The following is a 57,472-nucleotide window of genomic DNA, read 5'->3' on the forward strand; positions in this document are numbered from 1 at the left end:
GCGAGCAGGAAAGACCGTCGATCTTGTCCTCGGCGGTGATAGCGACCGGCTCGCCCTCGTCCAGCGACAGGAAGCGCCGCACACGCGCCACCCATTCCGCGACTTCCTCGCCCGAAAAGGCGTTGTCGAGGCTCATCATGCGGACTTCGTGCGTGACCTTGGACAGCGGCGAGGCGGCAATCTCGTGGCCCACGACCTTGGAGGGCGAGTCCTCGCGCACCAGATGCGGGAATTGCGCCTCCAGCTCCGCATTGCGCCGCACTAGCGCATCGAACTCCTGATCGGTGATCTCCGGCGCGTCCTCGGCGTGATAGAGCTTGTTATGCTTCGCAATCGCCCGCGCGAGACGCATCAATTCGTTGGCGGCTTCGGCTTCGGTCATGTCCACAGGCTTGCTCGCCGGCATTTGGTCGATTCCCTTCCCCTTCGCTATGCATGAGCCGAGCGGACGGGAAAAGTGCCGCGCACGGGTCGCGGTTCAACTCTTGGGGGAAACCATGACCGATCGCATCCTGAAAGCTGCAATAACCGCGAGCGTCGCCCTGATGGCGCTGCTGTATGTCGCGCACAACATCGCGAATCTGCAGCAGGCCTACGACTTTTTCGTCTACACCACGAGCCATGCCGACCAAGAGGCCTATCCGGTAACCCTGCTCCCGGTCCCGCCCGCATTTCTTATCGTCATAGCCATGGTGCTGGTGTTCTCGCTGGAATTGCTGGCCGGGCTTGGCGGACTGTATGGTGCGTGGAAGCTGTTCTCGCTTCGCCGCGCAAGTCCCGATGCATTCGAAGCCGGAAAGCGCTGGGCGAAAATCGCCATGGCTGCTGCGGTGGTCAATTGGTGGGGACTGTTCCAGGGGGTCGCGGTCGCCGGTTACCAAATGTGGCAGATGCCACTCGGCCAAGGTCCTTTCGACGGGTCATGGGTGTACGGCGGAATGGCGATGATGACGCTGATCTATCTCAGCATCGTCGAGCGTGGGGTCGACTAGACCCCCTCCAGCAGCCTGTCCGCCTGTGCCCGAGCCTCGGGCGTGACTTCCGCACCCGAGAGCATTCGCGCGATCTCTTCCTGGCGCCCTGCCTCGTCGAGCAGCGCCACGCTGGTGCGGGTCACCGTGCCGTCGCTGCTCTTGGCGATCATGTAATGCGTTCGCCCGCGTGCGGCGACTTGCGGGCTGTGCGTGACGGCGAGCAATTGCCCGTCCGCCGCCAGCCGCGCGAGGCGTTCGCCGATAGCGCTCGCCACCGCGCCGCCCACGCCGCGGTCGATCTCGTCGAAGATCACGGTTGCCGCCCCGCCCTGTTCGGCCAGAGCGACCTTCAATCCGAGGATGAAGCGCGACAATTCGCCGCCGCTGGCGATCTTGTTGAGCGGAGCGAAGTCCGCGCCCGGATTGGTCGCGATGAGAAATTCGACGCTGTCCATGCCCTGCGGCCCCCAGCGTTCTTCGGGCAGATCCGCCACCGCTGTGTGGAAGCGCGCAGCGTCAAGCTTGAGCGGCGCCAGTTCGCGCGCCACCGCTTCGTCGAGCCGCATGGCGGACGCGACGCGCGTGGCGTGAAGCGCCTCGGCCTCGGCGCGATAGCGATTGCCCGCCTCCTCGGCCGCCGCTTCCAGCGCGTCGAGTTCCGCCTCGCCGCCCTCGATCGAATCGAGCTGGCTGCGCATGGCGCGCATGACTTCGGGCAGTTCGTCGACCTCACAGCGGTGCTTGCGAGCCAGCGCGCGCAATTCGAACAGGCGGGTCTCGGCGGCTTCCAGCGCGGCGGGATCGTGCTCCAGCGCACCGGCGGCGGCTTCCAGCTTTTCCTCCGCCTCGCCCGCCTCGATCACGGCGCGGTCGAGCGCGGCCAGCGCTTCGGCCAGCAACGGATGTTCGGGCGCGATCCGATCGAGCTTACGCGCCGCAACACGCAGGGATGCGAGCGGCGAGTCCGAACCTTCCCAAAGATGCCGCAATTCCTCGAGATCGCCCGACAGGCGCTCCCCCTTCTGCATGTCGGCGCGCGTTTCGGCGAGGCGCGCTTCTTCGCCCGCCTGCGGTTCGAGCGCGGTCAGTTCGGCGAGATGCGCCAGCAGCAGGTCCTGATCGAGCTTGGCCTGCTCCAGCGCGTCGCGCGCTTCGGCCAGCCGGTCCTCGGTGGCGCGCCACTTCGTCCACGCCTGCTCCACCTTGGCGGTGCCCGCCCCGGCAAAACGGTCGAGCAATGCGCGGTGGCCACGCGGGTTCACAAGACCGCGATCGTCATGCTGGCCGTGGAGTTCGACCAGCGCACCGGCAATCTCTCGCAGCAGCGCCACGCCGACGGGCTGGTCGTTGATGAAGGCCTTGCTGCCCCCGTCCGCCTTCAGCTGGCGCCGGATGATAAGCGGCTCGCCATCCTCGATTTCGATATCGGCATCGTCGAGCGCGGTGGCGATCGCATCCGGCAGTGTGGCGAACTCGAAGCTGGCGGAGACGCTGGCCTTCGGCTCGCCCGCACGGACGAGGCCGCTGTCGGCGCGATTGCCCAGCACGAGGCCGAGCGAATCGAGCAGGATCGACTTGCCCGCCCCCGTCTCGCCCGTCAGCACGCCCAGCCCGCGCCCGAAGTCGAGATCGAGCGCTTCGATCAGCACGATGTTGCGGATGGCGAGGCGGGTCAGCATTTCAGCGCTGTCTAGCCGAGCCGCGCGCGCCCGTCATCCTTTCGCGTGCAGTTTCAAACAGGCGGGCGCGAGGCACCCTCCGCGGGTTCGGCGGGCCAATCCTGCTCTTCCTCCCCGCGCGTCTTCCACAGGGAGTAGAGGACGCCCGCGGCGATCAGGCCGAAGGTCACGCCGAGGCTGATCCACGCCGGCATCTTGCCCCCGCCAAGCAGGAAGTCGGTTACGAAGATCTTGCTTCCGATGAACACCAGCACGGCGGCCAGCGCATACTTCAGGTAATGGAAGCGGTGCACCATCGCCGCGAGCGCGAAATAGAGCGCGCGCAGGCCAAGGATGGCAAAGATGTTCGAGGTGTAGACGATGAAGGTGTCCGTGGTGATCGCAAAGATCGCCGGTACGCTGTCGAGCGCGAAAACGAGGTCGGCAAGGTTGATCACCACCAGCGCGAGGAAGAGCGGGGTCGCCGCGGTCACCAGCTTTCCGGTCTTGCTGTCCGGGACCTTCACGAAGAAATGTTGCGCGTGCAGTTCCTTGGTCACGCGCATATGGGTGCTGATCCAGCGGATCACCGGGTTCTTGCCTACGTCCATCGGCTCGTCGCCGGCGAAGAACATCTTGATCCCGGTGACGATCAGGAAGGCGGCGAAGATGTAGAGGACCCAATAGGCCTCCGCCAGCAGCGCCGCCCCGCCTGCGATCATCAGGCCGCGCAGGACGATCACCGCCATGATGCCCCACAGCAGCGCGCGATACTGGTATTTGGGCGGGATGGCGAAATAGGTGAAGATCAGGCTGATCACGAAGACGTTGTCGATCGACAGCGCCTTTTCGATGAAGAAGCCGGTGTAATATTCTATCCCCGCGGTTGCGCCGCGTTCGAGCCAGACCCAGGCGCCGAAAAGCAGCGCTACGCCGATGTAGAAGGCGGAAAGCTTCAGGCTCTCGCCGATCCCAAGCTCCTTGTCTTCCTTGTGCAGGACGCCGAGGTCGAAAGCGGTGAGGACGATGACGATGGCGAGAAAGGCGCCCCAGAACCACACAGGGGTGCCGAGCCAGTCGGTGAAGAGCAAATCCATCAGTCGAGGCTTTCAGCGGCCGTTTCGCGCGGAAGCGAGCGGTTGAGGAGGAGATATCCGGCGACGGCCGCGACCGTCGATCCGGCGAGGACGCCGATCTTTACCGCGTCGATTTGGGCAGGGTCGGCGAAGGCGAGATTGCCGATGAAGAGGCTCATGGTGAAACCGATGGCCGCGAGCAGGCTCATAGCGTGAAGTTGCGCCCAGCTGACTCTGGGTGGCAGCGACGCGAGACCCAGTTTCACGGCGGCAAAGGCGAAGCCGAAGATGCCGATCTGCTTGCCGACAAGCAGGCCAAGCGCGATACCGAGCGGGAGCGGACCGATCAGATCGGCGGGTGACAGGCCGAACAGGGTAACGCCCGCATTGGCGAAGCCGAAGATCGGGATGACGAGGAAGGCGACCCAGGGATGGAGCGCGTGCTCCATCGTCTCCAGCGGGCCATGGTCGCTCTTGGCGTCGAGCGGCACGGTCATGGCGGCAGCCACACCGGCCAGCGTCGCGTGAACCCCCGATTTGAGCACGAAGGCCCACATCAGGATCGCCAGCAGGACATAGGGAATGGTCGATTGTACGCGCGCCCTGCCCACGGCCAGCATGACCACGAAAACGATGCCCGCCGCACCCAGCATGCCGGTGTCGAGCTCGCCCGAATAGAACAGGGCGATGATGGCGATGGCGCCGATGTCGTCTATCACGGCGATGGCGAGCAAAAGCGCCTTCAAGGCCACCGGCACGCGCGGACCGAGCAGCGAGAGAATTCCGAGAGCAAAGGCGATGTCGGTCGCAGCAGGGATCGCCCAGCCGTTGATCGTGTCGGGTGATCCGGCGTTGAGCGAAAGGAAAATCAGCGCCGGGATAGCCATGCCGCCCACGGCCGCGATCAGCGGGAGGGAGGCCTTGTCCCAGCTCGACAGCTGGCCTTCCAGCACCTCGCGCTTCACCTCCAGCCCGACGAGGAAGAAAAACACCGCCATCAAGCCGTCGTTGATCCACAGCAGCAGTGGCTTGTCGATCACGAAGCTGCCGATGCCGACCACCACGCCGGTATCGAGCAGGTCCTGGTACCCCGCCAGCAGCGGCGAATTGGCGACGGCAAGCGCCAGCAGCGCGGCGAAAATGAGGACGATACCGCCGGCGGATTCCTTCTGCAGGAAGTCCTTCAGCAGCGGTGTAATGGCCTGGACCACGGTTCTCTCCGGTGTCTGTCTGGAAAAGGCGGGCAGCCGCCGCCGGCGCGATGGAGAAACGCCAGCGACGGCCCCCTATGGCCTGCCGTCAGGCAGGGTTCGGGCGGGCGAAGAGGCGGTTCAACGCACGCTTCGCGCGCAGCTTCATCGTCTCCAGGCGGGAGATTTCAGCCGGGTCGGGCCTGCGTTTGCGCAATTCCAGACGCAGCCGCTCGTCGATCCGCTGGTGGATCTGGGTCAGGGTAAATGTGCGGGCCTTCATATTCGGTCTCCGAGATCGAGATGAATTCGATCGGACAGCCGATGGGCCGGAGGCAGGGAGGGAGGGAAGTAGGGGCCCGCCAGCACGCATCGGTTGTCCGATGCGGTCCGACATCACGTGGGCTGGAAAAGCGCACGCCAGAGGGGCCCGGTCCGCATGGAATAAATGCGCCGGAAGCGATCCGGTTTCAAGTCCGGAGTATAAAATTTTTCGGAAAAAAGCGCCCGGCGGCGATCAGCTCGCCGAAACACCCTCGGCATGGTCTTCGATCAGCTCGTAGGCCTTCTCGTACCATTCGTTGCCGGGATAGTTGGCGCCAAGGACAGCGGCATATTTCACCGCTTCGGGCTTGATGCCCAGCGCCAGGCTGCTTTCCACGAGGCGGTAGAGCGCTTCGGGAGCGTGGCTGGTGGTCTGGTAGGTATCGACCACGTTCTGGAAACGGATCTGCGCGGCGATCCACTTGCCGGACCTCTGGTAATAACGACCGATCTCCATTTCCTTGCCGGCCAAGTGGTCCTGCACAAGGTCGATCTTCAACCGCGCATCGGCTGCGTACTGCGTCTGCGGGAAACGGCGATTCACTTCGCGCAGCGCGGTCAGCGCCTGCTCAGTCACCTTCTGGTCGCGCTGAACGTCGCTGATCTGCTCGTAATAGCTGAGCGCAATCAGGTAATAGGCGTAGGGCGCGTCTTTATTACCGGGATGGATCGACAGGAAACGCTGCGCCGAAGCCGTGGTCTTATTGTAATCGCCCGCGACATAATAGCTGAAAGCGCTCATGAGCTGCGCGCGGCGGGCCCAGGGCGAATAGGGATGCTGGCGCTCGACCTCGTCGAACAGCGCGGCGGCCAGTTTCGGCTTCCCGCTGTCCAGTTCTTCCTTGGCCTGCGCGTAAAGCGTTTCGACATCGCGCGCGACATAGGCGGTATCCGCCGGCCGGTTGCTGCCCCCACCACAAGCGGCGGTGAGGGCGGTGGCTACGGCGAGAGCGCCGACGGCAAGGATACGGCTGGTGCGCGATTTGGTCGTCATAGGGCCGAGCCTATAGCCAGCACCCCGCTGAACGCCAAGTGAAGTTCGCGCAGATTTCCCCGCGCGATGTTACCCCTCGCCGATACCCTCGGGCGCATCCCACAACAGATGCCGCGTTTCCAGCATCACGAGGTTGTTGCTGCGAACGATCTCGCCGCGTGTCTTGTAGCCGAGAAGCTGCTCCGCATCGGTATCGGGATTATGCGTCATCACGCGGATTTCCTCCGAGGTAAAATCGGAAAGGCCGCGCGCGCGCTCGATACCCTTGCTGTCGTAGATGTGCAGCACGTCCCCGCGCGTGAAGTCGCCGTCCATCGAGACGATATCCGCCCGCCGGATGGGCCGGTCGCTGTTTGCCAGCGCGTCGGCCACGGCTTCGGTCACAACAAGACTGCCTGCCATCTGCAGCCGGTTGGCGATCCAGCTGTCCCACCCCGAGAGCGGATTGGGATGCGGAAGGATCTTGGTGGCGCGGCGGCTGCCGTCGAGAACGGTGGTGAGCGGCCGGTCGACCTCCCCTTGCGCGATCCAGGTCGTGACGCCGGCTTCCTGCGCCATATTGGCGGCCTGGAGCTTGGTTTCCATTCCCCCGGTACCCAGCGTGCTCTTGCCCTTGGTCGCGTCCATGTAAGGACCGACATCGGTGACCTCGGGAATGAAGACAGCGTCGGGATCGTCGGGATTGCGGTCGTAGAGACCGTCCACCCCGGTGAGGATGATGAAATCGGTCGCTCCGACCATTTGCGAGACTTTGGCAGCCAGGCGGTCGTTGTCGCCGACGCGGATTTCCTCGGTGGTGATCGTGTCGTTCTCGTTCACGATCGGCATGACGCCTGCCTCCAGCAGCCTTGCAACCGTGTTGCGGGTGTTGAGAAAGCGGCGGTGGTCCTCGAAATCGCCGAGCGTCAGCAGGACCTGCGCGATCTCGAAACCGAATTCGTGGCCAACCTGCTTATAGGCGTTGAGGAGCAACGGCATACCGCAGGCGGCGGCCGCCTGTTTGTCCGAAATGCCCGCGCTTTCGGGCGTCTCACCGATAATGCGAAGGCCGAGCGCAACCGAGCCGGAAGAGCAGAGGATGACGTTGTGCCCTTCTGCGCGAAGGGTGGCCACATCCTCCAGCAGACGCTGCAGGAAACCATAGCGGGGGGTCAGCAGTTCCTGATTTGCGAGGAGCGCCGAGCCAATCTTGACAACAATATTACGTTTCTGGGTCATATATTAAAAATGTATCTACCTTGAAATTTCTAGGATTCAATATAGATAGGGATGGTGCAGTGCACAACCGCCTTTTCTGAAATATCGAATGCGCAAGAAATAGTAAGTAAACAACTCCGAATATCTTAAGACTTGTTCAAACTCTATTTCGATTTTGCCTAAGTCGAAGAATTACACAGAGCGCGACCAGCGCGGAAACGGAATTCTAAAATTATCAATTCTATTCTTATTGTCGGATGCGGAAAAATGGGTTCCGCTTTACTTTCCCAGTGGGTCTCCGGCCCCGAGGCAATCACCGTGGTCGACCCCATGGCCAGTGACCTGCCTGAAAAAGTCACACTGGTCCGCGATGGTTCCGAAATTGCAGGCCAGCGCTTCGATTGCATCGTCGCGGCCGTGAAGCCGCAGATGTTCGACGACGTGATGCCCGGATATGCCGACAGCCTTGCCGAGGGCGGATATGTCATCTCGATTGCCGCCGGATACTCCGCCGCGCGCCTGTCGAAACTGATGGGCGATAAGCCTGTCGTTCGCGTGATGCCGAACCTCCCCGCCGCAGTCGGCCGCGGAGTAAGCGGCGTTGTTGCCGGTCCACATGCCAGTGACGCCCACATGGCACACGCGGTCGAATTCATGGAGCGCGCAGGCACGGTCGTCACCGTTGATAGCGAGGAGAAGCTGGACCGCGTGACCGCAGTTGCAGGCTCCGGTCCAGGCTATGTTTTCGAAATCGCCCGTGCCTATGCCGAAGCGGCGATGGCGCAAGGATTTAGCGAGCAAGAGGCGCGCGAAATGGTGCTCGGCACCATCGGCGGTGCCATCGCCATGGCCAGCGAGCCGGGTGCCCCCAGCCTCGAGGAACTTCGCAATTCCGTAACCAGCAAGGGCGGCACCACCGCCGCCGGCCTCAACGCGCTGAACGGCGACAATGGCCTTACCGATCGCATGCGTGCTACACTGCAGGCCTGCTACGACCGGGCGGTAGAGCTGCGCTGAAACAACAGCGCCTCCCACCCGTATTCACATTCAGAGAGACATTATGACCGACCAGACTTTAGACCCGCAGATCCACATCACCACCCTCGGCCAGAACGCCCGCAAGGCCGCGCAAGGCCTGCTTTCCGCCAGCACCGATGCCAAGAACACGGCCTTGCGCGAAGCTGCCAAGGCGCTGCGTGATGCGACGCCCGAACTGCTCGAAGCGAATGCGGAAGACGTGAAAAGCGTTGAAGGCAAAAAGCCCGACAGCTTCATCGACCGCCTGCGTCTTAACGAAGACCGCATCGAAGGCATGGCGGGCGCGCTGGAAGAAATCGCCGAACTGCCCGATCCCGTGGGCCGCAGCCTCGCGAGCTTCGACCGCCCCAACGGCCTCAAGATCGAGCGCGTCGCCGTGCCCATTGGCGTAATCGGCATGATCTACGAAAGCCGCCCCAATGTCGGCGCCGACGCCAGCGCGCTGTGCCTCAAGAGCGGTAACGCCGTTATCCTTCGCGGCGGCAGCGAAAGCCGCCATTCGACCCGCGTGATCGTGGAGTGCATGCGCAAGGGTCTCACTGCAGCCGGTCTGCCCGAAGACGCCGTCCAGACCGTCGGCACGACCGACCGCGCTGCCGTTGCCGCGCTGCTCAAGGCTGACGAATATGTCGACCTCGTCATCCCGCGCGGTGGCCGCGGCCTCGTCGAGCTAGTCCGCGACCAGGCGAGCGTCCCCACTCTTCTCCACCTCGACGGCAACTGCCACAGCTACGTCCACGAGGCGGCCGATCTCGACAAGGCGGCCGAAGTCATCCGCAACGCCAAGCTGCGCCGCACCGGCGTCTGCGGCGCGACCGAAAGCATCGTGGTCGACCGCGCAGTGGCGAAGGACTTCGTCCCCCGCCTCACCGCCATCATGGGCGGCGATTGCGAATTGCGCGGCGACGAGGAAGCCGTCGCCATCGACAGCAGCATCACGCCTGCCACCGAGGCCGACTGGAACACCGAGTATCTCGACCCCATCGCATCGGTGAAGGTCGTCGATGGCCTCGACCAGGCGATCGAGTGGGTGAGCGAGCACTCCTCGCACCATACCGACGCGATCATGACCGAAGACGACGACGCCGCCCGTCGCTTCATGACCTCGATCGATAGCGCCATCGTCATGCGCAACGCCAGCACGCAGTTCGCGGATGGCGGCGAGTTCGGCATGGGCGCGGAAATCGGCATCGCCACCGGTAAGATGCACGCCCGCGGCCCCGTCGGCCTCGAACAGCTGTGCAGCTTCAAATACCTCGTCCACGGCAATGGACAGACTAGGCCGTAAAATAAGCGCCAGAACCGGGCCGGCGGAGGCCCGGCAAGGGCGACCGCCCGCCCGCAGCGGGTGCGGCTTGCCGCACGTCTAGCGAGGACGCGCCCGCGGATGCGGGTGCGGAAACAAAGAGCGCGTCTCCTATTCCGCTTTCCTACCGCAACAGGGTCGGGGCATTGTCCCGGCCCTTTTTGCATGGGGAGAGCCCGCATGACCCGCCGTACCGACAACCGCGAAACCCGCCTGCCCGTCCCTGCAGGCGAGCTACCCGCCTTCACCCCCGTCCCGCGCCAGTGCAACCGCCACGACGGCTGGACCGAGGACCGCCAGCTCCGCTTCATCGAGGCGCTCGCCGATACCGGCAGCGTCGAGGCCGCCTGCCGCGCGGTCAACATGAGCACCGTGGGCGCCTACTACCTGCGCCGCCAGAAAGGCGCGGAAAGCTTCCGCAAGGCATGGGCCGCCGCGCTCGACCTCGGCGTGCAGCGGATCGAAGACGTGGCGATGGACCGCGCGCTGAACGGCGTGGATGTGCCCGTCTATTCCTACGGCCAGCTCGTCGGCACGCGCACCGCCTATAACGACCGCCTGCTCATGTTCATGCTGAGAAATCGCGCGCCCGAACGGTTTGCCGATGGCCGCGCCAAAGGCCTGAACGCCATCGGCAAGATGGATCTGGAGCGCGAGAAGAAGAAGTGGCGCAAGGAGTGGGAGGCCGAACGCGCCGCCAGCGCGGGCAAGGACGAGCAACAGGTCCTCGCCAGCCTCAACGCCAAGCTTGGCCAGATGCACGAACGCTGGTGGACCCAGCTCAGCCCCCGCACCCGCGCCGCCTTCGAGGAATACAAACGCTTGGAACGCGAGGACGAGGAAGCCGGCTATCGCTGCTGGGACGACCCGGAGCACGAGGCCTATGTCGACCCCGACGCCGACTATGCGGACGAAGCCGAGGACGAGCCGATCCCCCTACCCCCGCCCGGCTGGGGCGAGCGCGAGGTGGAGGAGACCGAGGAAGAGAACCCGCGCTGGCGGTCGATCAAGGATGAGGGGTGGGGATAATCAGTCCATAGAAATTAGACCTGCTTTTATAGCTGGTTCAATAATTTTGCTCGGGCCACGAGCCTGCTCCCCTAGAAACTCAACTCGATACTTGGCCCGGCTGACAGCCACATAAAGTCTGTTATGCGATACGTAGGTCAGGAAGTTCTTACTACTCAGGTCGTTAGCGTGATCAACGGGCGGGACTCGTCCGTCGTCAACTCCGACTAAGATTACGGCAGCGAATTCTAAACCACCTACATAATCAGCATGGCCGATTACCAAGCGACCCGTAGCCCTAGCTGTCTCTATCAGCTTTTGGTCACCACGCCTTTCAAGGAGGACATATGGCTTATTCGAATCGGCTGCTTTGTCACTAAGCTCTTTGACGAGATTTCCGTCTAGTGAGACAATAAGAATATCACTTCTAGGGCATCCTAGTTCTTTGTGCAAAATTTCGGCACGCTCGAAGGCGGCATCAATTAGTGCCCCCTCATTTGGCACCTCAATATATGCGGGATCGCGGGCAAGCCTTTCTTCCTCCTCAGTGAAGCCTGATGCAGCATTCACTAGTGGATTGTCGAAATTGGTGAAAAGCGTTGCACCAGAGCTGACGATAGAAAAGGCAAGGTTCACAATTTCTGGTGAAGATCGGAATACAGTTTCAATCCGGGCACTGTAGGTTCCAGCCGATGAATCTGCAGGTGAAATCGAATAGTCAATTTCCTTAGTATTCCAACCGCGATCGCCAACTGCCTGCGATCGGTCGACCGAATAAGCGATGGGATAAGGACCTTCTTCGCGAGTAAAATAGTGAAACATATGTAGTTCATTGATATTGAACAAATGAGTCTCATCGATCAACACGGCATCATACCCATCTCGCAAACGACGTCGCCGCCAAATAGGTGTATCGAGTTGCCCAATAGCTGATAACACAACATCGTCTGTGTCAAATTGACCAGCATCTCTAAGGAATTCTTGATACTTGCGAAAAACGGTGAAAACGAAACCTTTGTCGGCGTCATTTTTCTGATCAAGACCATACGACAGAGAGGGAAGCTTCTTGTAAGTATCCAAATTCTCGCCCGCTCGCCCCTTTATGAGAACGGATATTTCATGCTGCAGCATTTCAACCGTTTTCCATGCATCGCGGTCCTTAAGGCCTTTTGCAAAGTCTTGGCTTAAAAACCGAGAATGACTATCAAAGGAATCTCGCATGACAGCGTCAAACGCTTCACTGATATAAAGCAGTTGTGTCTCTTTGGACTCCATTGCATCCCGGTCAATAAGTTCACTTTCCGATATGCTAGTTCGCAAAACGGTATTGCATAGCTCACTTAGCGTACAAATTTTCAAACTTTGTTGGTCTACTGCACGATCCCGTGAGCTAAAACCGTCCTTGTCGACTACAGAAGCGACTTCTTCGATCGCCAAGCGAGTAGCATCTGAATGTGTTACAAAAACCGCATGGAATTCGCGCTTTGCGGCATCAGCAGCTCTGAGGGCATGAATAACTTTTAGAATGAGACTGAGCGTTTTCCCCGTACCTGCGGCACCTTCAATACGTGCGGGTTGATCGAACGGTGTAGAAACAAATTCCGATTGTTTGGCCGTTAGAAGAGGTATCCAATCTTCATACCGTCGGTGCAGGCTTCCCTGAAATTGGCCACGATCTTCTAGGTTAAGAATAGCCATCCCTGAGGACGACTTAGGCCTACCAGTTTGCAGAGAGACAATTTCAAGAAACTCTCTTTTTGCAAACGAAATATTCTCAAAGGCCTTTCTAAAATTAGTCAGTTCAGCCTCTTCGCGATTTGCATCTCCACTCTCGTGGCCAGCCTTGTAAGCTAGTAACCAATTACCACCTTGCTCCCGCTTTAGGAGGCGATCTGACCAAGGTTCGCGCTCAATCACGATCCGATAAGGTTGCGGCTTGTACCGATATGGGAACAGGATCGCCTTACTAGACCCTGGAATCATGCGTTCTGAATAGGTCAAACTAAGACCACTCCAAAGCTTTTTAGCGAAACGCAAAAGCTTTTGAAAACTAAATAGGCTATCATTATCTGCTTGAGCCAGTATTTGAGACTGTTCTAAATCAATTACGAGAAATTTTTCGGATAGATTGCCTGCTACCGAGTCAATGAATACGCCGCCATCTTTCTCAAATATGAGATACTCAGACCCAATTTTTACGTTGCCGACCTCTCCACGGAGGAATGCCAGCAACGCCTTTCCCTCATCGAACTCGACTGATTGTGCGAATCTATCCTGAATGAAATTCTCAACTGCGTTGAGGCCTATGACAACGTACTTAACCATTTAAGCCTCCAGCAAATGTTGCTCGGGTAGTCTTGTAATGTTTTCAGGAAGATCAGGAAGCCCAATCCTACCATAAAGCAGAGAAAATGTTTGAAGTAGATGTTCGATATGCGGAGAAGCGATTTTTCTTACCGGCATAGCGAAGTCGTTCGACTGGAAAGCGATATGATGGGCGGCCTCTAAGTCGCCCTTAGCGTCATCTAAAGACAAGCCTCGGGCGATACGGCAGGCCAAACCGAATGGCATACTGCTTGGCTCTCGAAGTAAGATGACATATCCCGGGCCACCTTCTTGTTCGCTGAAATTTGGAATGAAATAATAACCGCTGAGACTGTTTTTCACCAATTCTGCAGTGATTGATTTGGTGAATTTCGGATTTTCGCGGAAGAGCCTTTTCTTATCGCGTCTTGATCCAAAGTCGCCATCCAACAGGGTGGAAAGTTCTCCAATTTTTTCCAAATTTTGAATTTGTTTCTTTTTGACTTTATCATCTCGAGCCAAATTGCGTATTAGCTCCGGAAGCCCAATCGCTTGGACCATCTCTTCACTGACATGCAAGGTTTTCAAAGCTGAAGCCAGCTTGCCGTCTGTGTCTTTTCGTAGCCTATCTCGAATTATGTCAAATCCGTCGATGCAAACCCAATCGTCGAAAGATACGACAGGCAAATAGTTGATCACCCTGACCTTTTTCTGCTCAATATCGCATCTTGCAGTGATAACTACCCCGAACACTTCACAATTAGTGTAGGTGCTCGATCGCAGACAATTGAAGATCAATCCTTGATCTAACTTTCCTAACGTTGGCTTGGTTAGCAAAACGTCCCCCGCAGGTAGCGAACTACTCCTCCCCCATCCGTAGCGCCGCGATGAACGCCTCTTGGGGAATACTCACGTTGCCATACTCGCGCATCCTTGCCTTGCCCTTCTTCTGTTTTTCCAACAGCTTTTTCTTGCGCGTGATGTCGCCGCCGTAGCATTTGGCGGTGACGTCCTTGCGCAGGGCGGCGATGGTTTCGCGGGCGATGATCTTGCCGCCGATCGCGGCCTGGATCGGGATCTTGAACAGGTGGCGCGGGATGAGGTCTTTCAGGCGCTCGCACATGCCGCGGCCGCGCTCTTCCGCCACGCTGCGGTGGACGATCAGCGACAGCGCGTCGACCGGCTCGTTGTTGACCATAATGTTCATCTTCACGAGGTCGCCTTCGCGCAGGCCGATCTGTTCGTAATCGAAACTGGCATAGCCGCGGCTGATGCTCTTGAGGCGGTCGTAGAAGTCGAACACCACCTCGTTCAGCGGCAGCTCGTAGCTCACCTGCGCGCGGCCGCCGACATAGGTCAGGTCGGTCTGGATGCCGCGGCGGTCCTGGCACAGCTTGAGGATGGAGCCGAGGTATTCGTCGGGCGTGTAGATCACCGCCTTGATCCACGGTTCCTCGATCATGTCGATGCGGTTCACGTCCGGCCAGTCGGCGGGATTGTGGATGTCGATGACCTTGGCGTCTTCCGTCTTCGTGTGGGCGAGGTGGACGCGGTAGACCACGGATGGGGCCGTGGTGATGAGGTCGAGGTCGTATTCGCGGGAGAGGCGTTCCTGGATGATCTCCAGGTGCAGCAGGCCGAGGAAGCCGGCGCGGAAGCCGAAGCCCAGCGCGGCGGAGCTTTCCATCTCGTAGCTGAAGCTGGCATCGTTGAGGCGCAGTTTGCCGATGGATTCGCGCAGTTTCTCGAAATCGGCGGCGTCAACCGGGAAGAGGCCGCAGAAGACCACGGGCTGGACTTCCTTGTAGCCCGCCAGCGCCTTGTCCGCGCCGTTCTTGACCGTGGTGATGGTGTCGCCGACGCGGGCCTGCTCGACTTCCTTGATCTGCGCGGTGATGAAGCCGATCTCGCCGGGGCCGAGCTCGGGCAGGTCGGCGCGCTTGGGGGTGAAGCAGCCGACGCGGTCGATCAGGTGCTGGGTGCCGCCCTGCATGAACTTGACGTTGAGGCCCTTCTTGATGACCCCGTCCATCACGCGCACGAGGATGACGACGCCGAGGTAGGGGTCGTACCAAGAGTCGACGAGCATGGCCTTGAGCGGCGCCTCGCGATCGCCCGTGGGGGCGGGAATGCGGGCGACGAGGGCTTCCAAGGTGTCCTCGATGCCGATGCCGGATTTGGCGCTGGTGAGGACGGCGTCCGATGCGTCGAGGCCGATGATGTCCTCGATCTCCGCCTTCACCTTGTCGGGCTCGGCGGCGGGGAGGTCGATCTTGTTGATGACGGGGACGATCTCGTGGTCGTGCTCGATCGACTGGTAGACATTGGCGAGGGTCTGGGCTTCCACCCCCTGCGCCGCGTCCACCACCAGCAGCGCGCCTTCGCAGGCGGCGAGGCTGCGCGAGACTTCATAGGCAAAGTCGACATGGCCGGGCGTGTCCATGAGGTTGAGCTCATAGGTCTCGCCATCCTTGGCGGTGTAGTTGAGGCGCACGGTCTGCGCCTTGATCGTGATCCCGCGCTCCTTCTCGATGTCCATGTTATCAAGGACTTGCTCGGACATCTCTCGGTCGGTCAGCCCGCCGCAGAACTGGATCAACCGGTCGGCCAGCGTGGACTTGCCGTGGTCGATATGCGCGATAATCGAAAAATTGCGGATCTTGGAAAGGTCGGTCATCGCCCGCGCAATTAGCGGCGAACGACGACCGTGTCAGCAGCTATGCGTGTAGGAAAGCTCTTTTTGCCTCAGCGTAGCGCGGCTGCACCGAAGAAGACGCCGAAGGCGTGGCACCAGATGACGACCGACTGGGCTTTTGCGAGGTCGTGATCGGCGGGGAGGCGGTAGATCTGCTCGCCGCTCGAAGACCGGAGACGGCCGACGTCGATATGCTCGGCTGCACGGACCGCACGACCACCTGTCGGTGATTTGGATTCGCTGACCCAGACGCGAAGATCGGGGCCGCCACGCACCTTGAAGTCATCATGCAATTTGATGCCGAAGCCGCCGCCTTTCAGCTGCACGACACTCGCTTTACCCTGGGCGGGATGGGCGCGGTCGCCGACGAAAGCGCCCTTCGAATGAAGCTGGGCGGCGGCAGCGGGCTGCGCGATAACGACACCGGCGGTGAGAACGGTGGTGGTGGTAGCGATCGCCAGAGCGAGCGGGGCAAGGGCCTTGATGGAGAACATGATCGAAATTCCTGGATGTTGACGTGAGTAACATCCGGCTTTTCGCGTACCGTGCGGCAGCCGTTACGCTTCGCAAGCCAAACGCGTCGCGGAAAATTCGATAAGTGAAATCGACCTTGGAGAGATCAGCTTTCCTGCGGTCCGCCGCCCTGTTTCGGAGCGTTCGCGGAGAGCTTGAACTGCGCGAAGCTGCCCGGGGCGGCCTGTGGAGCCTGGCTGTATTTGCCCGGTGGAAGCGCCGTGAGCGGAGCGCCTGCGGCGGCAAGCGCATAGGGGTTAACACGGTGACGGGTGCACAGCCCTCCTGCCCCGTCGTCAACCAGTTCCTGCTCGAACTCCACGCCCTGCGTGTCATCCATCGAACGGCGCACGGTGCAGACGGCGAGCTGGCCCTGCCCGAAGTCGAGCACGAATTGCGTGCCGACGGGCACGTCTTCCAGCCCCTGGATCATGGCGCCGGAGCGCGACATGTTGCGCAGGGTGACGTCGTAATAGTGGTCTTCGTGGATGAGGCCGATCTTTCGGAAGACGGTGCGGCGGCTGGCGCGCTGGCTGCCCGCGTCGGTCGGCTCGAGCATCCAATCGCCTTGCGCGATTTCCTCCAGCACCGCCTTCTGGCTTACCGCTTCGGAGAAAACGAAGCCCTGCACGTGGCTGACGCCGATCTTTCTGAGCTCGCCCATGAGGTCCATGGCGTGGACGCCGGTGGCGACTGTTTCCATACCCATCGCACCTGCCAGCGCGACGACAGCGCGGACGAGTTCCATGTCGCCCAAGTCGTTGCCCATGACGGGCTCGAAGAAGTTGGCGCCGATCTTGAGCGCGTTGAAGGGCGCGCGCCGCAGGTAGCTGAGCGAGGAAAGGCCGGTGCCGAACTGGTCGAGTGTCAAGCGCACGCCCAGCTTGAACAGCGCACCGAGCGCGGCATCCACCTTGCTCGCATCGCCGAGCAGCACCGATTCCGCCAATTCGAGATCGAGGCGCGCCGGATCGAGACCGGTCTCATCGAGGATCTTGGCGACCATGTCGACGAAACCGTTGGCTTCGAACTGGACCGGCGAGATATTGATCGAAAGGCGCAAGCTTTCGGGCCATTCGTGCGCTTCTTCGCACGCCTTGCGCAATGCCCATTCCCCGATCGGGATGATCAGGCGGCTGCCCTCGGCGACGGGGATGAAGGTTTCCTGGCTGACCCGGCCGCGGTCCTCGTCCTCCCAGCAGTACTGCGCTTCGAGAGCGACCACCTTGTTGCTGCCGAGTTCGACGCAGGGCTGGTATTCGAGAGTGAAATTGCCCGCCTCGATGGCTTCGGCAAGATCGTCTTCCATGCGCTTGCGCAGGTTCGCCTCGTGCTCGAGATCGGCAGCGTAGAAACGGAACTGGCCGCGCCCGCCGTTCTTGGAGGCGTAGAGCGCAAGGTCCGCCGCGCGGGTGAGTTCGTCGCGCTCGACGCCGTCGTAAGGCGCGATAGCGATACCGACGGAACAACCGATGGTGCAGCGGCCTTCCTCGACCGAATAGGGCTGCGAAAGGATCTGGATGATCTTCTTGGCGATTTCGCCCAGCTCGCCGCGATCGTCCATGTCGGGAATCAGGATCTGGAACTCGTCGCCGCCAAGACGACCGATCTCGCCGCGGCCCGAAATGACCTGGTTCAGACGCTCGGCAACCTGCTGCAGAAGCTGGTCGCCCGCTGCGTGGCCCAGCGTATCGTTGACCTGTTTGAAGCGGTCGAGATCGAGCATCAGCAGCGCAGCGGCGCGCTTGGCGCTGCGGAAGGTCTGCAGCGTGGAATCGATCCGGTGTTCCATCCGGTGGCGGTTGGCGAGGCCGGTGAGCGAATCGAACTTGGCGAGGCGGCTCGCCTCTTCTTCGCTGCGGAATTCCTCGGTGATGTCGGTGGCGGTGCCACGGAAGCCCACGAATTCGTCGTTATTGTCGTAGAGCGGGCGGCCCGACATCCGCAGGACTAGGTCCGCTTGCGGATCACCTGTTTCCACCGTCAGCCCGGCAAAGCTCTTGCGGGTGCCGAGCTTCAGGCCGAGCGAACGGGCATCGCCGTCGCCCGGCACAGGCTCGAGAATATGCTGGAGCGGCTGGTCGAAGGCCTTGTCGGCCTTGCGCCCGAGGCGCTGGTAGATGGCAGGGCTGAGATAGGAGAGCACACCGCGTGCGTCGGTCGCCCAGAAACAGGCGACGCCGGAATTTTCCAGCTGTTCGACAATGGCCAGCTTGTCCGACCCGGAAAACTCCGGTGCGGGCGGAATGTACCGGCCTTCCTCCTCGGAAGCTTCGGTACCTTTGCGGCCCTTGAAGAAATCGGTGAAGGGCATCGCCCCCATACTCTCTCAACCTCGTCGAAGCCTTGTTTGGTTCATCCCGGATAGAGAGGAATGGTTAGTATAAGCCTAACGCGAGGCCGCTTCGAACGATTTCGGAAATCCCGTGAAGCCGGGGTGTCAGCCCTCGACTTCGGCGAACCGCGGGACGCTGAGAATGCGACCATTCCTGTCGCCCGCCAGCATTCCATAGGCATCTTTTGGCAGCGCTGCCAAGGGCCTTCCGGCGGCCTCGATCTCATACGGCGAAACGCGGTGGCGGGTGCACAGTCCGTCGGCGCCGTCGCTGATGAGCGGGGTCTCGAATTCGAGGCCAATGACATGTTTTCTGGAACGGCGCACAGTCGCAACGGCGAGCTGCCCGTCGCCAAGATCGAGGACGAAAGCGGTGCCAACCGGGACATCGAGCAGGCCTTCCACCCGCGCACCGGTCTTGGAAATGTTGCGCAAGGTCACCTGATAGCGGTGGTCGTCGTGGATGATCCCGATCTTGCGCAGCACGGTCTTGCGCTCTGCGCGATATTTTTCGGGGCCTCGCGGCTCGTAGACCAGCTCGCCCTTATCGAGCCGTTCCAGCGCCTCCTCATGCGTGATGGGACGCGAGAATATGTAGCCCTGAATGTGGCTGGCGCCGCGCTTGATGACGAGTTCGAGCTCGTCCTTCGTCTCGGTTCCCTCGGCCACCGTCTCCATCTTGAGCGCGCGCGCGAGGCTGACGATGGCGCTGATGATCGCCGAGTTGTTGTTCCCTTCCTCGGTCGAACCGCGCACGAAGCTCTGGTCGATCTTGATCTTGTCGAACGGCGCGTGACGCAGATAGCTCATCGAGCTGTAGCCGGTCCCGAAATCGTCCAGCGCCAGCCGCACGCCAAGGTCTTTCAGCGCATGGAATATCTTGAGCGTCTGCTCCTCGTCGCCGGCAAAGACGCTCTCGGTGATTTCCAGCTCGAGGCGATTCGGGGCGAGGCCAGAACTCTGCAGCGCGCGCTGGACCACCGCGACGAAATCGTCATTGGCGAATTGAGTCGGCGAGACGTTGACGGCGACGCGTAGTTCGACCGGCCATTGCTGCGCCTGTTCGCACACCTTGCGCAGCGCCCACTCGCCGATCTCCGAGATCATGCCGATATCCTCGGCGCAGGAGATGAAGACATCGGGCGGCACGAAACCGCGTTCCGGATGGTCCCAGCGGATCAGCGCCTCGAAGCCGGAAAGCTTGTAATCCTTTGCCTTCACGATTGGCTGGTAATGCATGACCAGCTCGTCCTTGTGGAGCGCGTCGCGCAAGTCCTCTTCGAGCATCCGGCGGAACTTGGCCCCGTCTTTCAGCTCGCTGGAATAGAAGCGGTACTGGCCCCTGCCCCCGCCCTTCGCGGCGTAAAGCGCAAGGTCGGCTGCCTTGATCAGCTCCTCAGCGTCGAGCCCGTCATAGGGCGCAATCGCCACGCCGAGCGACACGCCGATAATCGCGCGCGAGCCGTTGATCGAATAGGGCTGCGCAATCATCTGGATGACGCGCGCGGCGAGATCGCCCAGCTCGCCGCGGTCGTCGACATCGGGCAGCATGATGAGGAACTCGTCGCCGCCCAAACGCCCGATCTCGCCCCGGTGGCCGAAAATCTGTCCCAGCCGCGCCGCCACCTGCTTTAGCAATTCGTCGCCCGCCGGGTGGCCCAGCGTGTCGTTAACCTGCTTGAAACGGTCGAGATCGACCATCATCAGCGCGCAGACGCGCTTGTCATTACGGAAGTGCTTCAGCTTGGCATCGAGCTGCTTGTGCATCCGGTGCCGATTGGCGAGGCCGGTGAGGGAATCGTATTGCGAAAGCCGCTCCGCATCGCGCTGGGTCTCGCGCTGCGCCGTCACGTCCTTGGCACTACCGCGATAGCCCGAAAACCGGTTGCTGCGATCGAAGAGGGGTTTTCCGGCAAGTTCGATGTAACGATCCTCGCCGCGTATCGGCATCTTCACGCGCAGGTTGGAAATCGAGTTGCGGGCGCTGAGATAATAGGCGAGCGGGCGCACTTCGCGCTCGGCATCCTCTTCGCGGTCGCCCTTGTCGACATGGAACAGGTCGGTGACCGGCGTGCCGTAGAGCTCGTCCTCGGTCGACTGCAGCAGTTCGATGGCGCCTTGCGAGAGATAGATCAGCCGTCCCTGCGCATCGCTGGCCCAGAACCAGCCGAGGCCCGACTTTTCGAAGCTTTCGAGAAGTTCGATGCGGCGCGCGTGGTCGTTCAGCGCGATCGGCTCGCACTGGCCGTGGTCGTCTCCTGACCGCACAGCTTTCGCAGTTCTCGAAAAGAAGCCTGCCATTCGACCCCGTTACCGACCCCATGCTTCGCCCGCTTGCACGGGCATCCTTATGAGGTCCTCCACTACGCAAAATTCCTTACCAATTGCATAACCATAGGATCGCCGAGAAGCCGCGGCTTCACCGGCAACGCTTGCCTCGGCCCGCCTTGCGCGGCAAGGTGCCGCCAAGTCGCTGGGAGACGATCGTCAATGCGCCATATCGCCATCGTGGGTTCGGGTCCGGCCGGCTATTACACGGCTGAAGCGGCGGGCAAGCAATGGGGCGAGGATGTGCGGGTCGATGTCTTCGACAGCCTGCCGGTTCCCTATGGCCTCATCCGCACCGGTGTCGCACCCGATCACCAGTCGATCAAGAAAGTGGCCATGCGGTACGAGAAGACCGCGCTGACCGACAACGTGCGCTTCGTCGGCAATGTATCGGTCGGCAAGGACGTCTCCATTGGCGAATTACAAGACCTCTACGACGCGGTCATCCTCGCCACCGGTGCGCCGCACGATCGCACGCTCGGCCTCGATGGCGAGGATCTGGGCAATGTCTTCGGCAGCGCCGCCTTCGTGGGCTGGTACAACGGCCATCCGCAGTTTGCGCAGCTCAATCCCGACCTGTCGGGCCGGCACGCGGTCGTCATCGGCATGGGCAATGTCGCGCTGGACGTGGCACGCATCCTCTCCAAGACCGACAGCGAGTTCGAAGGCTCCGATATCGTCACCCATGCGCTCGAGGCCTTGGCCGGATCGAACCTTGAGACGATCACCATCCTCGGACGACGCGGGCCGCACCAGATCATGATGACACCCAAGGAATTGGGCGAGCTCATGCACCTCGAACGCGCCAGCCCCTTCGTAGCCGAGGCCGACCTGCCGGCAGAAGGCGACGACGCGATCCTCGAACCGGGCCTGCGCAAATCGGTCACGCTGCTGCGTGAATTCGCCGCCATTCCCCAGAGTATCTATGGCGAAAAGCCCATCACCATCGAGTTCGACTTCTTCGCCAATCCGAAGGCAATTGTCGGTTCTTCGGGCAAGGTGACAGGTGTCGAGGTCGAGCGCACCACTATCGAGAAAGGCCGCGCGGTCGGCACGGGCGACACCTACATCGTGCCCGCCGATCTGGTCGTGACCTGCATCGGCTACCGTTCTTCGCCCATCGAAGGCGTGCCCTTCGACGAGCGCGCCGGACGCTTCGCCAACGATGAGGGCCGCATCCTTCCGGGCCTCTATTGCGTCGGCTGGGCCAAGCGCGGTCCCACCGGGACCATCGGCACCAACCGCCCCGACGGGTATGGCGTCATCGAACTCGTCGCCGAAGACATCGGCATGGGGGCGCGCAAGCGTGGCCGCGACGGTTTCGACGCGCTGGCCGAGGACCGCGGTCTCGACATTGTCACCTTCCGCGACTGGCAGCGGATCGAAGAGGCCGAGAACGCGGCTGCCCGAACCGGCTCGCCGCGCGAGAAATTCGTCGATATCGAAAGCATGATTGCCGCGCTAAGGTAACGCATTCGGAACGGCAGGGTCGCACCACTCGTTCAGCTTGAAACGCCATAAAAGAGGATAGACCCGCCCATGCCTAGGCTCGAAGACGAAGCTGCCCAGCACACCAGCGCCCTCGGCCCGCTAATCGGCCTCACGCGCGAGGATATTTTTGGCGCGGTCGCCGTGATGCTGCGCGAAACGGCTTCCGATCCGCAGCGGCTGATGAAACACAGCCAGGCGATGGGCGAGGACATGATCAAGATCATGACTGGAAAGAGCGACCTCGCCCCCGATCCCAAGGATCGCCGGTTCCAGGATCCGACCTGGCAGTACAACCCCTTCATGCGCGCCGGGATGCAGTATTACCTAGCGGTCCAGAAGGGCGCTTCCCGGTGGCTTGAGGACCTGGAGCTCGACGAGCTGGAAAAGGACCGCGCGCGCTTCATCTCCAACATCATCATCGACAGTCTTGCCCCCACCAACACGCTGATCGGCAACCCCAGCGCACAGAAGATGGCGATCACCAGTGGCGGCCTCTCTCTCGTGAAGGGCCTTAAGAACGCCTACGACGACATGGTCCACAACAAGGGCATGGTCAGCCAGGTCGACAAGAAGCCATTCAAGCTGGGCGAGAATATCGCGACCTCTAAGGGCGACGTCGTCTTGCGCACCGAGATGATGGAGCTGGTGCATTACGCGCCGACGACGGACGAGGTCTACGAGATCCCGCAGCTCACCATCCCGCCGCAGATCAACAAGATGTACATCAACGACCTGTCCCCTGAAAAATCGGTGGTGAAATACCAGGTCGACAACGGCATCCAGACATTCGTCATCAGCTGGAAGAACCCCACCCCCGAACAGGGCGAGTGGGATATGGCCGATTACGTCCGCTCCTGCCGCGAGGCGATGGAGGCGGTCTCCAAGATCACCGGTTCGAAGAAGGTCAATGTCTCGGCCGGCTGTTCGGGCGGGCAAACCGCCGCAATGCTGGCCAGCAAGATGGCCGCCGACGAGGACGATCTGCTCGGCGCGCTGACGCTGATGGTCTGCGTCCTCCATCCCAAGCAGAACGATATCGAGGCTGGCTCGCTGGTGAGCGAGAACGGCCTCGCCCTCGCCCGCCGTCGCGCTTCCAAGAAGGGCGTGATCAAGGGCGACGATCTTGCACGCGGTTTCGCCTGGTTGAGGCCCAACGACCTCATCTGGAACTACGTCATCAACAACTACCTGCTCGGGCAGGACCCACCGGCGTTCGACGTGCTTTTCTGGAACGCCGACGCGACCAATCTTTCGGGCGCGCTGATGGGCGATTTCCTGACCGTGTTCGAAACGCTCGCCTTCACCAAGCAAGGCGAGGTCGAGATGGTCGACCACAAGATCGACCTTTCCAAGGTCACCAGCGACCTCTTCATCCTCGGCGGCGTGACCGATCACATCACCCCGTGGAAAGCCACCTATCGCTCCACCCGCCTGTTCGGTTCGAAGGACATTACCTACGTTCTGTCGCATTCCGGGCACATGCAGGCGATTCTGAACCCGCCGGGTAACCCCAAGGCAAGGTACTACATCCAGAAGGATGCGAAGAAGAAACTGCCCGAGACGGCGGACCAGTGGCTGGAAGGTTCGGAAGAGGTCGCCGGTTCGTGGTGGCCCTACTGGATGAACTGGCTGCAGACCCGCGCTGGCGAGAAGAAGAAGGCTCCGGCGAAAACGGGGAACAAGGAGTTCAAGCCACTGGACCCCGCCCCCGGACTCTACGTTATGGAAGCCTGCTAGGTTGAAAAAGGATTGCGTGTGACCGCTTCGAAGGACGAACCCATGACCGCGAAGATCGAGATGATCGAGGCAGGCGGTCGCACCTTGCGGGTAGCGCATTGGCGTCTGGACAAGCCTTCGGACCACGCGCCGATCCTGTTTTTCAACGGCATCGGCGCCAATATCGAAGCCGTCGCCCCGCTGGCCGAGCGGCTGACCGAGCGCGCCTTCATCATGTTCGACATGCCGGGCACGGGCGAAAGCCCCGACCCGACCGTTCCCTACAATCCCTTCACCATGAGCTGGACGGCGACGCAGATCCTAGACCAGCTCGGCGTCGAGGAGGTGGACGTCATGGGCGTGAGCTGGGGCGGTGCGATGGCGCAGCACTTTGCGCTCCAGCATCCGGGCCGCACGCGCCGTCTCGTGCTGGTGGCGACCACGGCCGGCATGCTGATGGTGCCGGGCAATCCGGCCGCGCTCAGCAAGATGGCCAACCCCCGCCGCTACGTGGATCCGAAGTTCATGAACGAGCATTTCATGACGCTTTACGGCGGCATGACCAAGCGGCCGGGCAGCAAGGAAGACCATATCGGTCGCCTCAAGCCGCCCTCCCCGCGCGGCTATCTCTACCAGCTCGTCGCCATGCTCGGCTGGACCAGCCTTCCCGCCCTGCCCTTCATGGACAAGGAAGTGCTGATCATGATGGGCGACGAGGACCAGATCGTGCCGCTCGTGAACGGCAAGATCCTCAACACCATGATCCGCAACTCGCGCCTCGAAGTGTTTGAAGGCGGCGGCCACCTGTTCCTGCTCACCCATGCCGACGAAAGCGTGGCGAGCCTGCGCGCCTTCCTCGACGCGCCCTCGACCGAAGCGGAAAGCCGCCGCGCCGCGTAACCGGGTGGCCTGACGGCCTCTTGCCAGACCAGTTGCAATGTGGAACCTTCCCTCGCGAGAGAGAGGAGCATTCACCATGCCAGCATTCGACCTGATCATCCGCGGCGGAACCATCGTCGACGGAACCGGAGAGGCGCGCTTTACCGGCGATGTCGCGGTAAAAGACGGCCTGATTGCGCAGGTCGGCGAGGTGTCGGGCGATGCGGCGGAGGAAATCGACGCATCGGGCATGCTGGTAACCCCCGGCTTCGTCGACATTCACACGCATTACGATGGTCAGGCGACCTGGGACCAGGAGATGGCCCCCAGCAGCTGGCACGGCGTGACCACGGTCGTGATGGGCAATTGCGGCGTAGGCTTTGCGCCGGCCAAGCCCGACAAACACGAATGGCTGATCGGCCTGATGGAGGGCGTGGAGGATATTCCCGGCACCGCTCTGGCCGAGGGGATGAGCTGGGACTGGGAGACCTTCCCCGAATATCTCGACGCGCTCGAGAAGCTGCCGCGCACGGTCGATGTCGGCACCCATGTCCCGCACGGCTCGGTCCGCGCCTATGTGCTGGGCGAGCGCGAGCGTCCCGGTGCGGTCCCAACCGAGGACGATATCCGGCAGATGGCGACTATCGTCGAGGAAGGCGTGCGCGCCGGGGCTTTGGGCTTCTCCACCTCGCGCACCGTCCTCCACCGCGATGTCGATGGCGAGGTCGTCCCCGGCACCACGGCGACCAAGGAAGAGCTCATCGAAATCGGTCGCGCGATGGGCCGCGCGGGCCACGGCGTCTTCGAAATGGCCAGCGACATGATGCGCGACTGGGACGAGTTCGGCTGGATGGGCGCGCTGAGCCGCGAAACCGGCCTGCCCTGCACCTATGCCGCGCTGCAATCGATCGCGAAGGAAATGCCGCTCGACGAGCAAATTTCGTCCATGCGCGCGGAGAACGACAACGGCGCCAATATCGTCGCGCAGATCGCCCTGCGCGGAAACGGCATCGTCATGGCTTGGCGCGGCACGGTGCATCCCTTCCGCCTCAAGCCGAGCTGGAAGGAGATCGAGGACCTGCCGTGGGAGAAGCAGAAGGCGAAGCTGTTCGATCCCGAATTCAAGGCCCGGATGTTGGCCGAGCAGCACGACTTTTCCGAGGTCAATCAGGATATCATCGGCCTGATCATGGTGGTCTGCGGCGGCTGGAACATGCAGTTCGAGATGGACCCCGACTTCAACTACGAACCGACCGCGGCGGAAAGCATCCTCGAACGCGCGAAGGCGGCGGGCAAGTCGGGCGACGAATACGCCTATGACCTGCTCTGCAGCGACGATGGCAAGGGCTTCATCTACCTACCCATCCTCAATTATGCCGACGGCAATCTCGATTTTCTTCACGATCTGCAGCATGCCGACGACACGGTGAATTCCCTCTCCGACGGCGGCGCGCATTGCGGCACGATCTGCGACGCGGCCTCGCCCACCTTCATGCTGCAACACTGGGTGCGCGATCGTTCGCGCGGGACCATCAGCCTGGAGAACGCCATCAAGCGGCAATGCGCCGATACCGCGCGGCTCTATGGGCTGGAGGATCGCGGCGTGCTGGCACCCGGGTATCTCGCCGATGTCAACGTGATCGACATGGAGCGCCTCAAGCTCGGCAAACCGTGGCTCGCTTTCGACCTACCGGCGGGCGGCAAACGCTTGCTGCAGAAGGCGGAAGGCTATGTCGCCACGATCAAGAACGGGACAGTGACTTTCCGCGAAGGCGAATGGACCGGCGAGACGCCCGGCGGCCTGATCCGCGGGCCGCAGCGCGCCGAACTAGCGGAGGCGGCCGAATGAAAGCGATTCGTACCGGCGCCACGCCCTCCACCCTCGACGCGCTTGCCTGGGTCGATATCGAAGACCCTGCTGCTCCCGGACCGGGAGAAATCTCGGTCGAGCTGAAGGCGAGCTCGCTCAACTATCACGACTACGCCGTGGTCAAGGGCATGATCCCGACGACCGAGGGCCGCATCCCCATGTCGGACGGCGCGGGCGTGGTCACCGCGGTCGGCGACGGCGTCACCGAGTTCGCCACGGGCGATCACGTGGTCAGCACCTTCTTTCCCGAGTGGCTGGACGGTGGGCCGCCGCAAACGGCCTTCACCCGCGTGCCGGGTGACGGGATCGATGGCTATGCGCGGCAGGCGATCACCGCGCCCACACACTGGTTCACCCGCGCACCCAAGGCCTTCAGCCATGTCGAGGCGGCGACGCTGACCTGCGCCGGGCTGACCGCATGGCGCGCGCTCTTCGTCGATTACAAGCTCAAGCCCGGCGACACCGTCTTGGTGCAGGGCACGGGCGGTGTGTCGATCTTCGCGCTGCAGTTCGCCAAGGCCGCCGGAGCGACGGTGATTGCGACAAGTTCCTCCGACGAGAAGCTGGAACAGGTGAAGGCGCTCGGGGCCGATCACCTGATCAATTACAAGGAGGTCGAGGCCTGGGGGCCCAAGGCGCTCGAACTCACCGGCGGACGCGGCGTGGATTGCGTGGTCGAGATCGGCGGCGCCGGGACGCTCGACCAGTCGATGCTGGCCACCCGCGTCGGCGGCCATGTCGCGCTGATTGGAGTGCTGGCCGGCATAGCGGGGCCGGTGCAGACCGCACTGCTGTTCTCCAAGAACCTAATTGTGCAGGGCCTCACCGTCGGCAGCCGCGCTATGCAGCAGGACATGATCGCGGCCATCGAGGCCAACGGGATCAAGCCACAGGTGAGCGATATTTTCGCGCTTGAGGACCTTGCCGATGCTTTCCGCCACCAGGAAAGCGGCAGTCACTTCGGCAAGATCGGGATCGAGATCTAGGGTTCGATCACGATCCCCTTGGCGGGATCGACGCTGCCGCCCACCATCTCGACGAAGGTGTCGCGCGCGGCTTCGAGGCCGCTGCGGCGCTCGATTGCGATGGAGCCGCCGGCATCTTCGAGAAAGCCGCGCCAGCTCTCGGCCACCATGGCACCCGCCTTTTCGTACCCCTGCTCCTTGAACAGCGCCACCGCATGGTCGGGCGCGAAGAACAAGGTCGGAGTCGGCCCGGGCAGATCGCCGCCTGCGCCCATTCCGCCGCCGCGCTCCTCGATATGAGTCGCGCCGACGAGGCAGGAGTACTTGAGATCGTCCCCGAAATGGTGGTGGAGTGCGCCAAGAAGTTTGGCGTTACCCGCGAAATCGACCGTGACGCTGGGCACGGCAGCGAGGTTTCCTACGGCGTCATAAGCAAGCACGTCGTCGTAAAGCCCGCTGGCCTTCACGAATTCCACATTGCCCGGTGAGGTCAGCCCCACCCGTTTCACATTCGGCGACCGCCGCTTGGCCACGCTCGCGAGGCCCATCGCGGTCTTGGACGAGGCGCTGGTCAGGATCATCTGCTGCGCCCCGAACCAGTCCTCGGCGCGCATGAAATATTCGATCAGGAAGCCGGTCCTGAACAGCGGGCCGAAGAGCATCCGCTCGCCCTCGCGGTCCGGGTCGTGTTCCGGGTCGGCGGCAAGGCGCGAATACTGGTTGTAGATCGGGCTCATCGGCTGGCGATGCTCGGCCATGTCGACGAAACCGCCCGCGCTGACCTTGCCCGGCACGACATCGAGATGGCTCGCCATCGGCAGATAGCCATAGACCCGCTCGCCCTCGGCAAATTCGGGATGGTTGCTCTGGATTACCCGCGCGTGCCCCCACATGGGGACGATGCCCCTGCCCTCCGGCGCGGGGAAGAAGTTCCAGTAGCCGAAGCCGTCACCCACCACGGCGTAGGTCACGTTGTTAGCCGTGACCGAAAAGCTTTCGATGGCAAGCCGCACCGCGCCCTCGGCAAGAGCTCCGTCGTCCCGTTCGACCACATCGGCCTTGGTCAGATCGGACTTCTGGACATGAACCTGCTGCATCGCGTCTCTCCCACTTTTGAGGAGGACGCTAGCGGCAGGTCACGGCAATTGCGAGGGGTCTCAGACCCGCATCGGCATGAGGACGTAAAGCGCGGGGCTGTCGTCGTTCTTGCGGATCAGCGTCGGCGCACCGGCATCGGCGAGGTGGATTTCCACCTGGTCGCTGTCGATCTGACTGAGGATGTCCTTCAGGTAACCGGCGTTAAAGCCGATCTCGAAGCCGTCCGAGCCGTATTCGGCCGCCAGCTCTTCCGAAGCCGTGCCGTTGTCGGGCGAGGTGACAGTCAGCGTCACGCGGTCCTTGTCGAGGCCCATCTTGACGGCGCGGGTCTTCTCGGTGGCAATGGTCGCCACGCGGTCTACACCGGCGAAGAAGCTCTTCGGGTCGATCTTGAGCAGCTTGTCGTTGCCCGTCGGGATGACACGCGAGTAGTCGGGGAAGGTGCCGTCGATCAGCTTGCTGGTCAGCACCACGCCGCCCTCGCCGCCGAGGGTGAAGCGGATCTTGCTGGCCGAGAGGTCGATCTTGACGTCGCCATCCATCTTCTCGTCGAGCAGCTTTCGCAGTTCGGCCACGGCTTTGCGCGGAACGATCACGTCGGGCATGCCTTCGGCGCCTTCCGGGCGGGTCAGCGTGAAGCGCGCGAGGCGGTGGCCGTCGGTTGCCGCGGCCTTGAGGACCGGCTGGTCTTCGTCCGATACGTGCAGGAAGATGCCGTTGAGGTAGTACCGGGTTTCCTCGGTCGAGATGGCGAAGCGCGTGCGGTCGATCATTTCGGCCAGCGTCTTGGCGGGCAGCGAGAAGCTGGTCGGCAGATCGCCTTCCACGATCACGGGGAAATCGTCGCGCGGCAGGGTCGGCAGCTTGAAGCGGCTGCGACCGGCCTTCACGTCCATTCGGTTTTCCGCGGTTTCGAGGCTCACCTGGCTGCCTTCGGGCAGTTTGCGGGCGATGTCGAACAGGAGGTGGGCCGAAACCGTGATCGCGCCGTCGCTTTCGACGCTGGCGGCTTCGATATGTTCGACCACCTGCAAGTCGAGGTCGGTCGCCATGACGCGCAGGCCATTGCCTTCCGCCTCGATCAACACGTTCGAGAGGATCGGGATGGTGTTGCGGCGTTCGACCACGGACTGGACGTGGGAGAGACAGCGCAGCAGCGTCGCGCGTTCGATTGTGGCCTTCATGGTCCTTCTTTCGTCCCTTTTGGGCGCGGTGAAGGCCGGAATCGCTCCACCAGCGCCGGAATACGGATATTGACCTTAGCCATGCTGGCATGGCTCGCAAGCTTCCCGCGCTAACGAGCGGTTTTCCCTTGGGGATAAGTGGAATTACCCCTGCATCGCCATGCCGCCGTTGACGTGGATCGTCTGGCCCGTGACGTAAGCGGCTTCGTCGCTGGCGAGATAGGCGACTGCTGCGCCGATCTCGTCGCCCTCGCCCATGCGGCCCATTGGGATGCGGCCGTTGATGGCGGCCTTCTGATCGTCGTTCAGTGCATCGGTCATCGCGGTGCGGATGAAACCGGGGGCAACGCAATTGACGGTGATGTTGCGGCTGGCGAGTTCCTGCGCGAGGCTTTTGCTCATGCCGGTCAGGCCTGCCTTGGCGGCGACGTAGTTCATCTGACCGGGGTTGCCGGTGTGGCCGACGACGCTGGTGATCGAAATGATGCGGCCACCCTTGGCCTTCATCATCGGGCGCGCGCTGGCGCGCATCAGGCGGAAGCTCGCTTCGAGGTTGATGCGGATCACCTCGTCCCATTCCTCGTCCTTCATCCGCATTGCGAGATTGTCGCGCGTGATGCCGGCGTTGTTGACGAGAATATTCATGCTGCCGAGCGTGTCGACGGTAGCCGGAATCAGTTCCTCGACCTGCGTCGTGTCGGACAAATTGCAAGTGATTTCGACATGGTCGCCGCCAGTGTCCGCGTTGAGCTGTTCGCGAAAGGCGCGCAGCTTGTCGCCGTTCGAGCCAGAGAGCGCGAGCCGCGCGCCCTGGCGGGCGAGCGCATAGGCGATTGAACTGCCGATGCCGCCGCTGGCACCGGTGACGAGGGCGGTCTTGCCTTCGAGATTGAACATCAGCCGTTCTCCTTCGCGAAATTCTCAAGGTCTTCCATGGTGACGAGGCTGACCGTGGTCGCCTCCTTTGCAATGCGGCCAACCATCGGGCCGAGCACCTTGCCGCCCAGCTCGACGAAACGCTCCACGCCCGCCTCCTGCATGGCAAGCACGCTTTCGCGCCAGCGCACTCGGCCGGTGACCTGGTCGACCAGCAGCGCCTGTTCTTCCGCCGGGTCGGTGACGCGGGCGGCGGTGACATTGGCGTAGAGCGGCACGGTGAAGGCGACGGGCGCCGTATCGGCGAGCGCGATCTTCATGCGCTGGGCCGCCGGTTCCATCAGCGAGCAGTGGAACGGCGCGGAGACGGGCAGCTTGATGCCGCGCTTGATGCCGTGTTCCTTGGCCATTTCGATAGCGCGGTCGATCGCTTCGGCGTGGCCCGAGATCACGACCTGCGTGGGGTCGTTATCGTTGGCGACCTCGCACACCTGACCCTCGGCCGCCGCTTCGGCAAGCGTGGTGGCTTTCTCGATATCGGCGCCGAGCAGCGCGGCCATTGCGCCGACGCCAATCGGCACGGCGTCCTGCATGGCGATGCCGCGCAGGCGCAGCAGCTTGGCAGTCTCGGACAGGCCAAAGGCGCCGGCAGCGCAAAGCGCCGAATATTCGCCGAGCGAGTGACCCGCGACGCAGGTCGCCTTGTCGGCCAGCACCACGCCGAATTCCTTTTCGAGCACCCGCAGAGTGGCGATCGAATTCGCCATGATCGCGGGCTGCGCGTTGCTGGTCAGCGTGAGTTCGCTTTCCGGACCGTCCTTCATCAGCGCAGAAAGTTTCTGATTCAGCGCGTCGTCGACTTCCTCGAACACCTCGCGAGCGTGCGCGCTGGCTTCGGCGAGCTCGACGCCCATGCCGACTTTCTGGCTCCCCTGACCGGGGAAGATGAATGCAGTCATGAATCTCTCCTTGTGCGGGGCCGCTTAGGCGCGTGCGCCGCAAGCCTCAAGGCCGAAGGGGACGATCCTGTTGGCAGAGGTGTGACCGATCGCCGCGCGCCCGAGGTATTCGATGCCGTAGCGTTCGCACCATCCGCGCACGATCTCTTCAGGGTTAGCGCCGAAGGGCCGGTCGTTCTCGGGCACGGCGGTGACTTCGCCGAGCCGTATGCCCGCGACGCCGTGCAAATGCTCGACCAGATGGAACATCAGCCGGTCGATGGCATATTCGTATTCGCCCACCTCCTCGATCAGCACCTCGTGCCCTTCGAGCGACGGCGTGAATTGCGTGCCGACCAGCATCGCGAGCGTGTAGAGATTGAAAGCCGTTACCGGCCTGCCGGACAGCGAGGGCTCCAGCCCGGCATCCTCGCCCGCCATCCAGCCGAGCGCGCGGCGGATCGCTTCTTCCCCGCCCTCGCGTTTTATATCCACCGGCATCGGCGCGTGTATCGGTTGTCCGATACCGGCACGGTAGAGCGCGCCTAGAAGGAAACCCATGTCCGAATAACCAAGGAACGCCTTCTCGCGCGCGGTGGGCTGGACCTGGCCGATGAAGTCCGCGGCAACGCGGTTGGACCCATACCCCCCCTTGGCAAACCACACGGCGTCGAAAACAGGGTCGTTCGCGCATTCGAGCAAGGCGGCGAGCCGCACCGCGTCTGCCCCGGCGAAATGCCCTTCTTCGACGAAGCATTGCTCGTGGAAATGAAGCGCGATGTCCGGAAACTCCTCCGCTGCCAGCGCCAAAACGGCCTCGGCGTATTTGCGTTTGAGCGGTGTCGCGGGGGCGCAGATCGCCACTTTTCGGATCGGTCGGTGCACGGGTGCGACCATGCCTGCTTGTCATTGCGCTTACAACTGCATAGCGAAGCCGCAATGACCGACTTCCCCAGCCCAGATGAGCTTTTCGCGCGCCCCTTCTTCTTCGTCGGCATCGGCGGATCGGGTATGCTGCCCCTGGCGCAGATCCTCAAGGGCCGCGGATGCGAAGTCGGCGGCTCCGACCGCAGCTTCGACCAAGGGCGCACGCCGGAGAAATTCGCCGCGCTCGAACGGCAGGGTTTCCAGCTTCACCCGCAGGACGGCAGCGGCATCGTTTCGGCCGAGCAGATTGTGGTCGCCTCCGCCGCGATCGAGGACAGCGTGCCGGAAATCGGCCGCGCCAACGAACTTGGCTGCCTGCGCCTGACCCGCGCCGAGCTCAATTCCATCCTCTTCAACACGAGCGGGGCGGGAATTGCGGTCGCCGGGACCAGCGGCAAGTCGACCGTGACGGGGATGCTGGGCTGGATTCTCGAGGCGACCGGCCGCGCGCCGACGATCATGAACGGCGCGGTGATGAAGAACTTCGTCTCGCCCGAACGCCCCTTTGCCAGTGCCGTGGTGGGTAGCCAGAGCATCTATGCAAGCGAGGTCGACGAAAGCGACGGCTCGATCGCCCTTTACCGCCCTGCCGTAGGCGTGCTGCTCAACGTCAGCCTCGACCACAAGAGCATGGAGGAATTGCGCCAGCTGTTCGGCGATTATCTCTCGCGTAGCCGTATTTCGGTGATCAACGCCGACGACGAGGAGGCGCTGGCCCTGCTCCCGCAGGCGAAGGACGTGATTACCTTCGGGATCGAGCAGGACAAGGCGCAGATCGGCATCGTGCCGGACAGCATTGCGGAAGGTCCGGTGCGGCAGGCGGCGATGGTGATTGACCGCCACGACAAGTCCGAACACGCGCTGCGCCTCAACATGCCGGGGCGTCACAACCTTTCCAACGCGCTGGCGGCCATAGCGGGCGCGGCGGCGGCAGGCGTACCCGTCGCTGCCTCGGTCGAGGCGCTGGCCGGGTTTGACGGTCTTGCGCGCCGGTTCGACATCGTGGGCACGAACCACGCGGCCATCACGGTGATCGACGATTTCGGACACAACCCGGAAAAATGCGCGGCCACCCTGCGCACCCTTCGCGCGCATCCGGGCCGTGTCCTCGCCTTCTTCCAGCCGCATGGGTACGGCCCCTTGCGCCAGATGGGCGAAGAACTCGCGCAGGTCTTTGCCGATGAACTGGCAGAGGACGACCGCGTGCTCATGTGCGACCCGGTCTACTTCGGCGGCACGGTCGACCGCAGCGAAGGCAGCGAACGGATCGTCAGGCTGGTGGAAGAGGCTGGTGGTCGGGCCGAATACATCCCCACGCGCAAGTCGGTGGAGGACCGGCTGGTCAACCTCTCTCGCCCCGGTGACCGCATCGTGGTCATGGGCGCGCGCGACGATACCCTGTCCGAATTTGCCCGCAGACTGCTTCAGCGGCTGGACTAGGCCAACCTGTCCGTTTTGGCTGCGCGAGCGCGGTCATTAGCCGCAGGCTTGTGCGCGGCGCTCTTCGCCACATAGCGTGCTCGCACCGCGTTGCGCCCCGAATTCTTCGCTTCGTACAGGGCCGCATCGGCAAGTTTGACCGCTTCGACGAGGCGCATATCGGAGCCCCCTGCCGCCCCGATGCTGGCGGTGACGGCGGGAATTTCTCCGGAGTTCTCCCGCGGCCCCGCCTCAATCCGCCCTCTCAGGCATTCTGCGGCGGCGAGCAGGTCCTCGCGCGATGCGGCGCGCAGGACGATGGCAAACTCTTCCCCGCCGATGCGGAACGCGCGCGCCTCGTATTTGTCGCGTTCGAAACACGTCTGCATTGCGCGCGCTGCGAAGATGAGCACCTTGTCGCCCGCAAGGTGACCATGATCGTCGTTCACTGCCTTGAAGTGGTCGATGTCGATCAACAGCAGGCCCTCGCCGCGCCGCAGCCCCATGACCCGATCGAAGGCGCGGCGGTTGCCGAGGCCCGTCAGCGGATCGGTAAAGGCCATGCGCCCCATCTGCAGCGCCTCGATCCGCGCACGGTCGCGCTGGACGCGCAGGTTCAGCGTGCGCCGCGCGACCGCTGCGGCCGTGCCAAGCGCCAAGAGCGCAGCCGAGAGGACCATGGCATCGTCGACCAGATTGTCCTGCCGCAGCAGGTCGAAATCGGAGGCCATGCGGACTAGGCCGGCGACGATCATTCCGGACCACGCGATGGTCAAATGCGGCCAGATGCTGCTCCGCCGGACGATGGCGAGGTAGAGGATCGCTAGCGTTATGGCGGTAACTGGAAGCAGCGACAGCAAACTCACGGTGTGCGCGTAATCCCGGACCAATTCGGCGTCCAGGAGGCAAAACAGCTTGGCGACAACCGGCAGCGCCGCGGCAATCCACGCCGCCTTTCGCATACGGCGCGACACCACGCGCAGTTCGAGAACGGTGAGCAGGAATCCCACCCCTGCCACGCTGACAAGCGCCACGCTGAAGGTGTTGAGAAAGTAGCGCGCCTTGGCCGAGATCGCCGGCACGACCTCGATGACAAAACCCGAATTGGCCAGCACATAGAGCAGCAGCGCGGCGGTCAGGCCGATGTGCCAAGACAGGAATCGCGCGCGGATCAATCGAAAATAGAACAGGTCGAACAGCAGCGTGGCAAGAAGCAGGCCGCATATCAGGGCGGCGAATTGCGCGCGGCTGCTGTGCTGCGCCTGCGCCGCGGCTGCTTCGATCACGCGCATATTGGTAAGCGTGGCTTTCGCCCAGGGACGCACAACCAGCGCATCGACACGGGCAAGCGGAGCGCCGGTCTCGGGGACTGGCACACTGAAACGCGTGCCGCTGTACCAGCTCTCCACCGTGTCGGTCGGAGTCACCTTTACGGTCCGCGTCTGGCCGTCCGCATAGAAGAATGCCAGATCGATACGTTCGAACAGGGCGGAATCGGTCTGCCACAGGAGCGGGCCGTCGAGCGCGCGCAACGATCGCTCCACATTGGCGACGATGCGAAAGACATCCGCTTCGCCTCCGTATCGGTCCGCACTGCAATCGAGTGCGCCGGGGTCGGCCTCGCGCGCCTGCTGCACCGTGTCATAGCCGCGCAGGCAGTTGGCCTCGTAAAGCGGCACGGCGGACGCGTGGGCCGGTCCGGCCATGACGGCAAGCGAAAGCGCCCAAAGCGCAGCCAGGAACCGGATCGTTAAGCGCAAAACCCCTTATCCGCAGGCAACGGCCCACGCTCTCCAGCGCGTGCCAAAGTAACGTTGCTTTGCGAGCCCGTTTGCCCTGGGGTCTGCGCCCCCCTATTTTCCGGTTTGCCCCCGGATCAGTGCTCAGTGTGACCGATTTTCAGGACTTTGTGTAGCAGAAAGACGATCACGAAGCCGAGCAGGAGCCCGATGATCGCCGAAACGGCGGCATAGGTCAGCCAGCCGAACAGGCCCGAAAGCGCCCCCGTCGCGGCCTTGACGGCGTACTCTGCGCCATGCGCCAGATCATAAAGCAGGTCGAAGCCCAGCTCGTGCGTTCCGTGAACAATAATGCCGCCGCCGACCCACAGCATGGCGATGGTGCCAATGAAGGAGAGCGCCGTGAGCAGCCACGGCATGGCCTTGAGCAGGAAATGCCCGAAATTCTGCGCGGCCTGCGAAGGCTTTTTGGTAAGGTGAAGGCCGAGGTCGTCCATCTTCACGATCAGCGCGACCGCGCCATATACAACCACCGTCACCGCGATCGCCACCACGGCCAGCGCCAGCCCGCGACCGATGAAAGAGTCGGCTATAGGGTCGTTGGAGAGTTCGTTGAGGACGATTGCCATGATCTCTGCGGACAGGATCAGGTCAGTACGGATCGCGCCCGCGACACGCTCCTTCTCGAAAGCAACCGGGTCCTCGATCACGTCGTCAACGGTCTTGCCGTGCTTGGCGCCGCCCAGCTTTTCCATCACCTTTTCGGCACCCTCATAGGAGAGAAATGCGCCGCCCAGCATCAGGATCAGGATGATCGCCCCGGGCAGGAACTGGCTCAGCAGAAGCGCGCCGGGAAGCAGGATCAGCAGCTTGTTCTTGAAGCTGCCCTTGGTGATCGCCCAGATGATCGGCAGCTCGCGCGCGGGCGACAGGCCGGTGACATAGCTCGGGGTGACCGCCGCATCGTCGATCACCACCCCAGCGGTCTTGGATCCGGCGCGCCCGGCAGCGGCCGCCACATCGTCGATCGATGCAGCTGCGGTACGGGCGATGATGGAAACGTCGTCGAGCAGCGCTACGAGGCCGGATGGCATTTTGGTCTTTCCCCTTGGATTACCGAAGCAATGCGCCCCTGCCCCGCCCGTTCCGGCTCGGCAAGCCAGTTGATCGCTTGCATTATCGGCAAATCCCGCTATGTGCGCGCATCCCTTGCATCCGGGCAGACCGGATTGGGGATACCCAAGAAAGCCGGAGGGGCCCCGCAATCCCGCGGACAAGCCAGCGATCGGCCATAGTGTGAAAGGAACAGGGCATGGCTCTTTACGAGCATGTTTTCCTGGCGCGACAGGACCTGAGCCAGGCTCAGGTAGACCAGCTCGCCGCCACGGCGACTGAAATCGTCGAAGCTAACGACGGCAAGGTCACCAAGACCGAGACCTGGGGTCTCAAGAACCTCGCCTACAAGATCGACCGTAACCGCAAAGCTCACTTCGTGATGCTCAACATCGAAGGCCCCGGTGCCGTCGTTGCCGAGCTCGAGCGCCAGACGCGCATCAACGAAGACGTCATCCGCTACATGACCATCCGTGTCGACGAACACGAAGAAGGCCCCAGCGTGATGATGCGCAAGAACGAGCGCGATTCCAAGAAGCGCAAGGACCGCGAGGAGCGTAACTGATGGCCCGTCCGTTTTTCCGCCGCCGCAAGACCTGCCCGTTCTCCGCGAAGAACGCGCCGGCTATCGATTACAAGGACGTTCGTCTGCTCCAGGGCTTCATGTCCGAGCGTGGCAAGATCGTCCCCAGCCGCATCACCGCCGTCAGCGCGAAGAAGCAGCGTGAACTGGCCAAGGCCATCAAGCGCGCTCGCCACATCGGCCTGCTGCCCTACATCGTGAAGTAAGGAGAAGACCTCATGGATATCATTCTCCTCCAGCGTATCGAAAAGCTCGGCACGATCGGTGACGTCGTCACCGTGAAGGACGGCTACGCACGCAACTTCCTGCTCCCGCAGAAGAAGGCCCTGCGCGCCAACGAAGCCAACAAGAAGGTCTTCGAAGCCAATCGCGAGCGTCTCGAGAAGGAAAACGCCGAGCGTCGTACCGAAGCTGAAAAGTCCGGCGAAAAGGTCGACGGCGTCGAGATCATCCTGATCCGTGCCGCGTCGAACACCGGCCAGCTTTACGGTTCGGTCAACGTCCGCGACATCGTCAACGGCCTCGCCGACAAGGGTCACGAGATCGATAAGAAGCAGGTCATCATGGGCAACCCGATCAAGACGATCGGCATGCATGACGTGCGCGTCGACCTCCACCCGGAAGTCTCGGTCACGATCAAGGCCAATGTCGCCCGTTCGGACGACGAAGCCGAACTGCAGACGCAGGGCGTCGACGTTCTCGCACAGATGTTCGAAGAAGAGCAGCGCGAGATCGAGGAAATGGCTGCGGCCAACACCACCGATCCCACGCTCGAGCCGGGTGAAATCCCCGCCGACATGCTCGAAGGCGGCGACGACGCCGACGATTCGGACAGCGAAGAGAACGCCGAAGGCTGATCTTACGCGATACGCGAATAATCAGGGCGCGGCGGCTCCGGCTTCCGCGCCCTTTTTGTAACAAGCGGATTCCTGTGGCAGACGGGGTCACGAAAACGAAAAGAGCCAGGAGAAAAAGGCCCCTATGGATTCGATCGAACAGATTCTCGATAAGCTTCAGACGGTTTACGATGCCGCGACCGCGCGCCTGCGCGACGATGTCATCGCATTCGGCCGCGAGCGCGAAATTCCGCCCGCTGAACGCCGTAAGGACGGCAGTTATGCCTATCCCGAACTGCGCATCCTGTTCCGTGGAGGAGAACTCCCGGAAGGCGCAAGCCGCGCTTTCGGCCGCCTCAACACGCCGGGCCTCTATGCGACGACGGTGACCAAGCCGAGCCTGTTCCGCGAATATCTGCGCGAGCAGATCGAACTGATCGAAAGCAATTACGAGGTCGAGGTCGAAGTCGGCTCCTCGCGCCAGGAAATCCCCTTCCCCTATGTCCTCGACGGGCAGGCCGGCGCCGAACTGGCCGGCATCGATCCCAACGAGATCGCGCGCCACTTCCCCTCGACCGATCTTGCCGACATCGGTGACGAACTGGCGGATGGCATCGAACTCGACAATCCGAACGACCCCATCCCGCTGTCGCTGTTCGATGGCCTGCGCACCGACTTCAGCCTGGCGCGCCTCGCCCACTACACGGGTACGGACGTCCAGCACTTCCAGCGCTTCATCCTGTTCACCAACTACCACCGTTATGTCGACGAGTTCGTCGACTGGGCGGGGTCGCAGCTCGGCAAGAACGGCTACACCGCGCTGGCCGGTGCCGGCGGTCTTTTGCTGACCGAGCAGACCGACAACGCGCGCGCGCAGCTTTCCGACACGGCGTGGCGGCGGCACCAGATGCCCGCCTATCATCTCGTCGGCGAAGGGCGCGGCGGGATCACGCTGGTCAACATCGGCGTCGGCCCCTCCAACGCCAAGACCATTTGCGACCACCTCGCGGTGCTGCGTCCCGAAGCGTGGCTGATGATCGGCCACTGCGGCGGCCTTCGTCCGAGCCAGAAGATCGGCGACTACGTGCTCGCCCACGCCTACCTGCGCGATGATCACGTCCTCGACCCGGTTCTCCCGCCCGAAATACCCCTCCCCGCCATTGCCGAAGTCCAGCAGGCCTTGGCAGGCGCCGCCGAACACGTCTCGGGCGAACACGGCAGCGACCTGAAAAAGCGCATGCGCACCGGAACCGTCGTCACCACCGACGATCGCAACTGGGAGCTGCGCTACACTCAGTCGGCCAAGCGCCTGTCACTCAGCCGCGCGGTAGGCATCGACATGGAAAGCGCCACCATCGCGGCGCAAGGCTATCGCTTCCGCGTGCCCTACGGCACGCTGCTATGCGTCTCGGACAAACCTCTTCACGGCGAGATCAAGCTGCCGGGTCAGGCCAACAAGTTCTACGAGGAAGCCATCGCGGCCCACTTGCAGATCGGCGTCACCGCCTGCGACCTGCTCCGCCAGGAAGGCCCGAAGCTGCACAGCCGCAAGCTGCGCGCCTTCAACGAGCCGCCGTTCAGGTAGGGCCAAGCACCGCCTGCTGCGTTTCCCGTAATTTTTGCTGCATGAACGCCGCATCGTAGTTGCGCCAGTAACGCTCAGCAATATCGGCGAAGTTCTGTCGGAATTGTGCGGTCAGTATCTCGTCTGCGTCATACGGTCCTCCGCATGCGCTTCCGATATCGTCGATTATTCGTGTCACTCCAGCAACCAACCATGCCTGCTGACGGTCCTCGGACATCTGAAAAAAGTTGGGGTCTTCCAGGCGAAATCCACTGAGGATTGATGTCTCGTGCAAGACGCAGGTTCTTGATTGGGCGGACACACTGACATTGAAGCCAAGATCGACCGATTCGACGTAAAGAAGAACGCGCAGTTTTTCGTTAGAACTACATGAGATCGACTCGGCCCACCATTTATTGCCGACCCAATGCAAACGGTCACATGGCAAACTGGAAAGCTCCGATGGATATCGCTCCGAGCCAACCCAAGGCACTTCATGCTCCCGTCCGAAGATTTCGGCCCGAGGGGTGATGCCTACATCGGATTGAGGATCTGCGCTTTGCTCTTCGCAAGCCGAGCTGACAGCCATAGCTGTCAAGACGATCGCCCACGACGCTTTGAGGTTAAGCATCACCCTCGGTCTCGAGATGCGGCAGGACTTTCTGCAGCGTCTCGTAAACCTTCTTGCTGCTCACCGGCTTCTCCAGAACCTCGTCCGAGCTGGTGCGGAAGGTGATCTGGTCGGGGGTGTAGGCGGTCACGAACACGAAGGGCACGCCGCGCTCGCGCAGAATCATCGCGGTCGGCTCGCTGGTCTTGCCGCCGCCCAGGTTCACATCGAGGAAGGCCGCGTCGATTTCCGCCGTACGCGCAAGCTTCTGCGCATCTTCGGCGTTGAGCGCCGGCCCGACGACTTCGAAGCCCAGTTCTTCGAGCATGTCGTTCATTTCATAAGCGACGAAGACCTCGTCCTCGACCACGAAAACGCGGGTGATCTCGTTATCGGGCATCGCAACGTTCTCGCTGGTGAGGGGCATCTCGAATGTCCATTCAAACCCGGATGAGCCATAGGAACGCCGGACTTCTCCCCCGGTTTCCGCCATCAGGGCGCGGCCGGTCACGAACGTTCCAAAGCCTTCCGCGGAAGGTTCGGATACGGGCGGACCGCCGCTTTCGATCCAGCGTACATGAAGCTGCGGCTGGTCGCCACTGCGGTCGACGCGCCAGGACAGGTTCACGCGGCCCTCTTCCTCGGACAGGCTACCATATTTCATGGCGTTGCTGGCGAGTTCGTAGAACGCCATGGAAAATGGCAAGGCGCGGCGGGTGGCGAAAATCACCTCCTCGCCCTCGATTGCGATCCGTTCGTCATCGATGCGCGAGAGGACGGCCCGGGCAATTTCGGCCAATGCTGACTTCGTGTAATCGTTGCCCACCAGCATGGAATGCGCCGCGGCATAGGCGTTGAGGCGGGAATCGATCTCGTCGCGCAACTCGCCGGCAACCCCGCTCTTGCGCAAGGAGCGCCCAACGATGGCGTTGGTGACGCTGAAGGCGTTTTTCACACGGTGGTTGAGCTCGGCGATCAGCACGTCCTGCGATTCGCGCAGGCGATGCTCCTCGTCGACATCGACACAGGCCACCGCCGCGCCGAGAAGATTGCCCTGATCGTCGCGGATAGCCTTGCCGATAATGCGCATCCAGAAGCGGCTGCCGTCACCGCGCTGGTAATGGACCGTGAGCTCGGAGTGGTCGGCCTCTTCGCGGATGACCTTGGCGAGCGGATATTCGAGCGATTCGACGCGCCGCCCATCCTCGTGGAAGGACACCCATTCGCCATAGGCCTCCGCATCCTTGGAATGAAAGATCGGGTGGCGCACCATCTCTTCGAGGATGCTGTTGCCGCGCAGGATTTGCCCATCCGCATCGGTAACGACCACGCCGACGGGTACGGTCTCCATCATTGCTTCGAACAGCTTGAGCTGCTCGGCCAACTCGTCCCTGTCTCCTGGTATCGATTCAACCACGCCGACGCCTCACAATTCGTTTAGTAATCAGAGACCTAGGCCACCCAATGACAGCTGTCGAGGGATCAGCCCTGCCCCTTGGTCTTGGTCTTACCGACCTTGGCGTTGGCAGCCATGTAGTCGATGATCATTCCGGCGATGTCCTTGCCCGTCGCGTTCTCGATCCCTTCGAGGCCGGGAGAGGAATTGACCTCCATGATGACCGGACCATGGTTGGACCGCAGCATGTCGACGCCGCATACATTGAGGCCCATGCGCTTGGCCGCGCTGACTGCCGTCGAGCGTTCGGCAGGGGTGATCTTGATGAGTTCAGCACTGCCGCCGCGGTGGAGGTTGCTGCGGAAATCGTCGGCGGCACCGGTGCGCTTCATCGTGGCGACGACCTTGCCGCCGACCACCAGGGCGCGAATGTCCGTGCCGCCTGCTTCCTTGATGAATTCCTGCACCAGGATGTTGACGTTGGCACCGCGGAACGCCTCGATCACCGATTTGGCCGAAGACATCGTTTCCGCAAGCACCACGCCGATGCCCTGCGTCCCTTCGAGCAATTTGATGACCACCGGCGGGCCGTTCACCGCCTTGATGATTTGCTCGGCCTGCTTGGGGTCGTTCGCATAGGCCGTCAGCGGCAGGCCGAGGCCGTGCTTGGCGAGGATCTGCATGCTGCGCAGCTTGTCACGGCTGCGCCCGATGGCGACGCTTTCGTTCAGGGGCCAGCAGCCGCGCATTTCGAACTGGCGCAGGATCGAGAGGCCGTATTGCGTGATCGAGGCCCCGATGCGGGGGATGACCGCATCATAGCCAAGGCATGGCTTTCCCTCGTAATAGACTTCGGGTCGGTGACTGGCGATATGCACCGTGCAGCGCGTGGTATTCAGGATATCGAGCTCGTGCCCGCGCTCTTCCGCCGCCTCTTTCAAGCGCTTGTGCGAATAGAGGTTCGGGTTGCGAGCAAGCATCGCAATTTTCATGGTTTATGGCCTTTCTGGACCTTCATTTCCGGCGTCTGCAACCAGCTGTATCCGGAGTCCACTACAAATCGGCGGCGCAGCGACGAACGGCCGATCAGCATTGGGAATTTCATGTCCGCGCGGTTGGCGAGGCTGATCTCGGCGCGAAATTCGACATCGCCGATCTTGAGCGGTGTCTTGATGACGTAGCGATATTGCGTCTCGCCGTTTGAACTGGTGATGCCGCGCACATCGACATGGACCGCCTCGCAGACCTGGCGGACGTGCTGCTGTTCGAAATCGACGGCGAAACGGACCATCTTTTGTCCGTCACGCTCGAATTCCTCCAGCACCGTGCCGTGCAGCGAGGACGTGCGCGCGCCGGTATCGATCTTGGCGGGCACGGCGTGGAGGCCCAGGTCGGGCAGGTGGACCAGCTCGCGCCAGCCGACGGCGGGTAGAGGTTTGCGGGTCGTCATTCGGTAATCGCTATCCCGTCGCCGCCGCCCTCGCCCGGCAGGCGGCGCAGCACCTCTCCGCTGGCGAAATCGACTTCGGCAATCGTGTTGGCCATGGTTTCAGCGACGTAGATGCGCTCGCCATCGGGCGAGAAGAGGATCGTAACCTGAGTCTTGGCTTCGGCTTCCTCGCGGCTGGAGACGGCCATGCTGCGCACCTTCGCGCCTGTCGCCGTGTCGATGACCGACAACGCGCCGTCCGCGAGGTCCGAGGTCACCGCGTAATCGCCTTGGGGCCGGATCACGATCCGCAAGGGGAAGTCACCGACCGGAACGTCCTTCACACGCTCCAGGCTCTGCGGATCGAGCGCGTAGGCCATGTCCGATCCGCGCGCGGACACCCAAAGCGTCTCGCCATCGGGAGACAGCGCGATGCCTTCCGGTTCCTCGCCCACCGAGACCGATAGCGGCGCACGGCGGGTCACGAGGTCCAGCCGGGTGACAGTACGCGAGCCGAGATCGGTGGTCCAGGCGTGCATGGCGTCGGGAGACACGGCGAGCATGTGGCTGCCTTCCCTGCCCGTGCCGTATTCGAAGGTCCGCGTCTCGCCCAGGGGATCGCGGATCACGACGACCGACTTGCGGCCCTCGGCCGTGGCGTAGAGGTGCCCGTTGGCGTGCCACACAATGCCGTGCGGCCGAGCGTTCTCGCCAAGCTCGATGCTTTTCACGCGTGCCAAATTGTCGGTGCGGAAAATGTCGACGCTCGTCCCGCCATAGCAGGCAAGCGCGACGTGCTGGTCATCGGGAGAGGTGGCCAGCTCATGCGGATTGGCGCAGCTGGCGACCTGCGCGGTCGTCTCGCCGCTGGCCAGATCGACCTTTGACAAGGTGTTTCCGAACTTGCCCGCCACGAATAGCGCGCCGCTTATCGCGGGATCGCTCGCCGCTGCCGGCGCCGCTTCGGACGTCGGCGCGCAGGCGGACGCCAGCAGCGTGGCCGCGACACCTGCGAGGGCACCCCGCACTCTCACGATTTGCGGAACGCCTTTACGAACATTTCCTGCGGCTTCTTGCGGCACCGTTCGACGGCCTTGTCCCACCTGCGATCGAAGCCGGACATCATCGATTTGAACGCCTCGACATTGACTGTGCCGCCGAGGCTCCCGATGACGTTGAGGCCGAGAAAGAACTTGCGAAAATTATAGTCGTCCGGCTCCGCCCCGGGATTGACGCTCCGCCACCAGTCGTATTCCGCCACGAAGGCGCTGCACGTATAGTCGCGCAGGCCGGCCGACATGCTGCCGGTGCCACCCGTCACTTGTGAGAGCGGGAAGGAGTAGCTGTTCTCGATGGTGTGCGGCTCCCCGTCGAGCCTGACCGGTGGGTCGAAACGCCAGCCGGCAACGGCGGCGAGCACTGCCGCGTCGATGATATCGGATTTGCTGCTTTCGAGCAGTTCGACATCGACGAAGCTTCCGTCGGGCGCCACAGTCCCCTTGATCCGTGTGGTGCCATTATGGCCCAGCGCCTTGGCTTCTTCGGGCAGTTCAGGGACTTCGCCCTCCACGCGCTGGGGCCAGTAGCCGATCCAGGGGGTAACGCGGATCTTGGCGTAGACCGGCTCGCCATCGAGCCGCGCGGGATTGAGTTTCCACCCGGAAAGCCGCTCCAGTGCGGCGGCGTCGATCTTTTCCACCCCGGTCGGCTCTTCCAGCTCGATCCGGGTCAGGCTGCCGTCCTTGAGGAGGATCGCCGAAGCCACCAGCCTCTGGCCGCGCTTCTCTTCTTCGAAGCGGGCTTGTCCGGGCAGGTCTTCAAGCGTGTCGCCCGAACGCCAGCGAGGCGCCACGTCGAGTTCCTCGAACTTCTCGTAGACGGGCTCGCCCTCGTACATCAGCGGAGCGTCCGCCTCTGCGACCTCGGCCGCCATCTTTTCGCCCCTAGGCGCGTCAGCCCCGCCCTCGGCATCCTGAGCGATGACGGGAGCAGCGACAAGCGCCGCCGCTCCTGCCAGCAATGTCCAGCGGTTTACCACCCTTGCGCCATCCCTTCGTTCTGCTCGTCGAGCCAGGCCTTGAGCGGGGCGAAATACTCGTTCAGCGCTTCGCCGCTCATCCGGCGTTCGCCGGTGAAGGCTTCGAGCGCATCGGGCCAGGGCTTGCTGGCGCCCATTTCGAGCATCGCGCCGAGGTTCTTGCCGACCTCTTCGTTGCCGTAGAACGAACAACGATGCAGCGGGCCTTCCCAGCCGGCCTGGTCGCAGGCGGCCTTGTAGAACTGGAACTGCAGGATGTGGGCGAGGAAGTAGCGCGTGTACGGCACGTTGCCGGGGATGTGGTACTTCGCGCCGGCATCGAACTGGCTCTCGTCACGCGCGACGGGCGGCGTGATGCCCTGGTATTCGAGGCGCAGGTCGTTCCAGCCCGCGTTGAGGCTGTTGGCGGGAATCGTCCCGTCGAACAGGCTCCAGCGATACCGGTCGACCATCAGGCCGAAGGGCAGGAAGGCGATCTTGTCCATTGCCTGGCGTAGCAGCAGGCCGATGTCCTTGTCGGCGCTGGGCACGTCGGCGGGATCGAGCATGTCGATCTGGACGAGGTATTCGGGCGTGATCGACAGCGCGATCATGTCGCCGATGGCCTCGTGGAAACCATCGTTCGCGCCGTTGAGGTGGAGATAGTCCTGCTCGTTATAGGCGCGCTGGTAGTAGTTGTGGCCAAGCTCGTGGTGGATGACGATGAAGTCTTCCGCGTTGCGCTTGATGCACATCTTGATGCGCAGGTCGTCGACATTGTCCACGTCCCAGGCGCTGGCGTGGCAGACCACTTCGCGATCGGCGGGCTTGGTGAACTGGCTGCGTTCCCAGAAGGTTTCCGGCAGGGGTTCGAAGCCGAGCGAGGAGAAGAAGTCCTCGCCCACGCGGACCATCTGCTTTTCGTCGTAGCCCTTGTCCTCGATCAGGCTGGTGAGATCGTAGCCGACATCGCCCGCCCCTTCGGGCGCGACCATCGGGTAGATGTTGCCCCAGGACTGGCCCCACATATTGCCGAGCAGGTCGGCGCGGATCGGGCCGGTGGCGGGCTGGACCGCGTCGCCGTATTTCTCGTTGAGCTTGCCGCGGACATAGGTGTGCAGCGCCATGTAGAGCGGCTTCACCTCCTGCCACATCCGCTCGGTCTCGGCAGCGAAGGCATCGGGGTCCATATCGTAATTGGAACGCCACATGGCGCCCAGATCGTCGAAGCCCAGTTCCTGCGCGCCTTCGTTGGCGATGGCGATCATGCGCTGGTAATCGGTGCGCATCGGGGCGCCGACGTTGTTGTGCCAGCTTTCCCACATCTCGGCCTTTTGCGCCGGGGTCAGGTCGAGGTCGCCCATCGCGGCCTCGATGTCCGAGCCGTTAATCTCCTCGCCGTCGAGCGTGCCCTTGCCCTTGCCGTACATCGAGCCGAGTGCGGTCGAGATGCTCGCCAGTTCGGCAGCCGCGCCGTCGCGCACGGGCGCAGGCATCACGATGCTGTTGCGCAGGATGTCGAGCTTGCGCGCGACTTCGGGATCGAGCCCGGCAACGCGCGCGTATTCGGCGGCCTTGTTGGCGTAAGCGACCTGTTTCTCGGTCGATTCCGCGCCGTATTTCGCCGCCAGCATATCGCTGTCGTGGGTGATGTAGGTCGAGTTGATCCACAGCACGCGGCCGTATTCGACGGAGAAATCGTAAAGGTCCTTCTCGACCATGGCGACCCAGTCGGCCGCGCCCTGCGGCGTCATCGGATAGGGATCGGCCGCGGCGACAGGCGCAACGGCGACCGGTTCGGCGTTGGCGGTGCTGCAGGCGGCCAGCGAAATGGCGAGCGCCGAAAGCGCGACGGGGGCAAATTTCATGATACTTCCTCTTCCCATGCCGGGGTTGTCTATTGATGGCGGGGAATTGCACGTGCGCGCTTGCTGAATCAAGCGCGGCGCGCAATCTCAAGGCGAAACCACGCAAGCGCCGCCACCAAGGATGGAAAACCGACGAAGAAGGCGACCATCTTCGGGGGCTGCGCCATGGCGGCGATGCCCGCCAAGGCATTGTTCCCGCCTGTTGCGAAACCTTGAATGGCCTGGCACAGGGTTTCGGTCATATCGAGAATACCGAACGCCGTGTAGGCGAGGATCGCGAGGGCCGCCAAAGCCTTGAGCCAAGCGGAGCGCGTGCCGCGCCGGACCAGCATGCCCCCGATCACGCCGCCCGTGCTGTAAAGGACGATAAAAAGAAGGTCGAACACAATGGCGACCCGGAAGAATTGCATCGCCCCAGCTGCGCGCCAGCTATTGTGAATATCCTCGACCCGTTTGGCGGTCGCAGCGACTTGATGATCCACCATGCCCTGCGGCGCGATATCGGTTACCAGCAGATCGTTCTGGCTGATGAGGACGACGATGATCGCGATCCCAGTCAGCCAGAGCACCCAGAAGGTGCGCCAGTTCAAGAATGCCTTCGTCATTCCGGACTGCCCAGCCAGTCGGCCATCGCCTGCCCGAGGTCGGGCTTCGTGACGCTGCCCATGTGGGTGCCGGGCACTTCGGCGTAAGTGGCGTTCGGCAGGAGCGTGGCCAGTTCCTCGGCCGAGCCATTGTCCCGGTCCTCGTCGCCGCAGACGACCAGCGTGGGCATGGTGACATTGGACAGCAGGGCAAGGTCGAGATCGGGCATGGTGTCGAGCAACAGCTGCGCCGCCACGCGGTTCACGCCCTGGGATTTCAGGAACTGCATCGAGAAATAGGCCGGATCGCCGCGCGGGATCGTGTCGAACTCGTCAATCACGCGCTTGAAGAAGGCGCTGCGCTTGGCCCATTCTCCAAGCCCTGCCGTCCCCATGCCGCCGACGATCAGCCGGGCGGGTTCGAGCACGCCGTGTGCCACTGCGTGGAGCGAAGTGCGCGCGCCAAGCGAGAAGCCGCCGAGGTCGTAATCCTCCAGCGCAAGATGTTCGACCAGAGCTGCCACATCACGCACCAGCACGTTCTCAGGATAAGCCGCCGGATCTTCGGGCGCATCGCTTTCGCCATGGACGCGGAAATCGAGCATGAAGACCTCGTAGCCGCGCTCGGCCAAAAGCTGCGCATGGCCCCATTTGATCCAGTTCATCTCCGCGCTGGAGAAGAGCCCGTGCAGGAGCACCAGCGGCCTGCCCTCGCCCGCCCGGTGCAGCGCCAGTCTCGTTCCATCGAAGCTCTCGAACACTTCCATTTTCATCGCTTCGTCAGCCCCTGCTCTTCCATGCGCCATTGCACCATCTCGATACGGTCCTGCCCGAAGAAGGGCTCGCCGTCGAAGACCAAAGTGGGCACGCCCCAGTGGCCCGCGGCTTCGAGCGCGTCCTGGTTGGCGGCAATCTCGGCGTCGAGCCGCTCGGCATCGCCCTCGACCTCGGCGATGATCTCCTCGACGCCGAGGCCTGCGGCTTCCAGCGCGCGGTCGAGATGGCCGCCCTCGTGCCAGCCTTCCTGTCCGCCCCAGATCATCTTGCCCGCTTCGGCTGCGAAAACGAGGCCTGCCCCGCGCCGGGCGGCGGCCTGCCCCATGCGGGTGACGCGGCGGATATAGGGCTGGTCCTCGGCAATCTTGCGCGTCGCCATGTCCTGGATGATCGGATCGGGCCGAGGCACGCCGAAGGGGATGCCATGAAACTGCGCCACGCGGATCATGTCGCGCATGGTGTAGCCCAGCCAATTCGGGTGGTTGCGTTCGAAGAAATCGGGCTGGCGGACGGCCAACGGATAGACCGGTTTCAGCGCGATCTTGAGATCGTATTGTTCGGTCATCGCGCGATAGCGCCCGACCGAGAGATAGCTGTAAGGCGAACGGAAGCTGAAATAGAGCTCTGCGGTCAGTGTCATGCGCGCCTTATACAGGCGCGCGTGCCTAGCGGAAGAAGCAGTTCACGCCAGCGTGGAGCGAGACGATCCGGCCATCTTCGGCAAATCCGCCGATCGTGCCGTAGTCTGCGCTGGTGTAGTGAAACTCGCCCGGCAGCGTCGATTCCATCTCGCGCACCGTGCGTTCTTCCTTGAGCAGGGCGTAGGGTGTCGTTCCGGGCCGCACGCCATCGCTGGTCGCCATGCCCTCGCCGGCCTGCAGGTTCCAGCCGACGAGCCGGTCATCCTGGTAGTTTACCTGGAGCGGGCCGTAGGTGGAAAACTCCATCGGACCCGCGCCGCACTCCCCGTTTGCCGATTGCTCGCCCTGTTCCCCGAAAGCCTCAACCAGGCTCGCGTCGACTTCGCTTCGCGCCGAGCCGAACCGCAAGGTTTCCTCCCCCTTGGCGCCCACGCCATTGGCATCGACCACGATTTTCGTGTCGCCGAATTCCTCGACCGTGGGATTGGCGGGCGGAAGCTCGGTTTCGGCGACATCCGTTTGCGGAGCGGGCGACTGATCTTCCGGCTCGCTGCCACAGGCCGCGAGCGCGAAAGGAAGGGCGAGGAGGAAGGCTGTGCGCATCATCCCTTCTTAAGGCATTCGCGCCCGAGGAGTTCCGCGATCTGCACCGCGTTGAGAGCCGCACCCTTGCGAAGGTTGTCCGACACGCACCACAGGGCAATGCCGTTGTCGACCGTCGGATCGTCGCGCACGCGGCTGATGTAGGTGGCGCTGTCACCGGCGCTTTCTACGGGCGTGACGTATCCCTCGTCCTCGCGCTTGTCGATCAGCATGATGCCGGGCGCCTCACGCAGGATTTCCTGAGCCTGCTCCGCCGAAAGCTCGTTCTCGAACTCGATGTTCACACTTTCCGAATGGCCGACAAAGACCGGCACGCGCACGCAGGTGGCGTTGAGCTTGATCTTGGGGTCGAGGATCTTCTTGGTCTCGACCACCATCTTCCACTCTTCCTTGGTCGAGCCGTCGTCCATGAAGACATCGATGTGCGGAATGACGTTGAAAGCGATCTGCTTGGTGAACTTCACCGGCTCGATCGGGTCGCCCACGAAGATCGCGCGGCTCTGCTGGAACAGCTCGTCCATGCCCGCCTTGCCCGCGCCGGAAACCGACTGGTAGGTCGAGACGACGACACGCTTGATGGTAGCCGCATCGTGAAGCGGCTTCAGCGCCACCACCAGCTGCGCGGTCGAGCAGTTGGGGTTCGCGATGATGTTGCGCTTCTTGTAATCGTGAATCGCATCCGGGTTCACCTCGGGCACGATCAGCGGCACATCGGGGTCCATGCGGTAAAGCGAGCTGTTGTCGATCACCACGCAGCCGGCGGCTGCCGCCTTGGGCGCGTATTCCTTGGCCGGGCCGCTACCGGCCGCGAACAGCGCGATGTCCCAGCCCGACCAGTCGAAATGCTCGATGTTCTTGCACTTGAGCATCTTGCCCGTGTCGCCGAACTCGACCTCGGTGCCGTGGCTGCGTGAACTGGCGACCGCAGCCACCTCGTCGCAGGGGAACTCGCGCTCGGCGAGGACCTGCATCATTTCGCGTCCGACATTCCCGGTCGCGCCGACTACGGCAACACGATAACCCACTGCACTTCTCCAATCACTATTCGCCGCCGAGATAGCGATTGCCGCCGCGCCCGCAAGCGCACATTCGATTGCGGGCGCTAAAGCTTCATTCCGGCGCAGTCACGCCGTGGTGCTCGAGGAAGCGGAAGACGGTGTTGTAACGGTGCGGACTGATCTGCTCGCCCGAGACGCGGTGCGTGTAGCCGGGATAGAGCATCATATGGAATGGCACATTCGCTTCCTGCATGGCCGAGATCACCTCGGTCGCGTTCTCGAACACGACGTTGTCGTCGGCCATGCCGTGGATCAGCAGGAGCGGATCGGTGATCTTGGTGGCGTTCGGGATGGCGGACGCGGCCTTGTAGGCCTCGGAATCGTCTTGCGGCGTGCCCATGTAGCGTTCGGTGTAGTGGGTGTCGTAAAGCTCCCACCGCGTGACCGGCGCACCCGAAATACCGGCGGCGTAGAGCCCCGGATCGGCCTGCAACTGCTTCAGCGTCATATAGCCGCCATAGGACCAACCATCGATGGCGATCTTGTCCGGATCGACGAAATCGAGCGTCTTGAGGTATTCGGCGCCCGCCTTCTGGTCGCGCACCTCGACCCCGCCCATGGCGCGGTAAATCGGCTGTTCGAAAGCGACCCCGCGATTGGCGCTGCCGCGGTTGTCGAGCGCGAACCAGATATAGCCCTTGTCGACGATTGCCTGACGCAAGGCGCCGTTCCAGCCCTTGTTGACGATCTGCGGCCCCGGCCCGCTGTAGTGGTAGTAGTAGACCGGATACTTCTTCCCCGGCTCCATCTCGGGCGTGACCATTTCCCAATACAGCGGCGTGCCGTCCTCGGCGGGAATGGTCCCGTATTGCGTCGGGCGATGGCTTGCGAGGAAGGGCGCGTAGGGATGGTCGGCATCCAGCGCGTTTTCCTCGATCCAAGCAAGCCGCTTGCCGGTCGCATCGGCGATATAGCTTTGCGGCGGCGTATCGTCGTTCGAACGGCTGATGAGCAGCGTCTGGCCCTTCCCGTCCATGCTGGCCGAATGGGTGTAGCCAAGCTCGGTCAGGCGCGTGATTGCGCCCGGATTGGCGAGGTCGACCGAATACACGTGCTGCTCGAGCACACCGTCCTTCGTGCCTTGGAAGAACACGCGGCCTGCCTGCTGGTCCACGCCGACCAGCTTGGTGACGACCCATTCGCCGCTGGTGAGTTGGGTCCAGCCGGTCTTTCCTTCCTCATTGAGCAGGTAGAGGTGGCCATAGCCATCGCGCTCGGACCACCAGATGAGGTTGCCGTTACCGAGCCACTTGTAGTCGCTGCCAAGGTTGATCCAATAATCCTCTACCGCCGCCTTCTCGGTGAACAGCACCTGGCTTTCACCGGTCGCGGGATCGACGCGCAGGATATCCATCACCGTCTGCTCGCGGTTCTGGCGGGTGACGTAGAGATCCTTGCCCGCCCAATCGACACGGGCGAGGTAGATGTCGGCATTGTCGCCGAGGTCCACCTTCACGCGGTTCTGGCCACCGGGGTCCATCACGTAGAGTTCGACCACGGCGTTGTCGCTGCCCGCCACCGGATAGCGCTGGTCGAATACCTTGGTCCCCGTCGCCCCGATGGCGGCGCGGGTGACGATGCCGACGCCGCTTTCGTCAAAGCGTTCGACCGCGATGCGGTTTTCGTCCGGGCTCCACCAGTATCCGTCGATGCGCGCCATTTCCTCCTGCGCGACGAACTCGGCTTCGCCCCAGCGGATGTCGGCGCCTTCTTTGGGCGTGATCGGCGCGGCCTCGCCCATAACTTCGCCGACCCACAGCTGGCGATCGCGCACGAAGCTGATGTAATTGCCATGCGGGCTTAGCGCGGGGTTGAGCTCGCTTTCCTCGGTATCGGTGACCTGCACCACCTGCCCGTCGAGGCTGGCGAGATAAAGGTCGCCGTCGAGCGGCACGAGGATGGCCTTGCCGTTCGAGGTCCATTCGTAGCTGATTATCCCCGAGAGATTGCCGACACGCGCACGTTCGCGCTGCATCTTCTCGTCTTCCGACAATTCGCGGCCCGAGCCGACCTTCTCGCTGTCGACCAGCATGGACCATTCGCTCGTCTCGCGGTCAAAGGCCCACAGGTCGTAGCGCGCCAGGTCATCCTCGCGGTTGCGCAGCACGGTGAGATAGCGGCCATCGGGCGAAAGCTTGGCCTGGCGCGGGCTCGGCCCGTCGAGGCTGGGCGAGGCGAAGACGCGCTCGAAGGTAAGGTCCATGGCGGCGTTCTCCTGCGCAGGGGCATGGTGGTCGGCATAGGCCGGGGCGCTGAGGCACGTGCCCAGGGCAAGGGCGGCGGCGAGGCTGAGCGACTTCATGTTCTCTCCCGAATTCAACTGCCCAGGCTCCTCGCAAGCCGGAAGCCCGATTGCAAGCGCGCTGCGCGGCTGCGCTTTTTTATGCTTAAATTCGAGTTAAGCGCGTCTCCTTAAATCTCCTTAAGGTGCGGCTGCCAGAACCTGTTGTGTCGACGGGGCGGCCACTCCGGCTCACAGGCTTCCCCTCGACATCATACCGGGCCGTTTTCGGCTCATCATGATCCCCACGTGACAAGGGCGGCGCTTTCAGGAGCGTCGCCCTTATTTCTTGTGCGAAGTACGAACGGCGATCGCGCAAACGAAAAGGGCGGCCCCTGCGGACCGCCCTTCCCTTGTTCGCTTGAATGCGAGCCTTACGCCTTGGGCGCGTTGTCGCGGCGTTCCGCGATACGCGCGCGCTTGCCGGTGCGGCCGCGCAGGTAGTAAAGCTTCGCACGACGCACGATACCGCGGCGAACCACGGTGATGCTGTCGACGATCGGCGAATACAGCGGGAACACGCGTTCCACGCCTTCACCGAACGAAAGCTTGCGGACGGTGAAGTTGCTGCCCATGCCGCGGTTCGAGCGGGCAATGACAACGCCTTCGAAATTCTGGACACGCTCGCGGGTGCCTTCGACAACCTTCACGCCGACGCGGACGGTGTCGCCTGCGCGGAATTCGGGAATGTCCTTGCCGAGGTTTTCAATAGCTTCGGCTTCGAGCTGCTGGATCAGGTTCATTTGCCTGGTCTTCCTACTTCTTTTGCCGCGCATCAGAGGCAGACTGGTCCCGATCGCCACTGTAGCGATCCCAAAGGTCCGGCCTGCGTAACCGTGTGTCTTCCTCGCTCCTTGCCTTGCGCCAAGCAGCGATCTTCGCATGATCCCCCGATCGCAGCACTTCAGGGATCGTGCGCCCTTCCCATTCCTGAGGTCGGGTGTATTGCGGATATTCGATGAGCCCGTTCTCGTAGGACTCCTCGACTCCGCTATCGGGCGCGCCCATTACTCCGGGAAGCAGCCGAATGCAAGCGTCGAGAATCGCGATGGCGGCGGTCTCTCCACCCGACAGGACGATATCGGCAAGGCTGACCTGTTCTATCTGCGGATAATGGTCGAATATCCGCTCGTCGAAGCCTTCGAAGCGCCCGCAAAGGATAGCGACGCCGGGGCCTGCCGCAATCTCGCGAATACGCGCCTGCGTGATAGGTTTCCCGCGCGGCGTCATGGCGAGGATGGGGCGAATAACGGCCCCCTCTTCTTTAGAGGAGGGGGTTTGGGGGTGGTGGCGGGCTGGCAGGGCATTCCCGGCATCCCCCACCCCATCCGGGCCTGCGGCGCTCCTCCCCCTCCCCTGAAGGAGAGGGGGCGTTTGCAAACTTTCCAAAGCCCGCCCCAGCACATCAGCCTTCAGCACCATGCCCGCTCCGCCACCAGCAGGCGTATCGTCGACCGTGCGATGCTTGTCGGTAGCGAAATCGCGGATCTGGACCGTCTCGCACGACCAGTCCCCCCGCTCGAGCGCCTTGCCCGCAAGCGACACGCCCAGCGGCCCGGGAAACATCTCGGGATAGAGGGTGAGGATGGTGGCGGCGAAGGTCATTCCCCATTGATCCCCTTACGGCCATTGTTTCGTCGGTCCGAGAGCCACAAAGTAAGAAACGCCAAGGGAATTCCAATCCCGAACTGAAAAATCGCAGCTTTGAGGACGTATGGCGAAAGCTCGTCAAACGGGACGTCCGCCATCAAGGCTGAAAAATAATGCACTGGGGCCCAAAGCAGAGCAGGCAGCACGCCGGCTATTAAGATCAAAGATAGTCGCCCAACGCGTGAAGTCGCCTTACTTGCGGAGAATCCAAGAACCATGGGAGGCATACAGAATAGGATAGCGAGCAAAATGAACCCGAGAGCTACTCCCATCGCACACCACCCTTAGTTTGCGCATTGACGCGGAGCTCAAAGACATCGGGCCGCGAGTAGTGACCGTCCGTGTCTAGGCTCGTCAGCCCCCGACCGATCTCACCTAGATCAAGCTCCGCAACCAGCGTCTCGTCACCATCCCCCGCCTGCGCCACGATCTGCGCATCGGGCGCGATGATCATCGAGCCGCCGCGATTGAGCGCATAGCCCTCGATCGCCTCGAACAGCTCTCTCGCCGCAGCATCGCCGCCTGCACGCTCAAGTCCGTCGAGCAGGTCGTCCCTCTCCTGCACCAGCCCCGCCGCCAGCACGAAGCAGCGGCCCTCCATCGCATAGTGCCGCGAGGCGAGTGCGTATTCCTCGCGCACGGTGGGCCATGCCGCCACATGCACGCTCTCGCCGAGGTTGTGCATCGCAGCGCGGGCGAGAGGCATCCAGTGCTCCCAGCAGATCAGCGAGCCGACCTTGCCCCACTCCGCCTGATGGACGCCCAGCGTCGAGCCGTCGCAGCGCATCCAGATGAGGCGTTCGCCATGGGTGGGGACCAGCTTGCGGTGGTCGAGCACCGGCAGGCCGGGCCGGAAGGTCATCTGGTTGTTGTAAAGGCTCTGCCGCACCCGCTCATGCGCGCCGATGCTGATCACCGCGCCGGTTTCGTCGCACAGCTCCTGCAAAGGCAGAAGCCGCTCGTCATTCGCGACCACCGCCTGTTCGAGCATGATGCGATGCAGCGCCTTGGTGCCGGGATGATCCCAGAGCGCCGCGCCGGGCGCTTCGTCCAGCCACAGCGGATAGCCGCCGAGGAAGGTCTCGCCGAAAGCAACCAGTTGCGCCCCGCCCTCCACCGCCTCGCGCGCCAGACGCACGGCCTTTTCAATCCCGTCGCCGATGGCGAGAGGAATGGGCGCGACCTGGACGATGGCAACGTTCAGCGTGGTCATGCACGGGCGGTTAGCGCGGGCAGGACCGATTGACCATCCCGCGCGCGTATCGGCGCGTCAACGCGAGGAGAGGCGTTCCTGCTCCTTGCCTCGTACTGGCACAAACTTCCCGACCACATTCGAGGTCACGACACCAAGGATTACGAGCCCACCGGCTCCGAAAAGTTCCATGCTATCGAGGGTCGTACTGGGCGCTCCTTCAAGCCGCACGGCGAGCACGGCAGCGAGCGGCGATGCGCCCGCGAAAATGTGGCGCAGCTTGGGCCCGATGGACGGCGACAGTTTGGCTACCGCCACACTCATCCCTGCGCTCATCGCTGCGTAAGTCCCCATCAGAAAAGCGGCGCTCTCGATCATCTCTCGGTCCCTTGCGATCTGTTTTCAATCCGGCCTTCAATGTCCTGACATCGGGGCTCTGGCAAGAGCTGTTCTATGCAAGCAACACAGCTATCGACGAGGGGCTTAGGCACGCATTGCGGCAACGAGCGTATGGTGGGCATGGACTTGGACGATTGCATCATCATCGGCGCCGGGCCCGCGGGCCTGACCGCGGCGATATACCTCGCCCGCTATCATCTCGACATCCGCCTGTTCGATTGCGGCACCAGCCGCGCGAGCTGGATTCCGACCAGCCACAACCACGCCGGCTTTCCCGACGGCATCAACGGCGAGGAACTGCTTGAGCGGATGCGCGAGCAGGCGGCGAAATACGGCGCCCTACGCGAACCGAAGCGCGTGACCGATCTCATCAAGCCGGACGAATGCTTCACCGTCACCTGCGACGACGAAATCTATCGCGCGCGCACTGTCCTGCTTGCCACCGGCGTGGTGAACAACCGCCCCGAAGGGATCGACGACCAACTGCATGACGAGGCCCTCTCGCGCGGACTGATCCGCTATTGTCCGGTCTGCGACGGCTACGAGGTGACCGACAAGAAGGTCGCGGTCATCGGCACGGGCGACCACGGGACCGCCGAGGCGCAGTTCATCCGCACTTACACCAGCGACATCACGCTGGTATCGCCCGACGGCGATCACGATCTGTCGGATGCCTGCAGCGAGGCGCTGGACGAGGCGGGCATAAGGCGCGTCGCGGGCCCTTGCGGCGGTTTCGCGATGGAGAACGGCGCGATCGCCTTCGACACCGCCGAAGGGCGCATGCAGTTCGATTCGATGTATCCCGCGCTCGGTTCGGTCGTGCGGTCGG

General features: G+C 62.6%; 52 protein-coding genes (2 of these 52 only partly in view). 15 read left to right on the forward strand and 37 right to left on the reverse strand.

Features of this window, described 5'->3' with window-relative positions:
- Window positions 1-406, reverse strand: partial view of an NAD-dependent DNA ligase LigA gene (ligA, locus tag K3148_RS13195; RefSeq protein WP_221425218.1) — the 5' portion only. 1,667 nt of this gene lie to the left of the window's left edge; only the first 406 of its 2,073 coding nucleotides appear in the window; its start codon is at window positions 404-406; the stop codon falls past the left edge of the window.
- A gap of 91 nt (window positions 407-497) precedes the next feature.
- Here ligA and K3148_RS13200 point away from each other — a divergent pair, with 91 nt between their 5' ends.
- A complete protein-coding gene (locus K3148_RS13200; protein WP_247711587.1) occupies window positions 498-992 on the forward strand; it encodes a DUF2165 family protein in 495 nt (164 codons plus the stop codon).
- Here K3148_RS13200 and recN read toward each other — a convergent pair.
- From recN to proB, 6 genes are all read right to left on the reverse strand, one after another.
- On the reverse strand, window positions 989-2,653 hold the full coding sequence (gene recN, locus K3148_RS13205) for a DNA repair protein RecN (protein WP_221425219.1): 1,665 nt from the start codon (window positions 2,651-2,653) through the stop codon (window positions 989-991). The two genes, K3148_RS13200 and recN, sit on opposite strands and share 4 nt — an antisense overlap.
- A gap of 53 nt (window positions 2,654-2,706) precedes the next feature.
- The gene (locus tag K3148_RS13210; protein WP_221425220.1) at window positions 2,707-3,729 is read right to left on the reverse strand and encodes a TerC family protein; all 1,023 of its coding nucleotides are present in this window, start codon (window positions 3,727-3,729) and stop codon (window positions 2,707-2,709) included.
- Window positions 3,729-4,919 (reverse strand): Na+/H+ antiporter NhaA, encoded by a 1,191-nt coding sequence (gene nhaA, locus K3148_RS13215; RefSeq protein WP_221425221.1) that lies wholly within the window; start codon window positions 4,917-4,919, stop codon window positions 3,729-3,731. The genes K3148_RS13210 and nhaA overlap by 1 nt, the downstream gene beginning before the upstream one ends.
- Window positions 4,920-5,007: 88 nt before the next feature.
- On the reverse strand, window positions 5,008-5,181 hold the full coding sequence (locus tag K3148_RS13220; RefSeq protein ID WP_221425222.1) for a DUF465 domain-containing protein: 174 nt from the start codon (window positions 5,179-5,181) through the stop codon (window positions 5,008-5,010).
- A 234-nt stretch (window positions 5,182-5,415) separates the two neighbouring features.
- Complete coding sequence (locus K3148_RS13225) at window positions 5,416-6,216, reverse strand: outer membrane protein assembly factor BamD (protein ID WP_221425223.1); 801 nt, start codon at window positions 6,214-6,216, stop codon at window positions 5,416-5,418.
- A 69-nt stretch (window positions 6,217-6,285) separates the two neighbouring features.
- Window positions 6,286-7,434 carry a glutamate 5-kinase gene (proB, locus tag K3148_RS13230; protein WP_221425224.1) on the reverse strand — a complete coding sequence of 383 codons (1,149 nt, stop codon included), beginning with the start codon at window positions 7,432-7,434 and terminating at the stop codon, window positions 6,286-6,288.
- A 228-nt stretch (window positions 7,435-7,662) separates the two neighbouring features.
- Between proB and K3148_RS13235 the strand changes: the two genes are divergently transcribed.
- The 3 genes from K3148_RS13235 to K3148_RS13245 all read left to right on the forward strand — a co-directional run bounded on the left by K3148_RS13235 (window position 7,663) and on the right by K3148_RS13245 (window position 10,786).
- The gene (locus tag K3148_RS13235) at window positions 7,663-8,430 is read left to right on the forward strand and encodes a pyrroline-5-carboxylate reductase family protein (protein ID WP_282099623.1); all 768 of its coding nucleotides are present in this window, start codon (window positions 7,663-7,665) and stop codon (window positions 8,428-8,430) included.
- A gap of 43 nt (window positions 8,431-8,473) precedes the next feature.
- The gene (locus tag K3148_RS13240) at window positions 8,474-9,739 is read left to right on the forward strand and encodes a glutamate-5-semialdehyde dehydrogenase (RefSeq protein WP_221425226.1); all 1,266 of its coding nucleotides are present in this window, start codon (window positions 8,474-8,476) and stop codon (window positions 9,737-9,739) included.
- A 198-nt stretch (window positions 9,740-9,937) separates the two neighbouring features.
- Entirely contained in the window at window positions 9,938-10,786 is an 849-nt protein-coding gene (locus K3148_RS13245) for a hypothetical protein (RefSeq protein WP_221425227.1), read from the forward strand.
- Here the strand turns inward: K3148_RS13245 and K3148_RS13250 are convergent, their stop codons facing one another.
- The 6 genes from K3148_RS13250 to K3148_RS13275 all read right to left on the reverse strand — a co-directional run bounded on the left by K3148_RS13250 (window position 10,787) and on the right by K3148_RS13275 (window position 20,880).
- Complete coding sequence (locus K3148_RS13250; protein ID WP_221425228.1) at window positions 10,787-13,090, reverse strand: UvrD-helicase domain-containing protein; 2,304 nt, start codon at window positions 13,088-13,090, stop codon at window positions 10,787-10,789.
- Window positions 13,091-13,768 carry a hypothetical protein gene (locus K3148_RS13255; RefSeq protein ID WP_221425229.1) on the reverse strand — a complete coding sequence of 226 codons (678 nt, stop codon included), beginning with the start codon at window positions 13,766-13,768 and terminating at the stop codon, window positions 13,091-13,093.
- 160 nt (window positions 13,769-13,928) lie between these two features.
- Entirely contained in the window at window positions 13,929-15,746 is a 1,818-nt protein-coding gene (lepA, locus tag K3148_RS13260) for a translation elongation factor 4 (protein WP_221425230.1), read from the reverse strand.
- Window positions 15,747-15,814: 68 nt separating this feature from the next.
- Complete coding sequence (locus tag K3148_RS13265; RefSeq protein ID WP_221425231.1) at window positions 15,815-16,258, reverse strand: DM13 domain-containing protein; 444 nt, start codon at window positions 16,256-16,258, stop codon at window positions 15,815-15,817.
- A 125-nt stretch (window positions 16,259-16,383) separates the two neighbouring features.
- Entirely contained in the window at window positions 16,384-18,591 is a 2,208-nt protein-coding gene (locus K3148_RS13270; protein ID WP_247711588.1) for a putative bifunctional diguanylate cyclase/phosphodiesterase, read from the reverse strand.
- A 126-nt stretch (window positions 18,592-18,717) separates the two neighbouring features.
- On the reverse strand, window positions 18,718-20,880 hold the full coding sequence (locus tag K3148_RS13275; RefSeq protein ID WP_221425233.1) for a putative bifunctional diguanylate cyclase/phosphodiesterase: 2,163 nt from the start codon (window positions 20,878-20,880) through the stop codon (window positions 18,718-18,720).
- Between the two features lie 222 nt (window positions 20,881-21,102).
- Between K3148_RS13275 and K3148_RS13280 the strand changes: the two genes are divergently transcribed.
- From K3148_RS13280 to K3148_RS13300, 5 genes are all read left to right on the forward strand, one after another.
- Entirely contained in the window at window positions 21,103-22,410 is a 1,308-nt protein-coding gene (locus K3148_RS13280; protein WP_221425234.1) for an FAD-dependent oxidoreductase, read from the forward strand.
- 69 nt (window positions 22,411-22,479) lie between these two features.
- A complete protein-coding gene (locus K3148_RS13285) occupies window positions 22,480-24,168 on the forward strand; it encodes a PHA/PHB synthase family protein (protein ID WP_221425235.1) in 1,689 nt (562 codons plus the stop codon).
- Between the two features lie 42 nt (window positions 24,169-24,210).
- Window positions 24,211-25,047, forward strand: a complete 837-nt coding sequence (locus K3148_RS13290) for an alpha/beta fold hydrolase (protein ID WP_247711589.1) — start codon at window positions 24,211-24,213, stop codon at window positions 25,045-25,047.
- Between the two features lie 76 nt (window positions 25,048-25,123).
- On the forward strand, window positions 25,124-26,875 hold the full coding sequence (locus K3148_RS13295; protein WP_221425236.1) for an N-acyl-D-amino-acid deacylase family protein: 1,752 nt from the start codon (window positions 25,124-25,126) through the stop codon (window positions 26,873-26,875).
- Window positions 26,872-27,882 (forward strand): zinc-dependent alcohol dehydrogenase family protein, encoded by a 1,011-nt coding sequence (locus tag K3148_RS13300; protein WP_221425237.1) that lies wholly within the window; start codon window positions 26,872-26,874, stop codon window positions 27,880-27,882. Before K3148_RS13295 ends, K3148_RS13300 begins: the two co-directional genes overlap by 4 nt.
- On the opposite strand, the gene K3148_RS13305 is transcribed toward K3148_RS13300, so the two are convergent.
- From K3148_RS13305 to K3148_RS13325, 5 genes are all read right to left on the reverse strand, one after another.
- Window positions 27,879-28,958 (reverse strand): DUF2855 family protein, encoded by a 1,080-nt coding sequence (locus K3148_RS13305; RefSeq protein WP_221425238.1) that lies wholly within the window; start codon window positions 28,956-28,958, stop codon window positions 27,879-27,881. The two genes, K3148_RS13300 and K3148_RS13305, sit on opposite strands and share 4 nt — an antisense overlap.
- A 60-nt stretch (window positions 28,959-29,018) precedes the next feature.
- Entirely contained in the window at window positions 29,019-30,143 is a 1,125-nt protein-coding gene (gene dnaN, locus K3148_RS13310; RefSeq protein ID WP_221425239.1) for a DNA polymerase III subunit beta, read from the reverse strand.
- Window positions 30,144-30,287: 144 nt separating this feature from the next.
- Window positions 30,288-31,040 carry a 3-oxoacyl-[acyl-carrier-protein] reductase gene (gene fabG / locus K3148_RS13315; RefSeq protein WP_221425240.1) on the reverse strand — a complete coding sequence of 251 codons (753 nt, stop codon included), beginning with the start codon at window positions 31,038-31,040 and terminating at the stop codon, window positions 30,288-30,290.
- Window positions 31,040-31,978, reverse strand: a complete 939-nt coding sequence (fabD, locus tag K3148_RS13320) for an ACP S-malonyltransferase (protein WP_221425241.1) — start codon at window positions 31,976-31,978, stop codon at window positions 31,040-31,042. The genes fabG and fabD overlap by 1 nt, the downstream gene beginning before the upstream one ends.
- Before the next feature lie 24 nt (window positions 31,979-32,002).
- A complete protein-coding gene (locus K3148_RS13325; RefSeq protein WP_247711590.1) occupies window positions 32,003-32,854 on the reverse strand; it encodes an LD-carboxypeptidase in 852 nt (283 codons plus the stop codon).
- Between the two features lie 42 nt (window positions 32,855-32,896).
- Here K3148_RS13325 and K3148_RS13330 point away from each other — a divergent pair, with 42 nt between their 5' ends.
- Complete coding sequence (locus K3148_RS13330) at window positions 32,897-34,324, forward strand: glutamate ligase domain-containing protein (RefSeq protein WP_221425242.1); 1,428 nt, start codon at window positions 32,897-32,899, stop codon at window positions 34,322-34,324.
- On the opposite strand, the gene K3148_RS13335 is transcribed toward K3148_RS13330, so the two are convergent.
- Together K3148_RS13335 and K3148_RS13340 are read right to left on the reverse strand one after the other, a co-directional pair.
- Window positions 34,321-36,009, reverse strand: coding sequence for a GGDEF domain-containing protein (locus K3148_RS13335; protein ID WP_221425243.1), 1,689 nt, complete (start codon window positions 36,007-36,009; stop codon window positions 34,321-34,323). The two genes, K3148_RS13330 and K3148_RS13335, sit on opposite strands and share 4 nt — an antisense overlap.
- A 170-nt stretch (window positions 36,010-36,179) precedes the next feature.
- Window positions 36,180-37,136 (reverse strand): DUF808 domain-containing protein, encoded by a 957-nt coding sequence (locus tag K3148_RS13340; RefSeq protein WP_221425244.1) that lies wholly within the window; start codon window positions 37,134-37,136, stop codon window positions 36,180-36,182.
- A gap of 218 nt (window positions 37,137-37,354) precedes the next feature.
- Here K3148_RS13340 and rpsF point away from each other — a divergent pair, with 218 nt between their 5' ends.
- The 4 genes from rpsF (at window position 37,355) to K3148_RS13360 (ending at window position 40,159) form a co-directional block, all read left to right on the forward strand.
- Window positions 37,355-37,720 carry a 30S ribosomal protein S6 gene (gene rpsF / locus K3148_RS13345; protein WP_006832329.1) on the forward strand — a complete coding sequence of 122 codons (366 nt, stop codon included), beginning with the start codon at window positions 37,355-37,357 and terminating at the stop codon, window positions 37,718-37,720.
- Complete coding sequence (gene rpsR, locus K3148_RS13350; protein WP_006832330.1) at window positions 37,720-37,944, forward strand: 30S ribosomal protein S18; 225 nt, start codon at window positions 37,720-37,722, stop codon at window positions 37,942-37,944. Before rpsF ends, rpsR begins: the two co-directional genes overlap by 1 nt.
- Before the next feature lie 12 nt (window positions 37,945-37,956).
- Window positions 37,957-38,595 carry a 50S ribosomal protein L9 gene (gene rplI, locus K3148_RS13355; protein ID WP_221425245.1) on the forward strand — a complete coding sequence of 213 codons (639 nt, stop codon included), beginning with the start codon at window positions 37,957-37,959 and terminating at the stop codon, window positions 38,593-38,595.
- Window positions 38,596-38,719: 124 nt separating this feature from the next.
- Window positions 38,720-40,159, forward strand: a complete 1,440-nt coding sequence (locus K3148_RS13360; protein ID WP_221425246.1) for an AMP nucleosidase — start codon at window positions 38,720-38,722, stop codon at window positions 40,157-40,159.
- Here the strand turns inward: K3148_RS13360 and K3148_RS13365 are convergent.
- The 17 genes from K3148_RS13365 to K3148_RS13445 form a co-directional block, all read right to left on the reverse strand.
- The gene (locus tag K3148_RS13365; protein WP_221425247.1) at window positions 40,152-40,769 is read right to left on the reverse strand and encodes a hypothetical protein; all 618 of its coding nucleotides are present in this window, start codon (window positions 40,767-40,769) and stop codon (window positions 40,152-40,154) included. The two genes, K3148_RS13360 and K3148_RS13365, sit on opposite strands and share 8 nt — an antisense overlap.
- A complete protein-coding gene (locus K3148_RS13370) occupies window positions 40,762-42,165 on the reverse strand; it encodes an HWE histidine kinase domain-containing protein (RefSeq protein ID WP_221425248.1) in 1,404 nt (467 codons plus the stop codon). Before K3148_RS13370 ends, K3148_RS13365 begins: the two co-directional genes overlap by 8 nt.
- A gap of 65 nt (window positions 42,166-42,230) precedes the next feature.
- The gene (gene rimK / locus K3148_RS13375) at window positions 42,231-43,136 is read right to left on the reverse strand and encodes a 30S ribosomal protein S6--L-glutamate ligase (protein WP_221425249.1); all 906 of its coding nucleotides are present in this window, start codon (window positions 43,134-43,136) and stop codon (window positions 42,231-42,233) included.
- Window positions 43,133-43,594: an ATP-dependent zinc protease family protein gene (locus K3148_RS13380; RefSeq protein WP_221425250.1), complete on the reverse strand. Its 462-nt coding sequence runs from the start codon at window positions 43,592-43,594 to the stop codon at window positions 43,133-43,135. The genes rimK and K3148_RS13380 overlap by 4 nt, the downstream gene beginning before the upstream one ends.
- A complete protein-coding gene (locus K3148_RS13385) occupies window positions 43,591-44,607 on the reverse strand; it encodes a YncE family protein (RefSeq protein ID WP_247711591.1) in 1,017 nt (338 codons plus the stop codon). Before K3148_RS13385 ends, K3148_RS13380 begins: the two co-directional genes overlap by 4 nt.
- Window positions 44,604-45,506: an energy transducer TonB gene (locus tag K3148_RS13390; RefSeq protein ID WP_221425251.1), complete on the reverse strand. Its 903-nt coding sequence runs from the start codon at window positions 45,504-45,506 to the stop codon at window positions 44,604-44,606. Before K3148_RS13390 ends, K3148_RS13385 begins: the two co-directional genes overlap by 4 nt.
- 98 nt (window positions 45,507-45,604) lie before the next feature.
- Complete coding sequence (locus K3148_RS13395) at window positions 45,605-47,458, reverse strand: M2 family metallopeptidase (protein WP_221425252.1); 1,854 nt, start codon at window positions 47,456-47,458, stop codon at window positions 45,605-45,607.
- Between the two features lie 68 nt (window positions 47,459-47,526).
- Complete coding sequence (locus K3148_RS13400) at window positions 47,527-48,063, reverse strand: hypothetical protein (RefSeq protein ID WP_221425253.1); 537 nt, start codon at window positions 48,061-48,063, stop codon at window positions 47,527-47,529.
- Complete coding sequence (locus K3148_RS13405; RefSeq protein WP_221425254.1) at window positions 48,060-48,815, reverse strand: alpha/beta fold hydrolase; 756 nt, start codon at window positions 48,813-48,815, stop codon at window positions 48,060-48,062. Before K3148_RS13405 ends, K3148_RS13400 begins: the two co-directional genes overlap by 4 nt.
- Window positions 48,812-49,459 (reverse strand): 2-hydroxychromene-2-carboxylate isomerase, encoded by a 648-nt coding sequence (locus K3148_RS13410; RefSeq protein WP_221425255.1) that lies wholly within the window; start codon window positions 49,457-49,459, stop codon window positions 48,812-48,814. The genes K3148_RS13405 and K3148_RS13410 overlap by 4 nt, the downstream gene beginning before the upstream one ends.
- 25 nt (window positions 49,460-49,484) lie before the next feature.
- Window positions 49,485-50,066 carry a hypothetical protein gene (locus tag K3148_RS13415; protein WP_221425256.1) on the reverse strand — a complete coding sequence of 194 codons (582 nt, stop codon included), beginning with the start codon at window positions 50,064-50,066 and terminating at the stop codon, window positions 49,485-49,487.
- The gene (locus tag K3148_RS13420; protein WP_221425257.1) at window positions 50,063-51,088 is read right to left on the reverse strand and encodes an aspartate-semialdehyde dehydrogenase; all 1,026 of its coding nucleotides are present in this window, start codon (window positions 51,086-51,088) and stop codon (window positions 50,063-50,065) included. Before K3148_RS13420 ends, K3148_RS13415 begins: the two co-directional genes overlap by 4 nt.
- Before the next feature lie 85 nt (window positions 51,089-51,173).
- Window positions 51,174-53,423 (reverse strand): S9 family peptidase, encoded by a 2,250-nt coding sequence (locus K3148_RS13425; RefSeq protein ID WP_221425258.1) that lies wholly within the window; start codon window positions 53,421-53,423, stop codon window positions 51,174-51,176.
- Between the two features lie 353 nt (window positions 53,424-53,776).
- On the reverse strand, window positions 53,777-54,145 hold the full coding sequence (gene rplS, locus K3148_RS13430; RefSeq protein ID WP_247713840.1) for a 50S ribosomal protein L19: 369 nt from the start codon (window positions 54,143-54,145) through the stop codon (window positions 53,777-53,779).
- Between the two features lie 13 nt (window positions 54,146-54,158).
- Window positions 54,159-55,007, reverse strand: a complete 849-nt coding sequence (gene trmD, locus K3148_RS13435; protein ID WP_221425259.1) for a tRNA (guanosine(37)-N1)-methyltransferase TrmD — start codon at window positions 55,005-55,007, stop codon at window positions 54,159-54,161.
- A gap of 307 nt (window positions 55,008-55,314) precedes the next feature.
- Window positions 55,315-56,265: a carbon-nitrogen hydrolase family protein gene (locus K3148_RS13440; RefSeq protein ID WP_221425260.1), complete on the reverse strand. Its 951-nt coding sequence runs from the start codon at window positions 56,263-56,265 to the stop codon at window positions 55,315-55,317.
- A gap of 57 nt (window positions 56,266-56,322) precedes the next feature.
- Window positions 56,323-56,622 carry a hypothetical protein gene (locus K3148_RS13445; protein WP_221425261.1) on the reverse strand — a complete coding sequence of 100 codons (300 nt, stop codon included), beginning with the start codon at window positions 56,620-56,622 and terminating at the stop codon, window positions 56,323-56,325.
- Between the two features lie 141 nt (window positions 56,623-56,763).
- On the opposite strand from K3148_RS13445, the gene K3148_RS13450 reads away from it, so the two are divergent.
- A protein-coding gene (locus K3148_RS13450) for an NAD(P)/FAD-dependent oxidoreductase (RefSeq protein WP_221425262.1) crosses the window boundary here: on the forward strand, window positions 56,764-57,472 show its 5' portion. The gene runs 206 nt beyond the window's last position; 709 of the gene's 915 nt are visible here — the first part of the coding sequence; the start codon lies at window positions 56,764-56,766; its stop codon lies off the right edge, out of view.

It is taken from the genome of Qipengyuania aurantiaca, assembly GCF_019711375.1.
GTDB classification, from domain to species: domain Bacteria; phylum Pseudomonadota; class Alphaproteobacteria; order Sphingomonadales; family Sphingomonadaceae; genus Qipengyuania; species Qipengyuania aurantiaca.

Coding starts and splice junctions, on each gene's coding strand:
- K3148_RS13200 (WP_247711587.1), top strand. CDS start 498: ATGACCGATCGCATCCTGAAAGCTGCAATAACCGCGAGCGTCGCCCTG.
- recN (WP_221425219.1), bottom strand. CDS start 2,653: ATGCTGACCCGCCTCGCCATCCGCAACATCGTGCTGATCGAAGCGCTC.
- K3148_RS13210 (WP_221425220.1), bottom strand. CDS start 3,729: ATGGATTTGCTCTTCACCGACTGGCTCGGCACCCCTGTGTGGTTCTGG.
- K3148_RS13220 (WP_221425222.1), bottom strand. CDS start 5,181: ATGAAGGCCCGCACATTTACCCTGACCCAGATCCACCAGCGGATCGAC.
- K3148_RS13225 (WP_221425223.1), bottom strand. CDS start 6,216: ATGACGACCAAATCGCGCACCAGCCGTATCCTTGCCGTCGGCGCTCTC.
- proB (WP_221425224.1), bottom strand. CDS start 7,434: ATGACCCAGAAACGTAATATTGTTGTCAAGATTGGCTCGGCGCTCCTC.
- K3148_RS13240 (WP_221425226.1), top strand. CDS start 8,474: ATGACCGACCAGACTTTAGACCCGCAGATCCACATCACCACCCTCGGC.
- K3148_RS13245 (WP_221425227.1), top strand. CDS start 9,938: ATGACCCGCCGTACCGACAACCGCGAAACCCGCCTGCCCGTCCCTGCA.
- K3148_RS13250 (WP_221425228.1), bottom strand. CDS start 13,090: ATGGTTAAGTACGTTGTCATAGGCCTCAACGCAGTTGAGAATTTCATT.
- lepA (WP_221425230.1), bottom strand. CDS start 15,746: ATGACCGACCTTTCCAAGATCCGCAATTTTTCGATTATCGCGCATATC.
- K3148_RS13265 (WP_221425231.1), bottom strand. CDS start 16,258: ATGTTCTCCATCAAGGCCCTTGCCCCGCTCGCTCTGGCGATCGCTACC.
- K3148_RS13270 (WP_247711588.1), bottom strand. CDS start 18,591: ATGCCCTTCACCGATTTCTTCAAGGGCCGCAAAGGTACCGAAGCTTCC.
- K3148_RS13280 (WP_221425234.1), top strand. CDS start 21,103: ATGCGCCATATCGCCATCGTGGGTTCGGGTCCGGCCGGCTATTACACG.
- K3148_RS13285 (WP_221425235.1), top strand. CDS start 22,480: ATGCCTAGGCTCGAAGACGAAGCTGCCCAGCACACCAGCGCCCTCGGC.
- K3148_RS13290 (WP_247711589.1), top strand. CDS start 24,211: ATGACCGCGAAGATCGAGATGATCGAGGCAGGCGGTCGCACCTTGCGG.
- K3148_RS13295 (WP_221425236.1), top strand. CDS start 25,124: ATGCCAGCATTCGACCTGATCATCCGCGGCGGAACCATCGTCGACGGA.
- K3148_RS13300 (WP_221425237.1), top strand. CDS start 26,872: ATGAAAGCGATTCGTACCGGCGCCACGCCCTCCACCCTCGACGCGCTT.
- K3148_RS13305 (WP_221425238.1), bottom strand. CDS start 28,958: ATGCAGCAGGTTCATGTCCAGAAGTCCGATCTGACCAAGGCCGATGTG.
- dnaN (WP_221425239.1), bottom strand. CDS start 30,143: ATGAAGGCCACAATCGAACGCGCGACGCTGCTGCGCTGTCTCTCCCAC.
- fabG (WP_221425240.1), bottom strand. CDS start 31,040: ATGTTCAATCTCGAAGGCAAGACCGCCCTCGTCACCGGTGCCAGCGGC.
- fabD (WP_221425241.1), bottom strand. CDS start 31,978: ATGACTGCATTCATCTTCCCCGGTCAGGGGAGCCAGAAAGTCGGCATG.
- K3148_RS13325 (WP_247711590.1), bottom strand. CDS start 32,854: ATGGTCGCACCCGTGCACCGACCGATCCGAAAAGTGGCGATCTGCGCC.
- K3148_RS13330 (WP_221425242.1), top strand. CDS start 32,897: ATGACCGACTTCCCCAGCCCAGATGAGCTTTTCGCGCGCCCCTTCTTC.
- K3148_RS13335 (WP_221425243.1), bottom strand. CDS start 36,009: ATGGCCGGACCGGCCCACGCGTCCGCCGTGCCGCTTTACGAGGCCAAC.
- K3148_RS13340 (WP_221425244.1), bottom strand. CDS start 37,136: ATGCCATCCGGCCTCGTAGCGCTGCTCGACGACGTTTCCATCATCGCC.
- rpsF (WP_006832329.1), top strand. CDS start 37,355: ATGGCTCTTTACGAGCATGTTTTCCTGGCGCGACAGGACCTGAGCCAG.
- rpsR (WP_006832330.1), top strand. CDS start 37,720: ATGGCCCGTCCGTTTTTCCGCCGCCGCAAGACCTGCCCGTTCTCCGCG.
- rplI (WP_221425245.1), top strand. CDS start 37,957: ATGGATATCATTCTCCTCCAGCGTATCGAAAAGCTCGGCACGATCGGT.
- K3148_RS13360 (WP_221425246.1), top strand. CDS start 38,720: ATGGATTCGATCGAACAGATTCTCGATAAGCTTCAGACGGTTTACGAT.
- K3148_RS13365 (WP_221425247.1), bottom strand. CDS start 40,769: ATGCTTAACCTCAAAGCGTCGTGGGCGATCGTCTTGACAGCTATGGCT.
- rimK (WP_221425249.1), bottom strand. CDS start 43,136: ATGAAAATTGCGATGCTTGCTCGCAACCCGAACCTCTATTCGCACAAG.
- K3148_RS13380 (WP_221425250.1), bottom strand. CDS start 43,594: ATGACGACCCGCAAACCTCTACCCGCCGTCGGCTGGCGCGAGCTGGTC.
- K3148_RS13390 (WP_221425251.1), bottom strand. CDS start 45,506: ATGGCGGCCGAGGTCGCAGAGGCGGACGCTCCGCTGATGTACGAGGGC.
- K3148_RS13395 (WP_221425252.1), bottom strand. CDS start 47,458: ATGAAATTTGCCCCCGTCGCGCTTTCGGCGCTCGCCATTTCGCTGGCC.
- K3148_RS13400 (WP_221425253.1), bottom strand. CDS start 48,063: ATGACGAAGGCATTCTTGAACTGGCGCACCTTCTGGGTGCTCTGGCTG.
- K3148_RS13405 (WP_221425254.1), bottom strand. CDS start 48,815: ATGAAAATGGAAGTGTTCGAGAGCTTCGATGGAACGAGACTGGCGCTG.
- K3148_RS13410 (WP_221425255.1), bottom strand. CDS start 49,459: ATGACACTGACCGCAGAGCTCTATTTCAGCTTCCGTTCGCCTTACAGC.
- K3148_RS13415 (WP_221425256.1), bottom strand. CDS start 50,066: ATGATGCGCACAGCCTTCCTCCTCGCCCTTCCTTTCGCGCTCGCGGCC.
- K3148_RS13425 (WP_221425258.1), bottom strand. CDS start 53,423: ATGAAGTCGCTCAGCCTCGCCGCCGCCCTTGCCCTGGGCACGTGCCTC.
- rplS (WP_247713840.1), bottom strand. CDS start 54,145: ATGAACCTGATCCAGCAGCTCGAAGCCGAAGCTATTGAAAACCTCGGC.
- trmD (WP_221425259.1), bottom strand. CDS start 55,007: ATGACCTTCGCCGCCACCATCCTCACCCTCTATCCCGAGATGTTTCCC.
- K3148_RS13440 (WP_221425260.1), bottom strand. CDS start 56,265: ATGACCACGCTGAACGTTGCCATCGTCCAGGTCGCGCCCATTCCTCTC.
- K3148_RS13445 (WP_221425261.1), bottom strand. CDS start 56,622: ATGATCGAGAGCGCCGCTTTTCTGATGGGGACTTACGCAGCGATGAGC.